Source organism: Acidomonas methanolica, assembly GCF_004346035.1.
GTDB lineage: Bacteria > Pseudomonadota > Alphaproteobacteria > Acetobacterales > Acetobacteraceae > Acidomonas > Acidomonas methanolica.
In genome coordinates, this window is sequence record NZ_SLZN01000019.1 from 1 (window position 1) to 53,621 (window position 53,621).

Annotated in this window: 48 protein-coding genes and 3 pseudogenes; 34 read left to right on the forward strand and 17 right to left on the reverse strand. The window is 65.8% G+C overall.

The window, feature by feature from the left end:
• The coding region (locus EDC31_RS17725; protein ID WP_165920204.1) for a transposase at positions 1–231 on the forward strand (231 nt) is incomplete at its 5' end.
• Positions 232–372: 141 nt separating this feature from the next.
• Here EDC31_RS17725 and EDC31_RS12415 read toward each other — a convergent pair.
• From EDC31_RS12415 to EDC31_RS12430, 4 genes and pseudogenes are all read right to left on the reverse strand, one after another.
• Entirely contained in the window at positions 373–1,353 is a 981-nt protein-coding gene (locus EDC31_RS12415) for an alpha/beta hydrolase fold domain-containing protein (protein ID WP_052512633.1), read from the reverse strand.
• A gap of 216 nt (positions 1,354–1,569) precedes the next feature.
• Positions 1,570–1,854, reverse strand: a pseudogene (locus tag EDC31_RS12420) (transposase); the annotation flags it as partial.
• Between the two features lie 133 nt (positions 1,855–1,987).
• Positions 1,988–2,408: pseudogene (locus EDC31_RS12425) on the reverse strand (IS6 family transposase); the annotation flags it as partial.
• On the reverse strand, positions 2,396–3,280 hold the full coding sequence (locus EDC31_RS12430; protein ID WP_042060703.1) for a LysR family transcriptional regulator: 885 nt from the start codon (positions 3,278–3,280) through the stop codon (positions 2,396–2,398). The pseudogene EDC31_RS12425 and the gene EDC31_RS12430, both read right to left, overlap by 13 nt.
• A gap of 114 nt (positions 3,281–3,394) precedes the next feature.
• Between EDC31_RS12430 and EDC31_RS17730 the strand changes: the two genes are divergently transcribed.
• From EDC31_RS17730 to pnuC, 9 genes are all read left to right on the forward strand, one after another.
• On the forward strand, positions 3,395–3,556 hold the full coding sequence (locus EDC31_RS17730; protein WP_158310349.1) for a hypothetical protein: 162 nt from the start codon (positions 3,395–3,397) through the stop codon (positions 3,554–3,556).
• Complete coding sequence (locus EDC31_RS12435) at positions 3,549–4,184, forward strand: glutathione S-transferase family protein (protein WP_042060704.1); 636 nt, start codon at positions 3,549–3,551, stop codon at positions 4,182–4,184. The genes EDC31_RS17730 and EDC31_RS12435 overlap by 8 nt, the downstream gene beginning before the upstream one ends.
• Positions 4,185–4,209: 25 nt before the next feature.
• Entirely contained in the window at positions 4,210–5,304 is a 1,095-nt protein-coding gene (locus EDC31_RS12440; protein ID WP_042060706.1) for an alkene reductase, read from the forward strand.
• 72 nt (positions 5,305–5,376) lie between these two features.
• Positions 5,377–6,051, forward strand: coding sequence for a peroxiredoxin-like family protein (locus EDC31_RS12445; RefSeq protein WP_042060709.1), 675 nt, complete (start codon positions 5,377–5,379; stop codon positions 6,049–6,051).
• Between the two features lie 71 nt (positions 6,052–6,122).
• Complete coding sequence (locus tag EDC31_RS12450) at positions 6,123–6,539, forward strand: carboxymuconolactone decarboxylase family protein (protein WP_042060710.1); 417 nt, start codon at positions 6,123–6,125, stop codon at positions 6,537–6,539.
• A 104-nt stretch (positions 6,540–6,643) separates the two neighbouring features.
• Positions 6,644–7,354 carry an SDR family oxidoreductase gene (locus tag EDC31_RS12455; RefSeq protein ID WP_042060712.1) on the forward strand — a complete coding sequence of 237 codons (711 nt, stop codon included), beginning with the start codon at positions 6,644–6,646 and terminating at the stop codon, positions 7,352–7,354.
• Between the two features lie 245 nt (positions 7,355–7,599).
• A complete protein-coding gene (locus EDC31_RS12460; RefSeq protein WP_042060714.1) occupies positions 7,600–8,349 on the forward strand; it encodes an SDR family NAD(P)-dependent oxidoreductase in 750 nt (249 codons plus the stop codon).
• Positions 8,350–8,607: 258 nt separating this feature from the next.
• Positions 8,608–9,735, forward strand: a complete 1,128-nt coding sequence (locus EDC31_RS12465) for a phosphotransferase enzyme family protein (RefSeq protein WP_042060780.1) — start codon at positions 8,608–8,610, stop codon at positions 9,733–9,735.
• A complete protein-coding gene (gene pnuC, locus EDC31_RS12470) occupies positions 9,732–10,292 on the forward strand; it encodes a nicotinamide riboside transporter PnuC (RefSeq protein WP_042060716.1) in 561 nt (186 codons plus the stop codon). The genes EDC31_RS12465 and pnuC overlap by 4 nt, the downstream gene beginning before the upstream one ends.
• On the opposite strand, the gene EDC31_RS12475 is transcribed toward pnuC, so the two are convergent.
• The gene (locus EDC31_RS12475; RefSeq protein WP_239641725.1) at positions 10,182–11,246 is read right to left on the reverse strand and encodes a glycosyltransferase; all 1,065 of its coding nucleotides are present in this window, start codon (positions 11,244–11,246) and stop codon (positions 10,182–10,184) included. The genes pnuC and EDC31_RS12475 overlap by 111 nt on opposite strands.
• Between EDC31_RS12475 and EDC31_RS18195 the strand changes: the two genes are divergently transcribed.
• Positions 11,245–11,490: a hypothetical protein gene (locus EDC31_RS18195; RefSeq protein ID WP_239641726.1), complete on the forward strand. Its 246-nt coding sequence runs from the start codon at positions 11,245–11,247 to the stop codon at positions 11,488–11,490. The two genes, EDC31_RS12475 and EDC31_RS18195, sit on opposite strands and share 2 nt — an antisense overlap.
• A 158-nt stretch (positions 11,491–11,648) precedes the next feature.
• Here the strand turns inward: EDC31_RS18195 and zapE are convergent, their stop codons facing one another.
• The 5 genes from zapE to gltA all read right to left on the reverse strand — a co-directional run bounded on the left by zapE (position 11,649) and on the right by gltA (position 20,039).
• A complete protein-coding gene (gene zapE / locus EDC31_RS12480; RefSeq protein ID WP_042060720.1) occupies positions 11,649–12,782 on the reverse strand; it encodes a cell division protein ZapE in 1,134 nt (377 codons plus the stop codon).
• 27 nt (positions 12,783–12,809) lie between these two features.
• The gene (gene mqo, locus EDC31_RS12485) at positions 12,810–14,291 is read right to left on the reverse strand and encodes a malate dehydrogenase (quinone) (protein WP_042060722.1); all 1,482 of its coding nucleotides are present in this window, start codon (positions 14,289–14,291) and stop codon (positions 12,810–12,812) included.
• A 162-nt stretch (positions 14,292–14,453) separates the two neighbouring features.
• On the reverse strand, positions 14,454–15,965 hold the full coding sequence (locus EDC31_RS12490; RefSeq protein WP_042060724.1) for an acetyl-CoA hydrolase/transferase family protein: 1,512 nt from the start codon (positions 15,963–15,965) through the stop codon (positions 14,454–14,456).
• 15 nt (positions 15,966–15,980) lie between these two features.
• Positions 15,981–18,674: an aconitate hydratase AcnA gene (gene acnA, locus EDC31_RS12495; protein WP_042060727.1), complete on the reverse strand. Its 2,694-nt coding sequence runs from the start codon at positions 18,672–18,674 to the stop codon at positions 15,981–15,983.
• A 51-nt stretch (positions 18,675–18,725) separates the two neighbouring features.
• A complete protein-coding gene (gltA, locus tag EDC31_RS12500) occupies positions 18,726–20,039 on the reverse strand; it encodes a citrate synthase (RefSeq protein WP_042060730.1) in 1,314 nt (437 codons plus the stop codon).
• A gap of 364 nt (positions 20,040–20,403) precedes the next feature.
• Between gltA and EDC31_RS12505 the strand changes: the two genes are divergently transcribed.
• From EDC31_RS12505 to EDC31_RS12590, 18 genes are all read left to right on the forward strand, one after another.
• Positions 20,404–23,286 carry a 2-oxoglutarate dehydrogenase E1 component gene (locus EDC31_RS12505; protein ID WP_408812521.1) on the forward strand — a complete coding sequence of 961 codons (2,883 nt, stop codon included), beginning with the start codon at positions 20,404–20,406 and terminating at the stop codon, positions 23,284–23,286.
• Positions 23,287–23,341: 55 nt separating this feature from the next.
• The gene (odhB, locus tag EDC31_RS12510) at positions 23,342–24,568 is read left to right on the forward strand and encodes a 2-oxoglutarate dehydrogenase complex dihydrolipoyllysine-residue succinyltransferase (protein ID WP_042060734.1); all 1,227 of its coding nucleotides are present in this window, start codon (positions 23,342–23,344) and stop codon (positions 24,566–24,568) included.
• 49 nt (positions 24,569–24,617) lie between these two features.
• Complete coding sequence (gene lpdA, locus EDC31_RS12515; protein WP_042060736.1) at positions 24,618–26,363, forward strand: dihydrolipoyl dehydrogenase; 1,746 nt, start codon at positions 24,618–24,620, stop codon at positions 26,361–26,363.
• Between the two features lie 72 nt (positions 26,364–26,435).
• On the forward strand, positions 26,436–27,458 hold the full coding sequence (locus EDC31_RS12520) for an isocitrate/isopropylmalate dehydrogenase family protein (protein ID WP_042060739.1): 1,023 nt from the start codon (positions 26,436–26,438) through the stop codon (positions 27,456–27,458).
• A gap of 30 nt (positions 27,459–27,488) precedes the next feature.
• Complete coding sequence (locus tag EDC31_RS12525; RefSeq protein WP_306310149.1) at positions 27,489–28,688, forward strand: LysR family transcriptional regulator; 1,200 nt, start codon at positions 27,489–27,491, stop codon at positions 28,686–28,688.
• A gap of 179 nt (positions 28,689–28,867) precedes the next feature.
• Entirely contained in the window at positions 28,868–29,314 is a 447-nt protein-coding gene (sdhC, locus tag EDC31_RS12530) for a succinate dehydrogenase, cytochrome b556 subunit (RefSeq protein WP_239641727.1), read from the forward strand.
• Positions 29,315–29,326: 12 nt separating this feature from the next.
• Entirely contained in the window at positions 29,327–29,728 is a 402-nt protein-coding gene (gene sdhD / locus EDC31_RS12535; protein WP_042060740.1) for a succinate dehydrogenase, hydrophobic membrane anchor protein, read from the forward strand.
• A gap of 52 nt (positions 29,729–29,780) precedes the next feature.
• On the forward strand, positions 29,781–31,601 hold the full coding sequence (sdhA, locus tag EDC31_RS12540; protein WP_042060741.1) for a succinate dehydrogenase flavoprotein subunit: 1,821 nt from the start codon (positions 29,781–29,783) through the stop codon (positions 31,599–31,601).
• Positions 31,602–31,634: 33 nt separating this feature from the next.
• Positions 31,635–32,414 carry a succinate dehydrogenase iron-sulfur subunit gene (locus EDC31_RS12545; RefSeq protein WP_042060743.1) on the forward strand — a complete coding sequence of 260 codons (780 nt, stop codon included), beginning with the start codon at positions 31,635–31,637 and terminating at the stop codon, positions 32,412–32,414.
• A 264-nt stretch (positions 32,415–32,678) separates the two neighbouring features.
• Positions 32,679–34,334: an NAD-dependent malic enzyme gene (locus tag EDC31_RS12550; RefSeq protein WP_042060745.1), complete on the forward strand. Its 1,656-nt coding sequence runs from the start codon at positions 32,679–32,681 to the stop codon at positions 34,332–34,334.
• Positions 34,335–34,377: 43 nt separating this feature from the next.
• Positions 34,378–35,781, forward strand: a complete 1,404-nt coding sequence (locus tag EDC31_RS12555; RefSeq protein ID WP_042060746.1) for a class II fumarate hydratase — start codon at positions 34,378–34,380, stop codon at positions 35,779–35,781.
• A 172-nt stretch (positions 35,782–35,953) separates the two neighbouring features.
• Positions 35,954–36,742 (forward strand): DeoR/GlpR family DNA-binding transcription regulator, encoded by a 789-nt coding sequence (locus EDC31_RS12560; RefSeq protein WP_042060748.1) that lies wholly within the window; start codon positions 35,954–35,956, stop codon positions 36,740–36,742.
• A gap of 136 nt (positions 36,743–36,878) precedes the next feature.
• Positions 36,879–38,660 (forward strand): glycerol-3-phosphate dehydrogenase, encoded by a 1,782-nt coding sequence (gene glpD / locus EDC31_RS12565; protein ID WP_081797781.1) that lies wholly within the window; start codon positions 36,879–36,881, stop codon positions 38,658–38,660.
• A 30-nt stretch (positions 38,661–38,690) separates the two neighbouring features.
• Complete coding sequence (locus EDC31_RS12570) at positions 38,691–39,539, forward strand: MIP/aquaporin family protein (RefSeq protein ID WP_042060750.1); 849 nt, start codon at positions 38,691–38,693, stop codon at positions 39,537–39,539.
• 168 nt (positions 39,540–39,707) lie between these two features.
• Positions 39,708–41,231 carry a glycerol kinase GlpK gene (gene glpK, locus EDC31_RS12575; RefSeq protein WP_042060751.1) on the forward strand — a complete coding sequence of 508 codons (1,524 nt, stop codon included), beginning with the start codon at positions 39,708–39,710 and terminating at the stop codon, positions 41,229–41,231.
• A gap of 262 nt (positions 41,232–41,493) precedes the next feature.
• Positions 41,494–41,952 carry a (2Fe-2S)-binding protein gene (locus tag EDC31_RS12580; RefSeq protein ID WP_042060755.1) on the forward strand — a complete coding sequence of 153 codons (459 nt, stop codon included), beginning with the start codon at positions 41,494–41,496 and terminating at the stop codon, positions 41,950–41,952.
• The gene (locus EDC31_RS12585; RefSeq protein ID WP_042060757.1) at positions 41,949–44,150 is read left to right on the forward strand and encodes a xanthine dehydrogenase family protein molybdopterin-binding subunit; all 2,202 of its coding nucleotides are present in this window, start codon (positions 41,949–41,951) and stop codon (positions 44,148–44,150) included. The genes EDC31_RS12580 and EDC31_RS12585 overlap by 4 nt, the downstream gene beginning before the upstream one ends.
• A 2-nt stretch (positions 44,151–44,152) precedes the next feature.
• Entirely contained in the window at positions 44,153–45,382 is a 1,230-nt protein-coding gene (locus tag EDC31_RS12590; protein WP_042060759.1) for a cytochrome c, read from the forward strand.
• A 226-nt stretch (positions 45,383–45,608) separates the two neighbouring features.
• Here EDC31_RS12590 and EDC31_RS12595 read toward each other — a convergent pair whose 3' ends face one another.
• On the reverse strand, positions 45,609–46,469 hold the full coding sequence (locus EDC31_RS12595) for an SDR family oxidoreductase (RefSeq protein ID WP_042060761.1): 861 nt from the start codon (positions 46,467–46,469) through the stop codon (positions 45,609–45,611).
• Between EDC31_RS12595 and EDC31_RS12600 the strand changes: the two genes are divergently transcribed.
• Positions 46,384–46,710, forward strand: a complete 327-nt coding sequence (locus tag EDC31_RS12600; RefSeq protein WP_081797782.1) for a winged helix-turn-helix transcriptional regulator — start codon at positions 46,384–46,386, stop codon at positions 46,708–46,710. The two genes, EDC31_RS12595 and EDC31_RS12600, sit on opposite strands and share 86 nt — an antisense overlap.
• A 123-nt stretch (positions 46,711–46,833) precedes the next feature.
• Here EDC31_RS12600 and EDC31_RS12605 read toward each other — a convergent pair whose 3' ends face one another.
• From EDC31_RS12605 to EDC31_RS12630, 6 genes are read right to left on the reverse strand one after another with little or no spacing between them, the layout of a single operon-like run.
• Positions 46,834–47,490 (reverse strand): DsbA family protein, encoded by a 657-nt coding sequence (locus EDC31_RS12605; protein WP_052512104.1) that lies wholly within the window; start codon positions 47,488–47,490, stop codon positions 46,834–46,836.
• Positions 47,487–48,296, reverse strand: a complete 810-nt coding sequence (locus EDC31_RS12610) for a sulfite exporter TauE/SafE family protein (RefSeq protein ID WP_042060765.1) — start codon at positions 48,294–48,296, stop codon at positions 47,487–47,489. The genes EDC31_RS12605 and EDC31_RS12610 overlap by 4 nt, the downstream gene beginning before the upstream one ends.
• 9 nt (positions 48,297–48,305) lie before the next feature.
• Positions 48,306–48,734, reverse strand: a complete 429-nt coding sequence (locus EDC31_RS12615) for a YeeE/YedE family protein (protein ID WP_042060767.1) — start codon at positions 48,732–48,734, stop codon at positions 48,306–48,308.
• A complete protein-coding gene (locus tag EDC31_RS12620) occupies positions 48,731–49,165 on the reverse strand; it encodes a YeeE/YedE family protein (RefSeq protein ID WP_042060769.1) in 435 nt (144 codons plus the stop codon). The genes EDC31_RS12615 and EDC31_RS12620 overlap by 4 nt, the downstream gene beginning before the upstream one ends.
• 13 nt (positions 49,166–49,178) lie before the next feature.
• Positions 49,179–49,598 carry an ArsR/SmtB family transcription factor gene (locus EDC31_RS12625; RefSeq protein WP_204366695.1) on the reverse strand — a complete coding sequence of 140 codons (420 nt, stop codon included), beginning with the start codon at positions 49,596–49,598 and terminating at the stop codon, positions 49,179–49,181.
• Entirely contained in the window at positions 49,591–50,244 is a 654-nt protein-coding gene (locus tag EDC31_RS12630) for a peroxiredoxin (protein ID WP_052512108.1), read from the reverse strand. The genes EDC31_RS12625 and EDC31_RS12630 overlap by 8 nt, the downstream gene beginning before the upstream one ends.
• Before the next feature lie 137 nt (positions 50,245–50,381).
• Between EDC31_RS12630 and EDC31_RS12635 the strand changes: the two genes are divergently transcribed.
• The 4 genes and pseudogenes from EDC31_RS12635 to EDC31_RS12645 all read left to right on the forward strand — a co-directional run.
• On the forward strand, positions 50,382–51,323 hold the full coding sequence (locus EDC31_RS12635) for an MBL fold metallo-hydrolase (RefSeq protein ID WP_081797780.1): 942 nt from the start codon (positions 50,382–50,384) through the stop codon (positions 51,321–51,323).
• Positions 51,324–51,355: 32 nt separating this feature from the next.
• Positions 51,356–51,796: a TIGR01244 family sulfur transferase gene (locus tag EDC31_RS17735; RefSeq protein WP_042060773.1), complete on the forward strand. Its 441-nt coding sequence runs from the start codon at positions 51,356–51,358 to the stop codon at positions 51,794–51,796.
• Positions 51,793–53,040 carry an NAD(P)/FAD-dependent oxidoreductase gene (locus EDC31_RS12640; RefSeq protein WP_042060775.1) on the forward strand — a complete coding sequence of 416 codons (1,248 nt, stop codon included), beginning with the start codon at positions 51,793–51,795 and terminating at the stop codon, positions 53,038–53,040. Before EDC31_RS17735 ends, EDC31_RS12640 begins: the two co-directional genes overlap by 4 nt.
• Before the next feature lie 282 nt (positions 53,041–53,322).
• A pseudogene (locus EDC31_RS12645) lies at positions 53,323–53,511 on the forward strand (transposase); the annotation flags it as partial.
• Positions 53,512–53,621 lie beyond the last annotated feature (110 nt).

Genomic DNA, 53,621 nt, shown 5'->3' on the forward strand with positions numbered 1-53,621 from the left:
AATGATAACGATCCGGCGCTGATGCGTCGGATCGACGAACTGTTCCTGACCTGGCCATTCCTGGGATCGCGCCGGATGACGGCGATGCTGCGGGCTGAAACCCTCACAAAAACCGCCGACGCTGCAAGCGAGAAACTCTGGTCGGGCTACGCCCTCCCGACGTTCCCCGCTTGCAGCGCAAAGTGGCCTACTTTTACCCCGCCGTCTGGCAGGTTTTTGCGCCGTCGTTGACAGACGGCGGGCAATCAGGGACGGCGTGACGTTGTTCCATCTTGCGCTGGCCTACGGGCCAGACAGGATGAACCTGCGCTCGGCCGCGACCTGGACGGGCGGCCAGAATATCCCCCTCTGTCCGACGACGACGGGAAGATCTCAGCCTTTATTTTCTGGCAGAATCATGGGCTGGCTATTGATGAGGGTCGCCATCAGGTTGCGCGCGATCTGCGCCTCAGGTAATGGGAAAATGGCCCACACATGGCACTGTGCCTGAAATTCGAAATAATTAATCGAGCGACTTTCCTGTTCAAATCTGGCGACCAGTTTCTGGCTATCTGCAAGAAAGATGTCGTGCGTTCCCTGAAAAATCGACAGTGGCGGGAAATCGGAAAAGCTGCCGTAAATCGGGCTTATCCGAAAATCACGCAAATCGTTCGTCCCCGCATAGGCTTGCCCTGCCTGCACGAGTCCGCGCGTGCCGAGCAGATGATCACGATCGTCGATTGCGTCCATCGCCGGATTAGACACCGTAACATCGAGCCAAGGCGACAGAACGATAACCTGTTCCGGTAGAGGGCGTCCGTCGTTACGGAGTTTCTGGACCAAGCCAAGACATAACCCTCCCCCCGCGGAGTCACCCATGACGACCACCTGATCGGAGGCTATGGTCTCGACAAGACGACCATACGCCGTTTCTACACAGGCATAAACATCCTCCAATGTGGAGCCTGGGGCGAGCGGATAGTCGGGTACGACAATCGTCGCGCAAGTGTGACGACACAAATCCTCGAGAAATGCCCAGTGTCTGGAGGTTATGTTCATGACGTAACCTCCGCCATGAATGTAGAAAATTACCTTGCTCGATGGTGCGTTCCTGGGCGTCAAAGTCCAGACGGTGCGGTTCTTCGCCAGATCGGTCGTGATATTGCAGAGATCGCTCAGAGACTGCGGAATGGGAGCCGCAGTCGTAATATTATCCATTCCGGCGAGCTGCTTCAGCAATTTCGGATCGACGCTGTTCGCCATGACTGCGACAAACAGCCCCTTCACGCGATTCTCGTAAAGCTGCTTCTGAAAATCTGCAGCTTCGTTACTGAGAGTTTCCCTGTGGAAATATCTTATCCCAAGACCTTCCATTGCGTTTCGTTCCTTTTCCCATGGGCTCACGACGTCGAACGTCTTTCCAATTTCCAAAGCGGCTGCACATAGCCGCCTCTGTCTGGAGAACGCACCATCAGGACCGGAATTCCTGACTCGTGGAAACACGGTTTTTTAATATCACAAGATTTTATTGAAGGAGATTCATCAGCGTGCCCCGACAAGGTCATCCACCGATCGCGCTGAAATGCCGATCGCGTCCAGATCCAGCACGATCTGGCCGGGGGCGGCGCCGGGGGCGTCGAGAAAGACATCGACGAACAGCCCCTCGATCGCTGCCGGGTCGTGAGCGATCCGATGATAGCGGCCCGGCTCAGCGCGCCCGAGTTCCAGCCGGTTCAGCGTGCTCTTGCCCGTCAGTGCCGGATCATGCCGAAGCCGATCGTGATCGACCAGATCCTCATACCCAAGCGCAATCCCCACCACGCGCTGGAGCACCAGGGAGCGAACGTCATGCTCGACAAGATGGGTGATGTCACGTTGACTCGACGACTTTGTGGACATTCTGGCTGCGGGGTTTTCAGGCCGTGATGGTGGTTGCGACGCTCCACTGGGCGAACGCCCGGACGCGGTGGAGGTGACGGGAAAGCGCGGTGTCGACAGGGCGGGCCGCGCCCTGCCTGCGCAACAGGCGTGTCGGCAATCTCTTCGCTGCCCTGGCATTGCGTCGGCTTTTTTGCAGGATCTCGTCGAGCAGGCAGCCGTCCTGATCGACTACCCGCCACAGCCAGTGCGGCTGGCCACCCACCACGATGCGGACCTCGTCGAGATGCCAGACATCACCCGGTTTCGCCGTCCTGCGCCGCAGGCTCCGGGCGGAGGCGGCGCCAAATCTGAGGCTCCAGCGGCGGATGGTCTCGCAGGAGACGATGATACCGCGCCCGAGCAGCATTTCCTCGACCGACCGAAAGCTCAGCGGGAAGCGGAAATACAGCCACACCGTGTGCGCGCTCAGCTTCCGGGGAAAACAGTGCCGCCTGTAGCTCACGAAAGGCGCGCTCATCATGGATGCGCGATCCGTTCAGGCGGGTGATTTCATGAGATCCTCTACAAATGCCGCGAATTGACGTGCCTTCGCGGTCATCATGCGTCCGGCCGGGAAAACCGCCCAGAGATCGATGGGAGGCAACGACCACCCTTCCAGCACGCGCACGACATCGCCGCTTTCCAGTTCCGGCGCGAACATCCAGTCCGACGTGATGGTCAGGCCCATGTCCGCCAGTATCGCGGCGCGCAATCCTTCGGCGGCGCTGACGCGCAGTCGTCCCGAGACGGAGACCGACGCCGCCGCCCCATCCCGCGTGAACGACCAGACGCGCGGCAACTGACTGTAGATGACGGTGTCATGGTTCGCGAGATCCGCCGGATGTCGCGGCAGTCCCGCGCGCGCCAGATACGCGGGCGTTGCGATGACCGATCGCCGGCCGGTCGCGATTTTTCTTGCAACGGCTGTGGAATCGGAAAGCGTGCCCATGCGCAGGGAGATATCGACACCTTCCGCCACGAGATCGATCATCCGGTCGTCGAGGAGAAAATCGACATCGAGCTGCGGATGCGCCGCCAGAAATTCGGGTAATTTCGGAATCACATGCAGGCGGGAAAATGTTGTCGCCGCCGATACCCGCAATCTTCCGGACAGCCCGACACCCGCGCCCTTGGCGGCGAGTTCCGCCTCGTCCGCCTCCTGGATGGCGTTGCGCGCCCGCTCATAGAAGTTCTGGCCCGCCTCGGTCGGCGTCAGCCCGTGCGTCGTGCGGATCAGCAGGCTGACCTGAAGCCGGGCTTCGAGCTGCGCCACGGTCTTGGAAACCGCCGGCTGGCCCACACCGAGATGACGCGCCGCCGCTGAAAACGAGCCAGTCTCCACCACGCGTACGAATGTGGTCATCGCCTGATATCGGTCCATGCCATTCCTCCGAGGAATGACCTTTATCGCCCTGACACGGCTGCCATGTCGAGAGTCATGGAAGATATTGTCTTCTTCACCCGGACAGGCCGGGCCCGAGAGAAAGAAGACCCGATGTTCGGACCACTCATCGCCGCAGCGTCCGAACCGGCCGTTGCGCACGGCATGCTCGCCCTCCAACTCACCGGCAGCCCGCTTCATGCCCTGTTGGCGCTGCTCGGACATGCCCTCTCCAGCCCGCAGGCCAATCATGAAGGAGAAAACGACGATGCTTGATGTCTATGCTTTCGCGACGCCCAACAGCGTCAAGGTGCCGATCGCGCTGGAGGAACTGGAACTGCCCTATACGCTGCACGGCGTGAATGTGCGCAAGGGCGAGCAGAAGACGCCGGAATTCCTCAGGCTGAATCCCAATGGCAAGGTGCCGGTGCTCGTCGACACGCCCGAGAGCGGCGATCCGTTCGTCCTCACGGAATCAGCGGCGATACTCGTTTATCTCGCCGAGAAAACCGGGCGGCTCCTGCCGTCCGGCGGCGAAAAGCGCGCTCGCGTTTTCGAACAGCTCTTCTTTCACGCTTCCGGTCTGAGTCCGGCTTTCGGGCAATCGGGATTTTTCCAGCGCTTCGCCGCCGAGCCTCAGCCTCTTGCCATCGAGCGTTTCGCCAGCGAAGCGGCACGCACGATGGGCGTTCTCGACCGCGTGCTGGCGGACAGCCCATTCGTCGCCGGGGAAGATTTCACCATCGCGGACATCGCCCATTTCGGCTGGCTGTGGCGTCGTGGTTTCCCCAACGTCACATTCGACGACACGCCCAACGTCGCGCGTTGGTACGAAGCGGTCGAAGCGCGCCCGGCCGTGCGACGCGGCATCGCCCGCGTCGAAGCCCTCGTCCCGCAAGACTGACATCCTCCCGACCAAGGAAAACATCATGTCCATGCTTTTCACGCCTTTCAGAGCGGGCGCGCTGGTGCTCGACCATCGGGTCGTCATGGCGCCGCTCACCCGCATGCGTTCGGAAACCGGCGACAGGGCGGGCGTCCTCATGCGCGAATATTACACCCAGCGCACCTCGCAGGGTGGCCTCATCATTTCCGAAGCCACGCCCGTCGCCCGGGAAGGATACGGTTATGCCGGAGCGCCGGGCATCTATGACGACGCGCAGATCGACGGCTGGCGCACGGTGACCGACGCCGTGCATGCCGGCGGCGGCAAGATCGTCATGCAGCTCTGGCATGTCGGGCGGCAGTCCCACCACGATCTTCAACCGGGCGGCGGCGCACCCGTGGCGCCGTCCGCCATCCAGGCGGAGGGCCATGCCTACACACCGAACGGACCGGCACCGTTCTCGATGCCGCGCGCCCTGGAACTCCAGGAAATTCCCGGCGTGATCGAACAGTTCCGCCAGGGCGCGGCGCGGGCGAAAGAGGCGGGTTTCGACGGCGTGGAAATCCACGGCGCGAATGGCTACCTGCCCGACCAGTTCCTGCAGGACGGCACCAACCATCGCACCGACGACTATGGCGGCCCGATCGAAAACCGCGCGCGCTTCCTGCTGGAGGTGACGCAGGCGGCCACCGACATCTGGGGCGCGGATCGTGTCGGCGTGCGGCTGAGCCCGAGCGGCACGTACGGTTCGATGTCCGACAGCGATCCGCAGGAAACTTTCGGCTATGTCGCGGAGAAACTGGACGAGATGGACATCGCCTATCTCCACGTCGTCGAGCCGCGCATCAAGGGCACGGAACTGGTCGCCGAGAGCGATGCCGTCGCGGCCCGGACTCTGCGCCGCGTCTTCAGGGGCACGCTCATTGCCGCGGGGGGATTCGACGGCGTCAGTGCCGAGGCGATCATCCGGGCGGGCGAGGCGGATGCCGTCGCGTTCGGGCGGGCGTTCATCAGCAACCCGGATCTGCCGGAGCGCCTGCGACGCGACCTGCCGCTGAACCCCTATGACCGTTCGACCTTCTACGGCGGCGGCGCGCATGGCTACACCGATTATCCGGCGCTCGAATCCGTCGGCTGAAATTCCATTCCGACTCGGGAACGACAGATCGTCGCCCGGGCCTGTCACGACACTCCACAGAGGAAACGACCCATGTCCCTTCAGGCAAAACTCGACGCCTTCAAGGCCGATTTCGAAGCCGGCAAGCCGCCCTACAACGTCCCGCATTCGGTCATCGAGGTGATGCACCGCGCCACCGCCGAACTGATCGCCTCCGGCGCTGCCGACAGGGCGCTCAAGGCAGGCGACAGGGCTCCGGTCTTCACGCTGGACGACCCGGAAGGCAATCCGGTTTCCTCCGCCGATCTTCTGGCGGAAGGTCCGCTGGTTATCAGCTTCTATCGCGGTGTCTGGTGCCCTTACTGCAACATGGAACTCCAGGCGCTCGAAGCCGCCCTGCCGTCATTCCGCGCACTCGGCGCGAGCCTGATCGCCATTTCGCCCCAGACGACCGTGAACAGCCGCAAGTCGGTGCGCCAGAACGAACTGGATTTCCCGATCCTGTCGGACACGCATAACGATGTGGCGGCGAAATTCGGCCTGCGTTTCGCGCTGCCGGATTATCTGGTCGAACTCTACCGGAACCTGAAGAACGATCTGCCGGGCTTCAACGGCGACGAAAGCTGGACCCTGCCGATGCCCGGCCGCTTCGTGATCGGCCGGGACGGCGTGATCCTCTACGCCGAGGTCAACCCGGACTACACCCGCCGCCCCGAGCCGGAAGACATGCTCCCGGCCCTGCGCAAGGCCGCGAACGTCTCGGCCTGACCCGCGCGATCATCGGGCGGGTCAGGCATGGCGCCGACCCCGCCGAAAAAAATAGAAAGCGAAATGAAGCGATGACACCACGAGAAAAAGGCAACGCCGCGACCCGGGCGCTGATGGGGGCCGAGCAGTCCGAGCGTCTGGCCAATGCCGCTCAGTCCGGCACGTTCGGCGCAGATATCGCCGGATATGCGGTCGATCATGTCTTCGGCGACATCTGGACGCGCGATGGTCTCGACCAGCCGCGCCGAAGCCTCATCACCATGACAGTCATGGTGGCGCTGCGACAGCCGCACGAATTCGGTCTGCATATGAATTTCGCGCTCGACCACGGCATGAAGCTGCGCGAGATCGAAGAAGCGCTGATCCAGATGCTCCCCTATGTCGGATTTCCAGCCATTTCGAGCGTCCTGCCGATCGCCACAAAAATCATAGCCGAGCGTGGGCTGGACAAGACGGCCGATTATGCGGGCCATCGCGGCCTTCTCTGAAACAGGGCAGGGGGGCCGCAGGCACCGGAACGCGACATGACCCTGTCTGCGGTTCCTTTTTCGCTTCCTCCCGCTCCCCCCCCTTCACTCTTGGAGACCCGACAATGCAACGAACCTTTCTGATTACCGGCGCCAGCAAGGGCATCGGTCTGGCTCTGGCGCATAATCTGGCGAAGCAGGGTCATCGCATCGTCGGTCTGGCGCGCAATCGCACGGACGGCTTTCCAGGCACCCTTGTGCAGGCGGACCTTGCCGACAGCGACGCAACGGCACGCCTGTGCACCGAGCTTGCTGAGCACTACGCTTTCGACGGCGTCGTCAACAACGTCGGCCTCGTCAGAGCGCAATCTCTTGAAGAGGTTTCCCTGTCCGCCCTCGACGAGGTCATGCGGGTCAATCTTCACCCCGCTGTCCTGACGGCGCAGGCCCTTCTGCCCGGGATGAAGGCGCGTGGTTGGGGACGCATCGTCAACATATCCAGCCTGACAGCCCTTGGAGCCGTGCAACGGACCGCCTATGCCGCAGCGAAGTCGGCACTGATCAGCTTTTCGCGGGGGTGGGCTCTCGAACTTGCCACGACCGGGATCACGGTCAACACCGTCGCTCCCGGCCCGACAGAGACCGAATTGTTTCGTGCCAACAACATGCCCGGCAGCGATGGTGAAAAACGCTATCTATCGGGCATCCCCATGAAACGGTTCGGAAGACCGGAAGAAGTGGCGGCGGCGATCGCGTTTGTGCTGTCGGAAGACGCATCGTTCATGACGGGACAGACCCTGCATATCGACGGCGGAGCCTCGATCGGAAAAGCCTGAAGCGCTTCTGGTGCTCGATCCGGTCTCTGACGGATCCCCGCTCGTCTCCACAACAATCTTCATTTTCCTCACCACGAGCATCCCGGCCGACATATCGAAAAAAAATGCCCTATGTCGGATTTCCCGCCATTTCCGGTGTGATGCCGATCGCCACCAAAATCGTGGCCGAGCGTGGTCTGGACAAGACGGCCGATTATGCGGGCCATCGCGGCCTGCTGTGACCGCATTATTCGAAGGATTCAGACATGTCGAAACTTGACGGAAAGATCGCCCTCGTCACCGGCGGCAGCAGCGGACTCGGGCTGGCGATGGCCAGACGCTTCACCGAAGAAGGCGCGTTCGTCTACATCACCGGTCGGCGACAGAGCGAACTCGACAAGGCGGTGGCCTCGATCGGCGACAATGTCGCGGGCGTGCAGGGCGACGTTCAGCGGAGCGAGGATATCGACCGGCTGGTCGAGCGGATTCGGGCAGAGAAAGGGCGGATCGACGTTCTCGTCGCCAATTCCGGGATGGTCGCGCCTCAGCTTCTGGCGGATGCGACGGACGAGAATTTCGACCGGACGTTCGGCGTCAATGTCCGTGGCGTATATTTCACGGTCGATCGGGCGTTATCGCTGCTCGGGCGCGGAAGCTCGGTCATTCTCGTCTCTTCGATCGCCGCGAACAAGGGCGTCCCCGGCTATGGAACCTACAGCGCGAGCAAGGCGGCCGTTCGCAGTTTTTCAAGAACGTGGACCGCCGAACTGCTGGAGCGCGGCATCCGCGTGAATACGCTCAGCCCGGGACCGTTCGACACGCCGATCATGGACGGACAGGCCGATACGCCGGAGGGCGGAGACGCGGTGCGGGCAAAATGGGCTGCCGCCGTGCCGATGAAGCGGCTGGGCCGGCCGGAAGAACTCGCCGCCGCCGCGCTGTTCCTGGCCTCGGACGAGAGCAGCTATGTCGCCGGCATCGATCTGATCGTTGACGGGGGCGCCTCCGCACTCTGATCTGTCGTCTGGAATGTGCCGCATGGCGGCGGAGGTCGCGCTCGTGCTGGAAGAGACCGGCCTCCCTGAAGCCTTCCTCCCCTGTCGAACCTTCTGCTCGCCTCCCACGCAGCAGGACAGCCCGCTCGCGTGACCGGAACGGATGGTGTATCGGACGGCGATGCAGCGCACGCTTCGCCCGTTCGACCATGTCATCCCTGCGGCGGCCGACCGTCCGGCAAAAGAGCGCGGCGTCCGGCCCCGTGGCGTAGTGCCGCGATGACTCCCGGTCAGTTCGGCGTGCTCGGCCATCAGGACCGGCGTGACTGGCCGCCCTTGGCCGCCGACGAGGCGCGCGCCGTGCTCGGACGGTACGGGCTGGAGACGGAGGACATCCTCTGGCACGGGCAACGGCCGTTCTCCGCGACGGGGCTGGTGCGGCTGGTCTCCGGCGGCCGCGTGTTCCTCAAGCGGCATGACCGCCGCCTGCGGGACATGGCGGCGCTGGCGGAAGAGCAGGATTTCGCCGCCTGGCTGGCGCGGCAGGGCGTGCCGGTGACGCTGCCTTTGCGGACCCGGGACGGGACGCGCGCAGTGGAACGGGACGGATGGAGTTACGAGGCCTATCCCGCGATCGAAGGGGCCGACCGATATCGCGACGTGCACTCCTGGGGGGCCTATGCGAGCGAGGAGGATGCGCGCGCCGCCGGGGCGATGCTCGGACGCGTGCATCAGGCGGCGCGGGGATATGACGCGCCCGCGCGTGGCCATCGCCCCCTGATCTCCACGCTTGGTCCCTTGGGTGGCCCAACTGACGGCGCGTCCGGGAACGGCGCGCTGCGCGATTGGGCCGCGGCGGAGCCGGGAGTGCTCGCGGCGCTTCAGGGAAAAAACTGGCATGAGGACGTTGCGCGCGCGCTTCAGCCCCATGAAGCGCGGCTCGCCCCGTTGCGTGCAGCCATCGAACCGCTCTGGGGCCATGGCGACTGGCACGGCTCCAACCTCTTCTGGGACGGCGCTGCGCCCCGCGTGGCGGCGGTCATGGATTTCGGCATGGCGGACCGGAGTTGCGCCCCCTTCGACCTCGCCGTCGCCATCGAACGTCACGCCGTGGCATGGCTCGACCTCACCACGCCGCATCCGGTGCGCTTTTCCCAACTGGCGGCGTTCCTCGACGGCTACCGGACCGTTCGCGCCCTGTCCGCCGTCGAGAAATCACTCGTCATCGCCTTCCTGCCGCTCTGCCATGTCGGTTTCGCCCTGTCCGAAGTGGGATATTACGGCACGCTGCTGGGTGACACGGCCTCGGCGGCGGTCGCCTATGACTCCTATCTGCTCGGCCATGCGCGCTGGTTCGAGGCGGATGAGGGGCAGAACCTGCTCGACTGGCTGGCGAGGCATCTGTGAGCCTGACCGAATGGCTGGCCGCGGCGCTGAGCGCGCTGGGCGTGGCGCTCACCGCCCGGCGCTCCCTGTTCTGCTGGCCTGTCTCGCTGACGGGAACGCTGCTCTACGCCTGGGTCTTCCTCGATGCGCGGCTCTACGCGGACATGGCGTTGCAGATCGTGTTCTGCGGCTTTCTCGTCTATGGCTGGCTGCACTGGGCGCGGGCGGCGGCGCTCGTCGTCGCCCGGCCCGGCGCGCGCGGGATCGTGCTCGGCATGACGGCGGGGCTGATCGGGGCGGCGGTCTGGGGCGCGATGCTAGCGCGCTGGACGAACGATCCCGCCCCCTTCGCCGATGCGGGGCTGAGCGCGTTCAGCCTCGTGGCGCAATACTGGATGGCGCGCCGATACCGCCTCTGCTGGCCCGCCTGGGTGGTGATCGACGCGCTTTACGTGGCATTGTTCCTGTCACGCGGCCTCATGCCGACCGCCCTGCTCTATGGCGGATTCGTCGGCCTCGCTCTGGACGGCTGGCGGCGGTGGCAGCCGGAGCAGGGCGCTCCAGCGGGCCAGGATTGAGTCGCGGCAGAACGTCCGGGCGCGGGCGCGCGCGCCTTCGGACATCCGGCAGCGGGCGGCGGGGTCCGCCATGAGCGTCAGCAGCGCCTCGGCCAGCGCCGGCACGTCGCCTTCCGGAACCAGCATTCCGGAGACGTCCCGGGCGATGATTTCGCCGGGGCCGGTTTCGCAATCGAAGGCGACGGCGGGGACGCCATGCGCCGCGGCCTCCAGCAGCACCATCGGCAACCCTTCGCGGCGCGAGGAGGCGGCGAAGAGTCCGGCTTCTTCGTACAAGGCGAAGGCATCGGCCCGAGGCGGATGAATCGCCACGCGGGCCAGCGACGCGCTTTGCTCGTCAAGGCGCGCGCGATCCGGCCCGTCACCATGAATCGTCAGACGCCACTCCGCCCCGCGCGGATCGGCCTCGACCAGCGCCCAGGCGGCGAGCAGGCGCTCGAATCCCTTCTGCGCGCAGAAGCGCCCCAGCGCGAGCACCGTGCGGCGGCCGATGCCATAGGGCGTCGCGACGACTGGCGGAGCGATGTTGGCGATGGCCGTCAGACGCGCGCGCGGCCGCGCGCCCTCGCGCCAAAGATCGAGATCGCGCTCGGTCAGCGTGACCACATCATCCGCATAACGCGCCGCGACGCGCCGCCCCCACCGGCGCTTGCGCTTGCCCAGATCCGTGTGGAAATTGAAATGCTCCCAGACGATGACGCGGCACCCGGCCAGCCGCGCGGCCGGAACGGCATAAAGCGCATGGGTGGATTCGACCGCGACCAGCGTGTCGATCCTGCGCCGTCGCAGGTCCCGCGCGAGAGACAGCACGAGGCGCGGCCAGCTCGCGAGCAGGGAGACGCTCCGATCCGACAGCCGGTGCGTGGTGATGCGCGAATCAAGCCCGAACACCGCCGGACCGCGCGAACACACCTCGTAAAGATGCAGTTCCGCCTGCTCCACAAGCCCGTTCATGACCGCGCATGTGGAGCGTTCCGTGCCGCCGAGCGCGTTGATGTGCTGGATCGTGAAGGCGATGCGGCGCGTCGTGGCACGGGCCGGGGTGGAGGGCTTTGCACCTTCTTTTTCTGAAGAAAAAGAAGCAAAAAGACTTTTGATCCTTTGCCGACGGGGCCTCACTGCGAGACTCACCGGCCAGATCGAAAAAGTTTTCTGGTTCTTTTTCCCGAAAAAGAACAAAGACGCATCCCAACAATGATCCAATGCCATGCGTCCGCTTCATGGCATCTTCCGGCGCCTGCCCGCAATCCTGTTTTTGAATCCGGGGAAGAAATTAACCGTCTCTTGCAAACAGTTACTTGGAGATCGCGACCTCGTTCTGGTCTCATGACCTTTTGCCGGGGCGAGATTCTGTGCCTATGCCGGTATTTGCCAGCTATCGGAGCGCATTTCATCCAGACGTGACGCCGTGCGCTCGAAGATGCGCGCGTTCTCGCCCGCCTCATAAAGCGATTCCGGCCAGCACGCGGCGGAGACGAAGAGCAGCGTATGACGCTCGTACAGCACGTCGATCAAGGTGATGAAGCGGCGGGCGATATCGTAACGGTCGGGGTCGAGCCGCGGGATGCCGTCGATGATGATGACGGGATAGGCGTCGGCGAGCCGGATGAAATCGCCGGGGCCGTACATGTTGGCGCAGAGATCGTCGAAGGAGAAGCGCGCCACCTTCCCGCCCGCCTGCGGCACATGCAGGCTCCGCGACCCCAGTGAGAGCTCGGCCGGCGCGGGGGCTTCCGTCGCGTATTTGGCGAAGATCGCGTCCAGCTTCGCGCGCGCCTCGGCATCGGCGGGGATGAGCCACGCCTCGTCCGAGTCCTCGCGACCGCGCCGGTAATCCCGCGCCGATTGCAGCAGGACGACCTGCATATGCCGGGCGAAGGCGCGGATATAGGGCAGCATGACCACCCGGCCCTGATGGCCCTTCAGCAGGTTCTCGGGCTCGGTGTTGGAGGTGGCGACGAAGGTCACGCCGAGTTCGATCAGCATGTTGAGCAGGCGCAGGATCACGACTGCGTCGGACATGTCATGCATCTGGAATTCGTCGAAGCAGATCAGGCTGTAGCGTTCGGCGATCTTCTCCGCGAGATCGGCCACCGGATCGTCCGGCTTGCGCGGCAGGCGCTGGATGGCGTGCAGCGCCTTGTGACATTCCTGCATGAAGGCATGGAAATGGATGCGGCGTTTTTTCTGCACCGGGACGAGTTCGAAGAACATGTCCATGAGCATGGACTTGCCGCGCCCGACCTCGCCGACGAGATAGACACCGTCCACCAGTACCGGAATGGAGCGGGAGAACCGCGCCAGCAGCCCTTTCGCGCCGGATGTTTCGCGCGCCTTGTCCGTCAGCCGCACCGCGAGCGCGTCCAGCGCGCGGGCGGCCTGCGCCTGCGCGTCGTCATGCTGGATGAGACCGTCCCGCACGCCGGCCGCATAGGCTTCGGACAGGGTGGCATTGGCGGGCATCAGCGCCTTGACGAGCTTGAAGGACATGAAGACGGTCCGTATTCCTGAATCCGGTCAGATATGTAGCACGGCGCCGGTGTCATGCCGGCTGGCCATGCAGGCTTCGGCGTCGGTCTTGAAATCGCGCCCGTAGAACGGGAAGATTTTCAACAACGCGTCGCGCCATTCGGAGGCGAGACGATCGCCGAAGCACGTCTCCGCCACCTGCAGGGCGATCGACCCGGCGATGGACGCGCCCGGCGAGGCGCCGAGCACCGCGACCAGCGAATTGTCGCCCGCGCGGACGATTTCCGTGCCGAATTTCAGTACGCCGCGCCCGTTTTCCTTCTTGATGATCTGCACCCGCTGTCCCGCGACCGCGCGCTGCCACTGCGGCTGCGAGGCGTCGGGGTAGTAGTCCAGCAGCGCCGAGAAGCGCTGGCTGTCGCTCTGCACAACCTGCTCGACCAGATATTTGACCAGCGCGACGTTATCCATGCCCACCTGGAGCATGGGCAGGATATTGTCCGGCCGCGTGGCGCCGGGCAGATCCGTCCAGGAGCCGCGCTTGAGGAATTTCGTCGTGAAGCCCGCATAGGGCCCGAAGAGCAGATAGCGCCGCCCGTCGATGACGCGCGTGTCGAGATGCGGAACCGACATGGGCGGCGAGCCGACCGCCGCCTTGCCATAGACCTTGGCGAAATGCCGCGCGGCGAGATCGGGATCGTCACAGCGCAGCCACTGGCCGCTGACGGGAAACCCGGCATAGCCGTGCGCCTCGGGAAGATGCGCGGCCTGAAGCATTTTCAGCGCCGCCCCGCCCGCGCCGACGAAGACGAAACCGGCGGAGACGGAAACAGTCTTGCCCGTCCCGATCTCGCGCGCCGTGACGCGCCAGCGACCGTCCGCCTCGCGGCTGAGCCCCGTGACCTGATGCCGATACTGCACGGACATCCCGCCCATCGGCGCCAGACGGCCGAAAAGGGCACGGGTCAGGGCGCCGAAATCCACGTCCGTTCCCGCCATGGTGCGCGTCGCGGCCAGGGGCTGCGCGCGATCGCGCCCCTGCATGACCAGCGGCGCCCATTGCGCGATGATGTCGGGGTCTTCCGTATACTCCATGCCCGCGAAGCAGTGATGGGCGGACATGGCGTCGTACCGCGCGCGCAGGAAGGCGACGTTCTTCTGCCCCCAGACGAAGCTCATATGCGGGCAGGTGCGGATGAAGCGCGCCGGATCGTCGATCCAGCCCTCGCGCACCCAATGCGCCCAGAGCTGGCGGGAGATGTCGAACTCGGTGTTCACGTCCAGCGCCTTGGAAATATCGACGCTGCCGTCGGGGCGCTGGGAGGTGTAGTTCAGCTCGCAATAGGCGGCGTGTCCCGTGCCCGCGTTGTTCCAGGCCTGCGAGCTTTCGAGCCCGCAGGCATCCAGCGTCTCGAAGGCGGCGATGCTCAGCGCGGGATCGAGCGAGCGGATCAGCGCCGCGAAACTGGCGCTCATCACGCCCGCGCCGATCAGCACGATGTCAGGCCGTTCAGGCAGGGGAGAGGACATTGCGAACGAACTCCGTCAAAAAGGCCGGGCCGGCAAGAAACGGAACGCGCCGGGAGACGCGCACCGGCCCGCACTGCGTTCCGGCACGCCCCGGCGCGCGGTCGAAACGGAAACTAGCGGACAAGTTCCGCGCGGTCGATGCCGCGCGGAATGCCCCGCCCGTCAGGCCGGAAGCATGCTGCCGGTCTCGACGAAACGCTGATGGAAGGACAGCGCCTCGTTGAGCAGTGTCGGCGCGTGCAGACCATAGGAACTGCGGAGCGCGCGACGATAATAGTCCTCCAGCAGCGGCTGGTAGTCCGGGTGCACGCAGTTGGCGATGATCGCCTCGGCGCGCTTGCGCGGGGCGAGGCCGCGCAGATCGGCAAGGCCCATCTCCGTCACCAGGACGTCGACGTCCTGCGTCAAATGGTCCGTATGGGCCACATGCGGGACGATCGAGGAGATCTTGCCGCCCTTGGCCACGGAGGGCGTGACGAAGATCGAGATATAGGAGTTGCGAGCGAAATCGCCCGATCCGCCGATCCCGTTCTGCATCCGCGACCCCATGACATGGGTGGAGTTCACGTTGCCGAAGATGTCGGCCTCGATCAGGCTGTTCATGGCGATGCAGCCGAGGCGGCGGATGACTTCCGCACTGTTGCTGACATCCTGCGGACGCAGGATCAGACGGCCGCGATAGTTCCCCATATTGGCGTTGATCTTCTCCGCCGCCTCGGGGCTGAGCGAGAAGGCCGTGGCCGAGGCGACGGTCAGCTTGCCGCAATCGAGCAGGTCGAGCATCCCGTCCTGAATGACCTCCGTATAGGCGGTCATGTTCTCGAAGGGCGAATCGACCAGCCCGGCCAGCACGGCGTTGGCGACATTGCCGACGCCCGACTGGAGCGGCAGGAGGTGCTCGGGCAGGCGGCCCTTCTTCACCTCGTTGCCGAGGAAGTCGAGCAGATAGCCCGCGATCTTGCGCGCGCCCTCGTCCGCGGCCTTGAACGGCGCGTTGCGGTCCGGAAGCTCCGCCTCGACCACGGCGACGATCTTCTCGGGGTCGCAGGTGAGATAGTGCGTGCCGATCAGGTCGCTGGGCTTGGTCAGCGGGATCGGCTTGCGGTCCGGCGGCAGGCCGAAATCATAGATGTCATGGATGCCGTCGAGATCGAGGGACTGCCAGTGGCTGACCTCGATGATGACCTTCTTCGCCAGTTTCAGCCAGGTCACGTTGTTGCCGATCGACGAGGAGGGCACGAGCGTACCGTCCTCGTTGATGGCCGAGACCTCGATGACGGCGACGTCCATATCCCCCAGCACGCCCTGATCGGCGAACTGCGCGACCTGGCCGAGATGGATGTCGAGGAAATCCGTCTCGCCGTTATTGATGCGGTCGCGGCAGGCGGGGTCGGTGTTGAAGGGCGAGCGGAAGCTCATCCCGTTCGCCTTCCCCAGCGCGCCGTCCAGTTCCGGCCCCGTCGAGGCGCCCGTCAGGACGCTGATCCGGAACGGATCGCCCTTGTCATGGGCGGCCTGCATCTGCTCGGCGAGCGCCGTCGGCACGGCCTTGGGATAGCCCGAGCCGGTGAAGCCACTCATGCCGACGACCATGCCGTCCTTGATGAACGCCGCCGCCTCGGCCGCGCTCATCACCTTTTTCCGCAGGGAGGCGCTGCGAATACGCTCTGCCATTTTCTCGTGCGCTCCTTACGCGGCCTCGGTCATGCCGCGCAGCACGTACGGCAGGATGCCGCCATGGCGGTAGTAATTGACCTCGTCCAGTGTGTCGATGCGGCAGAGCAGCGTCACGTCCTCGGTGCTGCCGTCCGCGCGGGTGATGGTGAGGGTCGCGTTCATGCGCGGGGTGATCTCGGTCAGCCCCGTGATGGACAGCGTCTCGGTGCCGTCGAGCTTCAGCGTCTTGCGGTTCACGCCTTCGGGGAAGACGAGCGGCAGGACGCCCATGCCGACGAGGTTGGAACGGTGGATGCGCTCGAAGCTCTCGGCGATGACCGCCTTGATGCCCAGCAGCTTCGTGCCCTTCGCCGCCCAGTCGCGCGAGGAGCCCATGCCATATTCCTTGCCGCCGATGACGATCAGCGGCACGCCCTCGGCCTTGTAGCGCTCGGCCACGTCATAGATCGCGCCGACCTCGCCGTCCGGCAGATGCTTGGACATGCCGCCCTCGATGCCCGGCAGCATCTCGTTGCGGATGCGGATGTTGGCGAAGGTGCCGCGCACCATCACGCGGTCGTTGCCGCGACGCGAGCCGTAGGAATTATAGTCCGCGACCGCGACCTGATGCTCGCTCAGGAAGCGCCCGGCGGGGGAGGACGGCTTGATCGAACCGGCCGGGGAGATGTGGTCGGTCGTCACGTTGTCGGCCAGCAGGGCGAGGATACGGGCGTTGACGATGTCGCTCGTCTGGCCCGGCTCCTTGGTCAGCCCCTCGAAATAGGGCGGCTGCTGGATGTAGGTCGAACCCGCCGACCAGGCGAAGCGGCGCGCGTCGGAGGCGACGTCCAGCGCCTGCCACTGATGCGTGCCTTCCGTCACATGGCCGTAGCGCTCGACGAAATCCGCGCGGGTGACGGAGCTGGCGACGAGGTCCGCCACTTCCTTCGCCGTCGGCCAGATGTCGCGCAGGTAGACGGGCTGGCCGTCCTTGCCGGTGCCGATCGCCTCGGTGGTGATGTCCTTGCGCATCGTGCCGAGCAGCGCATAGGCGACGACCAGCGGCGGCGAGGCGAGGTAGTTGGCGCGCACGTTCGGGGAGATGCGCCCCTCGAAATTGCGGTTGCCGGAGAGCACCGACGTCGCGACAAGACCGTTATTCTCGATCGCATCGACGATCGGCTGCGCCAACGGGCCGGAATTGCCGATGCAGGTAGTGCAGCCATAGCCGACCGTCTCGAAACCGAGCGCGTCGAGATCCTTCGACAGCCCCGCCTTGTCGAGATAATCCGTCACGACCTGCGAGCCGGGGGCCAGCGAGGTCTTCACCCAGGGCTTCGGCTTCAGGCCGAGCGCGTGCGCCTTGCGCGCGACGAGACCGGCGGCCACCAGAACGGCGGGGTTCGAGGTGTTGGTGCAGGAGGTGATCGCGGCGATCACCACGTCGCCCTGGCCGAGATCGTAATCGGTCCCGGCGACGGGGAAGCGCTGCTCCACCACGTCCGGCTTCACGCCGAGGCTGCCGGTCAGCTCCGTCTCGAAGGCGGAGGCGGCCTTGGTGAGATCGACGCGGTCCTGCGGGCGCTTCGGCCCGGCCAGCGAGGGGACGATCGTGGCGAGGTCGAGCGTCAGGACCTTGGTGAAGACCGGCTCCGGCGAGGATTCCTCGCGGAACATGCCCTGCGCCTTCAGATACGCTTCCGTCAGCTTGACGCGATGTTCGTCGCGCCCGGTCTGACGCAGATAGTCGAGCGTCAGCGCATCGACGGGGAAGAAGCCGCAGGTCGCGCCGTATTCCGGGGCCATGTTGGCGATCGTCGCGCGATCGGCGACCGGCAGATGGTCGAGCGCGGGGCCGAAGAACTCGACGAACTTGCCGACCACGCCTTCCTTGCGGAGCATCTGGGTGATCGTCAGCACGAGGTCCGTCGCCGTCGCGCCCTCGGGCAGCCTGCCGTCGAGGCGCACGCCGATCACGTCGGGGATAAGCATGGCGATGGGCTGGCCGAGCATCGCGGCCTCGGCCTCGATGCCGCCGACGCCCCAGCCGAGCACGCCCATGCCGTTGACCATGGTGGTGTGGCTGTCCGTGCCGAACAGCGTGTCGGGATAGGCATAGTCCTGCCCGCCGACCTGGGCGGTCCAGACGGCCTGGGCGAGATATTCCAGGTTCACCTGGTGACAGATGCCCGCGCCCGGCGGCACGACGCGGAAGTTCTCGAACGCCTCCTGGCCCCAGCGCAGGAACGCATAACGCTCGCCGTTGCGCTCGAACTCGATCTCGACGTTCCGCTCCAGCGCGTCCTTCGAGCCGAACACGTCCACCATGACCGAATGGTCGATGACGAGATCGACGGGCACCAGCGGGTTCACCTTCTCCACGTCACCGCCGAGCGAGACGATGCCGTCGCGCATCGCCGCGAGATCGACGACGGCGGGAACGCCGGTGAAGTCCTGCATCAGGATGCGCGCGGGCTTGAAGGGCACTTCCTTCGTGGAAGTGCCGGCCTTCACCCAGTCCGCGACGGACTGCGCGTCCTCCGTCGTGTAGCTCGCGCCGTCCTCGAAGCGCAGGACGTTCTCCAGCAGGACCTTGAGGCTGACGGGGAGGCGGGAGACGTCGCCCAGGCTCCTGCCAGCCTCGGGGAGCGAGAAATAACGATACGTCTTCCCGTCCACGTCCAGCGTCCGGCCGACGCCCAGCTTGTCCTGACCCACCGATTTCATCGGGTGCTCTCCTCAAACGTTCCTGAATACAGACTCAACGGCAGCGGGGCGTCAGCCGCGCTCACCGATCGGCACGAACGCGCGCTGCGCCGCACCGGTATAGATCTGGCGCGGGCGGCTGATGCGCTGTCCGGGCTGCTCGATCATTTCCTTCCACTGGCTGACCCAGCCGACCGTGCGCGCGACCGCGAAAAGGACGGTGAACATCGAGGTCGGGATTCCCATCGCCTTGAGGATGATGCCCGAGTAGAAATCGACGTTCGGATACAGCTTGCGCTCGACGAAATAGTCGTCCTCCAGCGCGATCCGCTCCAGCTCCATCGCGAGTTCGAGCTGCGGCTCGTGCCGGATGCCGAGTTCGCCCAGCACCTCCTGACAGGTGCGCTGCATGATCTTCGCGCGCGGATCGAAATTCTTGTAGACGCGGTGGCCGAAGCCCATCAGCTTCACCCCGTCCTCCTTGTTCTTCACCTTGCGGATGAACTCGGGCACCTGGCTCTTGTCGCCGATCTCCCCGAGCATCTTGAGCACGGCCTCGTTCGCGCCGCCATGGGCCGGGCCCCACAGCGCGGCGATGCCGGCGGCGATGCAGGCGAAGGGATTGGCGCCCGTCGAGCCCGCGATCCGCACCGTGGAGGTGGAGGCGTTCTGCTCGTGATCCGCATGGAGGATCAGGATGCGGTCCATGGCCTTCGCGAAGACCGGATTCACCTTGTAGTTCGGCTCCGAGGGGAGCGCGAACATCATGTGCATGAAATTCTCGGCGAAGCCGAGCCGGTTGTCCGGATAGACGAAGGGGAAGCCCTGCGAATAGCTGAACGCCCAGGCTGCGATGGTGGGCATCTTCGCGATCAGGCGCAGCGCGGCGAGGTCGCGATGCTCCTGCTTCGTCATGTTCAGGCTGTCATGATAAAAGGCCGAGAGCGCGCCGACCGTGCCGCAGAGCATCGCCATCGGATGGGCATCCCGGCGGAACCCGTTGAAGAAATTGCGGATCTGCTCGTGCAGCATGGTGTGGTGCTTGAGCGTGTCGTCGAACGCCGTCAGCTCGGCGGCCGTGGGAAGCTCGCCGTTCAGCAGGAGATAGGCCACCTCGGGGAAGGTGGCCTTCTCGGAAAGCGCCTCGATCGGATAGCCGCGGTGAAGCAGGATGCCCTTGTCACCGTCGATGAAGGTGATCCTGCTCTCGCAGGCCGCCGTGTTGCCGAAGCCGGGATCGAACGTGACGAGATCGTCCCCGCCGAACAGCTTGCGGATGTCGATGGCGTCCGCGCCCAGCGTCCCGCTGACGCGCGGGAGCGAGAGGGAGGCTCCATCCTTCGGCGTCAGCGAATAGAACCCGCTTTCGGTCTTCACCGTATCCATGACCTGACTCTCTCCCCGTCGCACCGAACTGTCATTCCGACCGTCGCCCCTTCCCTGCCCTCATCACCGGAGCCCGTGACCGGAAACGGATCGCTGCCGGGCATCTTGGGCGATCCGCGGGGACCTGTCCTCTTATGCGGATGAATAAGGTTTATACCTTCTTTGTGGCTGTTCTTCAGAGGATAAGGGTCCAAAATCCGGTTCGAAACATTATTTGCCGTGACTTTTGGCGGGTTTCCGCAAGGCTCTTCACAGCTTTCGTTCGATTTATCACACAAAAACGTGATGATCCAGCGGCAAGCTTGCGGGGGTCCGGCAGACGGAACGAGACGGACGAAAATGAGGACGGGCGATGGGTGTTGAGATGATCGCTTCGGCTCTGAATGGCGCGAATGCCGCCTTCCTGGCCGATCAATACCGCCGCTGGGTGCGGGATCCCGGCAGCGTCGATCAAAGCTTCGCCACCCTGTTCGACACGCTCGGCGACGAGGACCGGGCGATTCTCGGCGATACGGCCGGGGTGACATGGAAGCGGGACGGCAGCGGGCTGGACCTCGACGTCGCCTTCAGTCCCGCCGAGTCGGGGCAGGCCATCCAGGGGCAGGTTCCGCAAGCCGGGAGCGCGTCGCCGGAGGCGCTTCACGCCGCCCTGCGCGACAGCCTGCGCGCCCAGCGTCTCGTCGCGGCCTGGCGCGCCAAGGGCCATCTCGCCGCCCGGCTCGACCCCCTCGGCCTCCGGCAGCGCACGCCCGATCCTGAACTCGACCCCGCCTGGTACGGCTTCACCGCGGCGGATCTGTCCCGCACCGTCTGGCTGGGCGAGACGCTCACCTCACTGATGGGCTGCGAAAGCGCGACGCTCGGCGCGGTGGTGGAAACGCTGCGGACCATCTATGCCGGGACGGCAGGGGTCGAATACGCCCATATCGCCGACGCGACGCGGCGCGAGTGGATTCGCAGCCGCGTGGAACATGCGGCGCTGCACGGCTGGGCCGATATCGCGGCCCGCCGCACGATTCTCCAGCAACTCACCGAGGCGGAAGGGTTCGAGACCTTCTGCGCCAAGCGGTATGTCGGCGTGAAGCGCTTCGGGCTGGAGGGCGGCGAGATCACCATTCCGGCCCTGCACGCCATCATCGGCGAGGCCGTCACCGCCGGAGTGGGCGAGGTGGTGATCGGGATGCCGCATCGCGGCCGCCTCAACACGCTGGTCAATATCGTCCGCAAGCCCTTCGTCGCCATGTTCAGCGAATTCGCCGGAGCGAGCTTCAAGCCGGACGACGTGGCCGGGTCGGGCGACGTGAAATACCACCTCGGCAGTTCGACCGATCTCGATCTGGAAGGCCATGTGGTGCATGTCTCCCTCCAGCCGAACCCGTCGCATCTGGAGGCCGTCGATCCCGTCGTCGCGGGCAAGGTCCGGGCGCGGCAGGACGCGGCGGGCGACACGGAGGCGCGGCGGTCCGTCCTGGGTATCGTCATGCATGGCGACGCCGCCTTCGCGGGTCAGGGCATCGTGTATGAAACCCTGGCGATGAGCGAACTGTCCGGCTACCGCACCGGCGGCACCATCCATCTCGTGGTGAACAACCAGATCGGCTTCACCACCAATCCGTGCGACGGGTATTCGGGGCTCTACGGCACGGATATCGCCCGCTCGATCCAGGCGCCGGTCTTCCACGTGAACGGCGACGACGCCGAGGCCGTGGTGTTTTTCGCGCGTCTCGCGGCGGCCTATCGGCAGACCTTCGGCTCCGACGCGGTACTGGATATCGTGTGCTATCGCCGCCACGGCCATAACGAGTCGGACGAGCCCGCCTTCACCCAGCCGGTGATGTACAAGGCCATCCGCACCCATGAAACGGCCCGCACGCTCTATGCCCGCAAGCTCGTGGCCGACGGTGTGCTCACCGAGGCCGAGGCGCAGGCGGGCTGGGACGCGTTCCAGGAGAAGATGGACTCGGCCTACGCGGCCGCCCAGACCTACAAGCCCAACAAGGCGGACTGGCTCGAAGGCTGCTGGTCCGGCCTGCGCCCCCTGAGCGGCGCCGACCTGGCCGACCAGCCCGTGACCGGCGTGCCGGCCGAGATGCTCCGGTCGGTCGGGGCCGCGCTCTCCGCCGTGCCCGGCACATTCGACGTCAATCCGAAGATCGCCCGCCAGCTCGCGGCGAAGGCGGCGATGTTCGAGTCGGGCGAGGGGTTCGACTGGGCGACGGGCGAGGCGCTGGCTTTCGGCGCGCTGCTCGTCGAGGGGCACGCGATCCGTCTTTCGGGCGAGGACTGCAAGCGCGGCACGTTCAGCCACCGCCATGCGGTGCTGACGGACCAGACGACCCAGGCCGAATACACGCCCCTGAACCATGTCCGCGATCTTCAGGCGCGCATCGAGGTCCACAACTCGCTGCTCTCCGAATTCGCGGTGCTCGGGTACGAATACGGTTACACCATGGCCGCCCCGCAGACACTCGTCCTGTGGGAGGCGCAGTTCGGCGATTTCGCCAACGGCGCGCAGGTCATCATCGACCAGTTCATCGCGGCGGGCGAGACGAAATGGCTGCGCATGTCCGGCCTCGTGCTGCTGCTGCCGCATGGTTATGAAGGACAGGGGCCGGAACATTCCTCCGCGCGGCTCGAACGGTATCTTCAGCTCTGCGCCGAGGACAACATGTTCGTGTGCAACCTGACGACGCCCGCGAATTATTTCCACGCCCTGCGCCGCCAGATCGTGGCGGAATATCGCAAGCCGCTGATCGTCATGGCGCCGAAATCGCTGCTGCGCCACCGCCTCGCCACCAGCACGCTGGCGGAGATGGGCGCGGGCACGCGCTTCCGCCCCGTGCTGGAGGAGATCGATCCGATCGACCCCGCCAGGACGCGGCGGGTGGTGCTGTGCTCCGGCAAGGTCTATTACGATCTCCTTGCCGAGCGGCGCGCGCGCAAGCTGGAGGACGTCGCCATCCTGCGTCTCGAACAGATCTATCCGTTCCCCGAGCGGGATCTGGCCGAGGCGCTGAAGCCCTATGCCGGGGCGCGCGTCGTCTGGTGTCAGGAGGAGCCTCAGAACATGGGCGGTTGGCAGTTCGTCGATCGGCGGATCGAGACCGTGCTGCGGCAGGTCGGGAACGCATCGGACTGGCCTGGCTATGCGGGGCGCATGGCGGCCGCCAGCCCGGCCACGGGCAGCGCGAGGGTTCACGCCGAACAGCAGGCGCGTCTCGTCAACGCCGCGCTCGGCGTCGCGTAGTTTAGAGCAGATACGGAGACATCCGGGCGTCGCCCGGGAAGTGCGAGGGAGTTACATGTCCGTCGAGATCAAGGTGCCCACTCTGGGCGAAAGCGTCGTGTCCGCCATCGTCGCGCGCTGGCTGAAGCAGCCCGGCGATACGGTCTCCGCCGATGAGCCCGTGGTCGAACTCGAAACCGACAAGGTCTCCGTCGAGGTCGGCGGGCCCAGGGACGGCGTCCTCGGCGATCACGTCGTGGCCGAAGGCGCCGAGGTCGAGGTCGGCGCGCTGCTGGCGACGCTGGAAGAAGCCGGCGCAGCACCCGGCAAGACGCCCAAGGCGGCCGCCGCGCCAGCCCCGGCGAAAACCGCCCCGGCCCCCGCGAAGCCTGCTCCCGTGACGTCCGCTCCCGCCGCGTCCGGCGCCCCGGCCTTCCCGGCGGCGGCGAAGATGATGAAGGAAAGCGGCATCGCCCCCGGCCAGATCGCCGCCGGATCGGGCAAGGACGGCCGTGTCACCAAGGGCGACGTGATGGCCTTCCGCGACAGCCCGCCGCCCGCGACGCCGGCTGCGGCCCCCTCAGCCCCGCCGCGTCAGGACGATCCGCGCGAGGAGCGCGTCCGCATGACGCGCCTGCGCAGCACGATCGCCGCGCGGTTGAAGGAGGCGCAGAACACGGCCGCCATCCTGACCACCTTCAACGAGGTGGACATGTCGGCCGCCATGGCGATGCGCGCCGAGTTCAAGGAGGTCTTCGAGAAGCGTCACGGCGTGAAGCTCGGCTTCATGTCGATCTTCGCCCGCGCCTGCGTGGCGGCCCTGCGCGAATTCCCGGCGGTGAACGCCGAAATCAGCGGCCAGGACATCATCTATCGCCGCTACGTGAACATGGGCATCGCCGTGGGCGGCCCGAACGGGCTCGTCGTCCCGGTGGTGCGCGACATTCAGGACATGAATTTCGCCGAGATCGAGAAGGCGATCGGCGCGCTGGGCAAGAAGGCCCGCGAGGGCGCGCTGAAGCTCGACGATCTCTCGGGCGGCACGTTCAGCGTCACCAATGGCGGCATCTACGGCTCGCTGATGTCCACGCCGATCCTGAACCCGCCGCAATCCGGCATTCTGGGCATGCACAAGATTCAGGATCGTCCGATCGCGGTGAACGGCAAGGTCGAGATCCGGCCGATGATGTACATCGCCCTGTCCTACGATCACCGCATCATCGACGGCAAGGAGGCGGTCAGCTTCCTCGTCCGTGTCAAGGAAGGCGTGGAGGAGCCGCGCCGGCTGCTGCTGGATCTCTGATCCCGCCCCGCCGCACGGTCTTTTCCCTCCACACAAGGACGACGCAGCAATGGCTGTTGAAATCAAGGTTCCGGCACTCGGCGAAAGTGTGACGACGGCGATCGTCGCACGCTGGCTGAAGCAGCCGGGCGAAAGCGTCGCCGCCGACGAGGCGGTGGCGGAGCTCGAAACGGACAAGGTGAGCGTCACCGTCCCGGCCCCCGCGGCGGGCGCGATGGGCGCGCATCTCGCGGCCGAAGGCGCGGAAGTCGGCATCGGCGCCGTGCTCGGCACGATCGAGGCGGGCGCCGCCGCTCCCGCCGGAGCGGCTCCGGCCAAGGCCGCCGCGCCCGTGTCCCAGCCCACGCCCGCTCCAGCTCCCGCCCCCAAGGCGCAAACGGAAGCCCCCGCCGGGGCGGATTACGACGTGCTCGTGATCGGCTCGGGGCCGGGCGGCTATGTCTGCGCCATCCGCGCGGCGCAGCTCGGCTTCAGGGTCGCCTGCGTCGAGAAGCGCGAGACGCTGGGGGGCACCTGCCTGAATATCGGCTGCATCCCCTCCAAGGCGCTGCTGCAAAGCTCCGAGGAATATCACGCCGCCGGGCACGACTTCGCCCGGCACGGCATCGTCATCGAGAAGATGTCGCTCGATCTCGCCCGGATGCAGGCGAACAAGGACGAGGTCGTCTCGGCCAACACCAAGGGCGTCGAGTTCCTCTTCAAGAAGAACAACATCACCTGGCTCAAGGGCTTCGGCAAGGTGACGGCTCCTCATACCGTCGAGGTGGACGGCAAGCCCGTCACGGCGATGCATATCGTGATCGCGGCGGGCAGCGACTCCGCTCCGCTGCCGGGCATCGAGACGGACGAGAAACGCATCGTGACCTCGACCGGCGCCCTGGCGCTGGACGAGGTGCCGAAATCCATGCTGGTCGTCGGCGCGGGCGTGATCGGCCTCGAACTCGGCAGCGTCTGGAGCCGTCTCGGCGCCAAGGTGACGGTCGTGGAATTCCTCGACCGCATCGTGCCGGGCGTGGACAGCGAGATCGCCACCGCCTTCCAGCGCGTCCTGACCAAGCAGGGGCTGAAGTTCAAGCTGGGTCACAAGGTCACGAAGGCCCAGACGAAGGGCAAGGGCGTCGCCGTCACGATCGAGAAGGTGGCGGGCGATAAAGCGAAGGGCGGCGAGCCCGAGACGCTTGAGTTCGACGTGGTGCTGGTCGCCATCGGGCGCACCGCCGCGAGCAAGGGCATGGGGCTCGAGGAAGTCGGCGTGGCGCTGGACCCGCGCGGCCGCGTGATCGTGGACGAGCATTTCGCCACCAACGTCCCCGGCCTCTACGCCATCGGCGACGTGATCACCGGGCCGATGCTCGCGCACAAGGCCGAGGAAGAAGGCGTGGCCCTGGCGGAACTTCTGGCCAGCCAGGCCGGGCATGTGAATTACGGCGCCATCCCCGGCATCATCTACACATGGCCGGAAGTCGCCACCGTCGGCCGGACGGAGGACGAACTGAAGGCCGAGGGCGTGGACTACAGCGTCGGTAAGTTCCCCTTCACCGCCAATGGTCGCGCCCGCGCCATGGGCTGCACCGAAGGCTTCGTGAAGATCCTCGCGGACAGGAAGACGGACCGTCTGCTGGGCGCGCATATCCTCGGCCCCGATGCCGGGGCGCTGATCGCCGAGCTGGTGACGGCGCTCGAATTCGGTGCGTCGGCGGAGGATGTGGCCCGCGTCTGCCATGCTCATCCGACGCTCAGCGAGGCCGTCAAGGAGGCGGCTCTGGCGGTCGAAGGACGCGCCATCCACATCTGAACCGAGTTATCCGGCCCGGGCGCTCCGGCGCCGGGCCTCTTCTGACACGCAACAAGAAAAGAGAGGCGATCCATGTCCGAGAAAATTCCGGCGACCCTCATTCCCGGCGACGGCATCGGGCCGGAAATCACGGAGGCGGTGCTCACGGTGCTCGATGCGCTGGACGCACCCTTCGTGTGGGACCGTCAGCTTGCGGGCATGGCCGCCGTCGCGGAGCATGGTGATCCGCTGCCCAAGCCGACGCTGGAGTCCATCCGCAAGACCGGCCTTGCCCTGAAGGGGCCGCTGACCACGCCGGTCGGCGGCGGCTTCAAATCCATCAACGTGACGCTGCGTCGCGAATTCGAGCTCTTCGCCAATCTCCGCCCCGCCCATACGGTGATTCCCGGCGGGCGCTACGAGGATATCGACCTGATCCTCGTGCGTGAAAACCTCGAAGGCTATTACGCGGCGATGGAACATTACGTCGCGGTGGACGGCGACCCGCACGCCGTCGCGATCTCGACCGGCTACAACACCCGCGCCGAATGCCGCCGCATCGTGACCTTCGCGTTCGAATACGCGGTCAAGAACAACCGCAAGAAGGTCACGCTGGTCCACAAGGGCAACATCCTCAAATGCCTTACCGGCATCTTCCTCGAGGAAGGGCGCGAGGTCGCCAAGAACTATGTCGGCCGCGTGGAGGTGGATGAGCGCATCGTGGATGCCTGCGCCATGCAGCTCGTCATGAATCCGTGGCAGTTCGATGTCATCGTCACGACCAATCTGTTCGGCGATATCCTCTCCGACCAGATCGCGGGGCTGATCGGCGGGCTCGGCATGGCGCCGGGCGCGAATATCGGCACGGCCGGGGCGATGTTCGAGGCGGTGCACGGCTCCGCGCCGGATATCGCGGGGCAGAACCTCGCCAACCCCGTGGCGCTGCTGCTCGCCGCCGGGCTGATGCTGCGTCATGTCGGACGCGCGGATCTGGCCGAGCGCCTGCAAAGCGGCGTGGACCACACCTTCAACGTGGCGAAGGTCCGGACGCGCGATCTGGGCGGCGTCGCGGGCACGCGCGACCTGGCCGCGGCGATCGCCCAGGCTGTGCGCTGACCATGCGTTGACATGAGCAGGACACGCATCATGACTCCCTGGGACACCGCCGCCGTCCTTGCCATGGGCGAAGCCCTGTGGCAGGTCGAGCGCGGGCGTTCCGCCGGCATCTCCGGCGCGTCTCAAGGGATCGTGATGCGCGGCGGCAGTGTCGATACGACCAGGAACATCGATATTTCAAGTGCTTGCGCCGTTTTCGGCGGACATGGCGCGGACGATCACAATGTCGCGCGTGCCATGCACATCAAGGTGAATGGGGGTAAGAAGGGCGGCCATCTGAACAGCGGGAAGATGAACCGTCCCATGGATCTCCTCAGCGCTTTGCGCAGTTTTATCCGCGTTGCCGAAACCGGCTCCTTTTCCGTCGTGTCGAGAGAGCTGCATGTCAGCCAGCCGACGATCTCCCGGCAAATCCTCCTTCTCGAAAACCATTACGGCGTGCGCCTCTTCAGCCGCACGACGCGATGTCTGACGCTGACCGATGACGGGCGCACGCTGCTCGAACACGCGCAGAACGTGCAGACCATGATGGATGACGCGCATCTGGCGCTGAGCCAGCGCCAGTCGGGAGTCTACGGTCATATCCGGCTCGGCACGCCGACGGCGTTCGGCCTCTACCTCACGCGGCACCTGCCCGCCCTGCTGGAGCAGCACCCGGAACTTTCGGTGGAGCTGGTGGTGTCCGACAGTTTCGGCGACATCGTGCGGGACGGGATCGACATGGCGATCCGCGTCGGCATGGGATCGTCGGGCACGACGATCACCCGCCACCTCGCCGATGTGGAGCGGGTGCTGGTCGGCTCGCCGGATTTCGTCAGCCGCCATCCGCGCCCGCGCCATCCCAACGATCTGCTCGGCCTCTCGCCCGTGGTGTACACCTACGGCACGCAGGAGCCGGAATGGCTGTTCCGCAAGGGCAACCAGGAAGTGCGGATGCCCATGCACAGCGCCTTCCGCACCAACAGCAGTGAGGTGGTGCACCGCGCCGTGGTGGAGGGAATCGGCGTCGGGCTGATGCCGCTCTTCAGCGTGGCTGAAGAACTGCGCAGCGGACGCCTTCTCCGCGTCCTGCCGGACTGGCACGCGCCGGCGCTGGATTTGCACGTGGTCTATCCGGGGCCGCAGGGCATCTCCCTGCGCCGCCGCGCCGTGTTGAATTTCGTCCTGTCGCTGGCGGCCGATCTTTCGGCGGGCGACGTTTCCGTCAGGGAAGGCGCGCTTCAGGAATGACGTCGCGTGTCGCCATGTAGATCCCTGCGGACCAGAAGAAGACCAGGAACACCGCAGGAGAGGGGCGCATCCGCCGCCCCCTGCGACCGTTGAACCAAGACCCGATTCCCCGGCCGGACCGGCGGGATCACGCGCTGGAGTTTGCCGAGATGGACAGTAGGGAAGCGTTATATGTAGGTGTGGACAGCGACGGAGGCGTGCTGAAGCGCCCGATGTCGCCCCATCTGGATGTCTATCGTTTTCGCCTGTCGATGGCGCTGTCGATCGCCAACCGCATCAGCGGCGTCCTGTCGGCCGGCGGATTCGGCCTCGCGGTGATGTGGCTCGGCGCGCTGGCCTCGGGGCCGAAATCCTTCGGGCGCGCGCGCTGCCTCTCCCATTCGCTGGCCGGACGGGCCGTGACCGCCGGCTGGCTGGTGGCGACGGTCTATCATCTGGTCGGCGGCGTGCGGCATCTGATCTGGGATGACGTGCATCGGTTCGAGAAGAGCGAGATCAATCGCGACGGGCGCACGTCGCTGATCGTCACGGGCGGGATTTCCGCCGTGCTGACCGGCGCGCTCTGCGTGCTGGGCGGAGCGCGGGCGCGCAAGGCCCGCCGCACCGCCCTGAAGACCGCGAAATAAGGGGAAGGCGCAATGCGTATTGTGGACATGCGGACGCCGCTGGCGCGGGTCAAAGGGGCCGGCGGCCTGCCGGACGGGGTGGAGCATTGGGAGGCCGAGCGCGTCTCGGCCGTGATGCTCGGCCCGTTGTCGCTCTGGGCCGCGTTCTCCATGCTGCGGCTGGCGGGACGGGACCGCGAGGCGATCGTGGCCTGGGCCGGACGCCCGTTGAACGCAGCCCTGCTGGCGGCGCTGATCGGGCTGGTGACGCGGCACATGCAGCTCGGGCTGGAAGTGGTGACCACGGATTACGTGCGCGGCTGGAAGCGCTCGGCAGTAAAGCTCGCCATCCGCTTCGCCAGCCTCGTGCTGGCGGCCTATGGCGGCGCGTCGATCGTCCGGCTGCTGGTCGAGCGGTCTGGGAAGAACGGATAAGCGGCCCGGCTTGCCGGCCGGACAGAGTGTTTGAGGGAAGAGAGCAGGTCATATGAGCGGCACGGAGAAGAAGTCCGGCGGGTTTCTGGACAAGTATCGGATCGTCGATCACGCCTATGACGTCGTCGTGGTCGGGGCGGGCGGCTCCGGCTTGCGCGCGACGCTGGGCATGGGCGCGGCGGGACTGCGCACGGCCTGCGTGACCAAGCTGTTCCCCACGCGCAGCCACACCGTCGCGGCGCAGGGCGGCATCGGCGCATCGCTGGGCAACATGGCGGAGGACAACTGGCGCTGGCACATGTACGACACCGTCAAGGGGTCGGACTGGCTGGGCGACCAGGATGCGATCGAGTTCATGTGCCGCGAGGCCGAGAGCGCGGTGAAGGAGCTGGAGCATTTCGGCGTCCCCTTCTCCCGCACGGAAGACGGCAAGATCTACCAGCGCCCCTTCGGGGGCCATATGAGCCATTACGGCCAGGAGCCGGTGCCCCGCGCCTGCGCCGCCGCCGACCGCACCGGCCATGCGATCCTGCACACGCTCTATCAGCAGTGCCTGAAGCATAAATGCGAATTCTTCGTCGAATATTACGCGCTCGACCTCATCATGGACGAGAAGGGCGCATGCCGGGGCGTGATCGCCTGGAACCTCGATGACGGCACGATCCACCGCTTCGCCGCGAAGATGGTCGTGCTCGCCACCGGCGGCTACGGCCGCGCCTTCCAGAGCTGCACCTCGGCGCATTCCTGCACCGGCGACGGCGGCGGGCTGGCGATGCGCGCGGGCATTCCGACGCAGGACATGGAATTCGTGCAGTTCCACCCGACCGGCATCTTCCCGGCGGGCTGCCTGCTGACCGAAGGCTGCCGCGGCGAAGGCGGCTACCTGACCAATTCGGACGGCGAGCGCTTCATGGAGCGCTACGCCCCGACGGCCAAGGATCTCGCCTCGCGCGACGTCGTCTCCCGCGCCATGACGATCGAGATCGCCGAGGGGCGCGGCTGCGGCCCGAACAAGGACCACATCATGCTCCATCTGGAGCATCTGGGCGCGGATCTGCTGCACCAGCGCCTGCCCGGCATCTCGGAGACGGCGAAGGTCTTCGCCGGGGTGGACGTGACGAAGGAGCCCGCGCCGGTCCTGCCGACCGTCCATTACAACATGGGCGGCGTGCCGACGAACATCCACGGCGAGGTGCTGCGCCCGACGGAGGAAAATCCGGACGCGATCGTGCCGGGCCTGATGGCGGTCGGCGAGGCGGCCTGCGTCTCCGTCCATGGCGCGAACCGTCTGGGCACCAACTCGCTGCTCGACCTGATCGTCTTCGGACGCGCGGCGGCGCGTCGCGCGGCGGAGATCATCTCCCCCGCCGAACCCCTGCCGCCCCTGCCGAAGGAGGCGGGCGAGGCGACTCTGGCGAATTTCGACCGCCTCCGTCACGCGCAGGGCAAGCACAGCGTCGCCGGGCTGCGCGAGCGGCTCCAGCGCACGATGCAGACCCACGCCGCCGTGTTCCGCAGCGAATCGTCGCTCAAGGAAGGCTGCGAGAAGGTCGCGGACATCTGGAAGGATGTCGGCGACATCGCCGTCGCCGACCAGTCGCTGATCTGGAACAGCGATCTCATGGAGGCGCTGGAGTTCGAGAATCTGCTGGCGAACGCCACGGTGACGATCGAGAGCGCGCATGCCCGCCACGAATCGCGCGGCGCCCACGCGCATGACGATTTTCCCGAGCGCGACGACGTGCACTGGATGAAGCACTCCGTCTCCTATCTCGACGGCGAAGGCGGGGTGAAACTGCTTTACCGCCCCGTGCGGATGCAGACCCTGACCGACGAGGTCGAGGTCTTCCCGCCCAAGAAGCGCATCTACTGAATTGTCATTGAGAGGAAAGAGGGGAGCGTCGAAATGGTAGAACTCCGCCTGCCCGCGAACAGCACGATCCGCGAGGGCAAGAGATTTCCGGCGCCCGCCGGGGCGAAGCGGACGCGCGAATTCCGCGTCTATCGCTGGTCGCCCGACGACGAGGAGAATCCGAGCGTCGACACCTATGTACTGGACCTCGACGCGGTCGGGCCCATGGTGCTGGACGCGCTGCTCCACATCAAGAACGAGGTCGATCCGACGCTGACCTTCCGGCGCTCCTGCCGCGAGGGCATCTGCGGCTCCTGCGCGATGAACATCGACGGCGAGAACACGCTTGCCTGCCTCAAGCCGATCGAGAGCATCAGCGGCCAGGTGAAGATCTATCCGCTGCCGCACATGCCGGTGGTCAAGGATCTGGTGCCGAATCTCAACGGCGCCTACGCCCAGCTCGCCTCCATCGAGCCCTGGCTGAAATCCGACACCCCGGCCCCGCCGGACGAGGAGCGCCTGCAAAGTCCCGAGGAGCGCGAGAAGCTCGACGGCATGTGGGAATGCATCCTGTGCTTCTGCTGCACGACCTCCTGCCCGAGCTACTGGTGGAACGGCGACAAATATCTCGGCCCGGCCACGCTGCTGGCGGCGAATCGCTGGATCGTGGACAGCCGCGACGACCATACGGCCGAGCGCCTGGCCGGGCTTGAGGACCCGATGAGCCTCTATGCCTGCCGCACGATCATGAACTGCACGCAGACCTGCCCGAAGCACCTCAACCCCGCCAAGGCGATCGCGAACATCAAGAAAATGCAGCACGACAGGGAATGAGCCCGCGCGCCCCGGTTCGAATGTCGCACCCCGCCCGAACCCGCGGGCTCCCTGGCGTCAAGGGTTTGACGCCAGGGATGACCAGGGGGCGACCGTCCTCTGGCGGGTGTGGAGCGGCGCCGCACTTCAAACCGACGCAAGATCGGCAATGAGGGGGCTGGAGAAAGAACCGAACCTCGTCTATGAGGGCGCCTTGCTTTTTCTTTCTCCGGGAAAGTTTTCCGGGAAATAAAATTACAAGGCGGCGAGAGGGGACGACAGATCATGCCGGAGGAACGCATCGTTCAGGTGAGCGGAAAGGCCTTGCTTGCCGACCGTCTGCTCAACAAGGGGCTCGCCTTCTCGCTCGAAGAGCGGGAAGCGTTCGGCCTGAACGGATTGCTGCCCCGCGCCGTCAAGACGCTGGACCAGCAGGTCGAGGCGGCGATCGCCTTTCTCGCCGGGCTGCCGACGCCGCTCGCGCGGCATATCCGCATGCGCACCATTCAGGACAGCAACGAAACGCTGTTCTACGCCATCCTGGAACGCGATCTCGAACGGGCGCTGCCGATCGTCTATACGCCGACGATCGGCGAGGCCTGTCAGGCCTTCTCCGAGATCTGGCACCAGTCGCGCGGGCTGTTCCTCTCCTGGCCCGACCGCGACCGCATGACGGAAATCCTCGCCGACCCGGCCTATGACGACGTGCGGATCGTCTGCGTGACGGATGGGGAGCGCGTGCTGGGGCTGGGCGATCAGGGCGTGGGCGGCATGGGCATTCCCATCGGCAAGCTCTCCCTCTACACCGCCTGCGCCGGCATCGACCCGCGTCACACCCTGCCGATCATGCTGGATGTCGGCACCAACAACCCCACCCTCCTCAGCAGCACCAACTATATCGGCTGGAAGCGCGAGCGGGTGCGCGGCGCGGCTTACGACTCTTTCATCGAGCAGTTCGTGGAGGCCGTGCAGGCGCGCTGGCCGAACGTCCTGCTGCATTTCGAGGATTTCTCGGCAGCCCACGCCTCGCCGATCCTCGAACGCACCCGCACGCAGCTTTGCACCTATAACGACGATATACAGGGCACGGCGGCGGTGACGCTCGGGGTGATTCTGGCGGCCCTGGAGGGGCGCGAGACGCGGTTGCGGGACCAGACCGTCGTCATGGTTGGCGGCGGCTCGGCCGGGGTGGGGATTTCCCGCCTGCTCGTCCAGTACATGGCGGAGGAAGGCGCGAGCGAGGCCGAGGCGCGGGCCCGCATCTACATGCTCGACAAGGACGGCCTCCTGACCACCGACAATGCATGGATGAGCGCCGGGCAGATGGAATTCGCCCGGCAAGACTGGCCCGGCGCGCCGGGGGCCGACCTGTTGCAGGTCGTGCGTCACGCGAAACCGTCGATCCTCATCGGCGTGTCCGGCGTCGGCGGGCTGTTCACCGAGGAGGTGGTGCGCGAGATGGCGGCGCATTGCGAGCGGCCGGTCATCTTCCCCCTTTCCAACCCGACCTCCCATGCCGAGGGCACGCCGCGCGACCTCATGGCCTGGACGGAGAACCGCGCGCTGGTCAGCACCGGGACGCCTTTCCCGCCGCTGAAGCGCGACGGGCGCACGCAGCGCGTGGACCTGGCGAACAACGCCTACATCTTTCCCGGTATCGGGCTCGGCGTGCTGGCCAGCGGGGCGACGCGGATCACCGACCGCATGATCCTCGCCGCCGCGCGCGGCCTCGCGGCGATCAGCCCGCGCCGGAACGATCCCGAAGGCACGCTCCTGCCGCCGCTGACGGAGATGCGCGAGGCCGCGATCGCGGTGGCCAGCGCCATCGCGCGCCAGGCGCGGGCGGAAGGCGTGTGCGACGAATTTCCCGACGAGGAGCTGCGGCCCCGGATCGAGGCCTGTCTCTGGACCCCCGAATACCGCGGCTACCGAAAGGGCTGATGCGCCGGGGCTGTCCCGGCGTCACGACGAAAGAGCGAGCGACATGAGCGACACGAGAATCGAATCGGATGGCATGGGCGAGATCGAGATCGCCAATGACAAGCTGTGGGGCGCGCAGACCCAGCGCTCGCTGCATTATTTCAGCATCGGCCACGATCTCATGCCGCGCGAGATGGTCGAGGCGCTGACCATCGTCAAGCGCGCCAGCGCGGAGGCGAATCATCAGAGCGGCCGTCTCGGCGACACGCAGTACAAGCTGATCCTCGAAGCCGCCGACGAGATTCTCGCGGGCAAGCACGCCGATATGTTCCCGCTTCATGTCTGGATGACGGGCTCCGGCACCCAGTTCAACATGAACGTCAACGAGGTGATCGCCAACCGCGCCTCGCAGATCGCCGGAGAGGCGCTCGGCAGCAAGAAGCCGGTCCACCCGAACGACCACGTCAACATGTCGCAGTCGTCCAACGACGCCTTCCCGACGGCCATGTACATCGCCGCCGCGCTGGGCGTGGAGCGGATGGCACTCCCCGCGCTGCGTCGCCTCGCCGAGGCGCTGGAGAAGAAGGCGGAGGACTGGAAGGACATCGTCAAGATCGGCCGCACCCATATGCAGGACGCGGTGCCGATGACGCTGGGTCAGGAGTTCCACGGTTTCGCCGGGCTGATCCGCGAGAATGTCGCCCGTCTCGAAACCGCGCGGAAGGAACTCTATCCGCTTGCGCTCGGCGGCACGGCGGTCGGCACCGGCATCAACACGGACGCGCCGTTCGCCACGCGCGCCTGCGCGGAAATCGCGCGGCTGACGAAGCTGCCCTTCACCAGCGGCGATAACAAATTCGCGCTGATGGGCAGCCATGACGCGCTCGTCCATCTCTCCGGCGCGCTCCGCACCACGGCGAATGCGCTCTACAAGATCGCCAACGACATCCGCCTGCTGGGCTGCGGCCCGCGCGCGGGCTTCGCCGAATTGCACCTGCCGGAGAACGAGCCGGGTTCCTCCATCATGCCCGGCAAGGTCAATCCGACCCAGGCCGAGGCGCTGGCGATGCTCGCCATCCAGATCATGAGCAACGACGTGGCGGTGGGTTTCGGCGGCGCGTCGGGGCTGCTGCAAATGAACGTCTACAAACCGCTGATGATCCATAACATCATGCAGAGCCTCACGCTTCTGCACGACGGCTGCGACAATTTCCGCAAGTTCATGCTTGAGGGCGCCACGCCCAATCTCAAGCGCATCGAACGCTATGTCGCGGAATCAGTCATGCTGGTCACCGCGCTGGCCCCGACCATCGGCTATGACAAGGCCTCCAAGGTTGCGCATTACGCCATGGACCACGACACCACGCTGCGCGACGCCGCGCTGAAGCTCGACGCCATCTCGGCGGAGGAGTTCGACCGCCTCGTCGATCCGCGCACCATGATCGGCCCGAATATGAAGGGCAAGTAAAAGGCCGAAAAACCCTCCAGCCCGGCTTCGGAGTTCCCCCAAGGAAACTCCGAAGCCAGACGATCAAGAGTCTTTTTTGCTTCTTTTTCTCCGGAAAAAGAAGAAGATTTCCGCGCCTCTCCACCATGACAGGCCGGCTTGATCCGAACGGAAAAGACGCTAGAAAACAGGCATGTGCGCTCTGCCACTCCCGCCGTTGCCCCGCCATCGCCAGATTCTCGCGCTGGTGGCGGAGCGGGGCTACGTCACCAACGAGACGCTGGCCCAGCATTTCGGCGTCGCGGTGCAGACCATCCGGCGGGATGTCGGGACGCTGGCCGAACAGGGCTACATCGCCCGCCATCACGGCGGCGCCAGCGCGGCCTCCTCCGTCGAGAACATCGCCTATGACGAGCGGCAGGTGCTCAACCAGCCGGCCAAGGACGCGATCGGCCGGGCCGCCGCCGCGCTGATCCCGGACCGCTCGACGCTGTTCATCAATATCGGTACCACCACGGAATCCTTCGCCCGCGCCTTGACGGACCGGCGCGACCTGCGCGTCGTCACCAACAATCTCCATGTGGCGACGATCCTGTCCGCGCAGACCGATTTCCGCACCATCATCACCGGCGGCACGGTGCGCCATTGCGACGGCGGCGTCGTCGGCCCCAGCACCATCGAATCGCTCGACACGTTCCGCGCCGATTTCGGCGTCATCGGCATCAGCGGCATCGACGAGGAGGGCACGCTGCTCGACTTCGATCCGGACGAAGTCATGTGCACCCGCGCCATTCTCCGGAATTCCCGCCGCGTCATCCTGCTGACGGATCATACGAAGTTCGGCCGCCATCCCATGGGGAAGGTCGGCGCGCTGGCGGATATCGACGTTCTGGTGACGGATCTCGAACCGCAGCCGCCATTCCGGGCGCTGCTGCTGGCGGCGGAGGTCGAGGTGCATCTGGCGCCGCCCGCCGGACTCTGACCCCGCCGCGATCCGCCTCACGAAGAGTTTGGCGCACCTACAAAGTCGTGACGCGCGATAATGTTCGTTTCCGCTCGCAAATGGGCGGGATTTGTCGCATGATGTTCGAAATCGAGCATTCATGCCGGAGCACACGATGTCCCCTTTGAACACGCCTTCCCACGCCGAAACCCTGCATCGGCCGTTCGATCTGCTGGTCGTCGGCGGCGGCGTGAACGGCTGCGGAATCGCGCGGGACGCGGCGGGGCGCGGGGCGCGGGTGCTGCTGGTGGAGAAGGACGATCTCGCCGGCCACACCTCCTCGGCCAGCACGAAGCTGATCCATGGCGGCCTGCGCTATCTCGAACACTACGCGTTCCGGCTGGTGCGGGAATCGCTCATCGAACGCGAGCGGCTGCTGGCCATCGCGCCCCACATCATCTGGCCGATGCGCTTCGTCCTGCCGCATTCGAAGCTGGTCCGCCCCGCCTGGATGCTGCGCGCGGGGCTCTTCCTCTACGACCATCTCTGCCCGAACATGACCCTGCCCAGGACGCGGCGGCTGAATCTCCGCCGCAATCCGGTCGGCGCGCCGCTGAAGGACAGCTTCACTTTGGGCTTCGCCTATTCCGACGGCTGGGTGCAGGACAGCCGCCTGGTCGTGCTGAACGCCATGGACGCGGCGGCGCGCGGCGCGACGGTGCTGACGCGCACCCGCCTCGTCTCGGCGACACGCGGCCCGCAGACCTGGGAAGCGGTCCTCACCGATACGGAAACCGGCGAGACCCGCACCGTCACCGCCCGCGCCATGGTCAACGCCGCCGGTCCCTGGGTGGCGGAACTGCTCGCCGAGCGGTTGCACGTGCCGAGCCGGAGCGCGGTGCGGCTGATCAAGGGCAGCCACATCGTCGTGCCCCGCCTCTTCGACGGGCAGCAGGCCTATATCCTGCAAAACCCCGACAAGCGCATCGTCTTCGTCATCCCCTACGAAACGGCGTTCACCCTGATCGGCACGACGGACGTGCCGTACGAGCAGGATCCCGACCATGTGGAGATCACGGCGGAAGAGACGCGCTATCTCTGCGACAGCGTGAACCGCTATTTCGATCGGCAGGTTTCCCCGGACGATGTGGTCTGGAGCTATGCCGGGGTCCGGCCGCTCTATGACGACCATTCCGGCGACGCCTCCGCCGTCACGCGCGACTACGTGCTCGACCTGGATACCGAGGCCGCGCCGATCCTCTCGGTCTTCGGCGGCAAGATCACGACCTTCCGCAAGCTGGCCGAACACGCGCTGGAGAAGCTCCAGCCGCATGTCGCGGCGCTGGCGGGCCAGCCCGGCTGGACGGATACGCAGCCTTTGCCGGGCGGCGCGTTCGCGCGCGACGAGTTCAAGGCGCTCGTGCAACGTCTTCAGGATCAGGCGCCGCATCTCGACACCTATACCGCCTGGCGTCTGGTGCGCAATTACGGCACGCGCGCCTTCACCATCGCAACACCCGACGCGCAGGCCATGGGCGAACGCTTCGGCGCGACGCTCACCGCCCGCGAGGTCGATTATCTTCTGGAGCACGAATGGGCGCGCAGCGCGGAGGACGTGCTCTGGCGGCGCTCCCGCCTCGGACTCTCCATGCCGGACGAAGCCGCCGCCCGTCTGCGCTCCCATATCGCCGGACGCCTGGCGGGATCGTCCCCGGCGCAACCGGTTTCAACCCGACAGGGTTGGGATGCGTCTTCGTTCCGCCTGGAAAAGAAGACCCGAAAATCTTTTGCGACTTGGCTGCGACGTTTCCCGGCGAGGTTTCGTGACCAAACGATCGCAAATCTGTTCGCTTCGCGGGCAGATCGTCAGGCGGCGTCGTCCCCTGACGTGAAGAGGCAAGCCAATGAGAGTCTTCAGGACCAGAAGACCGCCCGCACGGCCCACAACAGTCTCTAGCCGAACCACCCCTTGTCGAGCAGTCCTGCCATGTCCGAAACCAAACGCACCATCGGGGAACTGATCTCCGAATTCGCCGCCGTCGCCATCATCATCATTTTCGGCGACGGCGCGGCGGCGATGTATTCCCTCTACGATCCGAGCCCGTACAAGACGGCCTATTGGGGTGTCTGCATCGTCTGGGGCCTCGCCGTGACCGTCGCCATCTATTGCACGGCGGCGATCAGCGGCACTCACGCCAACCCCGCCGTCACGCTTTCCCTGGCGCTGTTCCGCGAGTTTCCGTGGAAGAAAGTGCTGCCCTACGGCGTCGCCCAGATCGCGGGCGGCTGCTTCGGCGCTCTGGTGGTCTATGCGATGTTCGCGCCGGTCATCGACCACTACAATCTCACCCATCACCTCACGCGGGCCGGCGACGGCGGATCGGCAGGCGTGTTCTTCACCCATCCCGGCGCATACATCACCGTGGCCCACGCGTTTCTGGACGAGACGATCCTCACCGCCCTGCTGGTTTTCGGCATCTTCGCCATCACCTGCCGGTACAACACCCAGGCGCCGCAAGCCAATTCCGGCGCGCTCATCATCGGATTGCTCGTCGCCATCATCGGCGGGTCCGCCGGATATCTGGACGCCTGGGCCATCAACCCGGCGCGCGATTTCGGTCCCCGGCTTTTCTGCTTCTTCGCCGGCTGGGGCGCATCGGCCATCCCCGCGCCGGGGCAGTACTGGTTCGTCCCCATCGTGGCCCCCCTGCTCGGCGGAATCATCGGCGGCGGCGCCTATCATTACGGCATCCGCCCCTTCATGCCGCAATATGCAACGCGCCTCCCGGGAGAGTCCGACCCCGTCATCGTGACCGAGGACGCGCGCCAGACATAGAAAAGCCGGTGTTCTTTCCTGAGAGAAGAACACCGAAACAGTCCCGACCCGGTGGAGGACCGTTCCGACGAAACGCCACCGCCAGACGACCAAAAGTCTGTTTCTTCTTTGTCATCAGGAAAAGAAGAAACACCCAACCGCTCTCCAGCACCCAAGGGAGTCACTCCCATGACCGAAAAGACCTGCATCCTGGCCATCGACCAGGGCACGACCTCGACCCGTTCCATCGTCTTCGACCGCGAGGCACGGGAGCTTTCCCTCGCGCGGCGCGAATTCAGGCAGCATTACCCGCAGCCCGGCTGGGTCGAGCATGACGCGGAAGATATCTGGACCGACGTGGTGGACACGGCGCGAGAGGCGATCGAGCAGGCGGGCGGCGTCGGGCGCATCGCCGGGATCGGCATCACCAACCAGCGCGAGACGGTGGTGATCTGGGATCGCGCCACCGGCAAGCCCATCCATCGCGCCATCGTCTGGCAGGACCGCCGCACCACGGCGCTCTGCGCGAAGCTGAAGAAGGAAGGGCGCGAGAAGGACATGCGCGCCCGGACCGGACTGCTGCTCGACCCGTATTTCTCGGGCAGCAAGATCGCCTGGATTCTCGATCATGTGGATGGCGCGCGCGCGCGGGCGGAGAAAGGCGAACTCGCCTGCGGGACCATCGACAGCTTCCTGCTCTGGCGGCTGACGGACGGGAAGGTGCATGCGACCGACATCACCAATGCCAGCCGCACCGCGCTCTGCAACATCCACACCCTGTCCTGGGACGACGAGCTGCTCGCCCTGTTCGGCGTTCCGCGCGCGCTGCTGCCGGAGATCCGCGACAATAGCGGGCCTTTCGGCGAGACGGACCCCGCGATCTTCGGCCGGCCGGTCGCGATCGGCGGGATGGCGGGCGACCAGCACGCGGCGATGGTCGGGCAGGCCTGCTTCGCCGAGGGCATGGCGAAATCGACCTACGGCACGGGCTGCTTCATGCTCACCAATACCGGCGAGACGCCCGTGGCCTCGCAGAACCGCCTGCTGACCACCATCGGCTATCGTATCGGCGGCAAGACGACCTACGCGCTGGAAGGCTCGATCTTCGTCGCCGGAGCGGCGATCAAATGGCTGCGCGACGGGTTGCACCTCATCACCCACGCCTCGCAGACGGACGACATGGCCACCCGCGTCGAGGACAGCCACGGCGTCTATATGGTGCCGGGCTTCGTCGGGCTCGGCGCGCCGCATTGGGACCCGAACGCGCGGGGCCTGATCTGCGGCCTGACCCTGGGCTCGACCCAGGCGCATCTCGCCCGCGCGGCGCTGGAATCCGTCGCCTTCCAGACCTACGACCTCGCCCATGCGATGACGGAGGACGGCGCGGCCAAGGCGCAGACGCTACGCATCGACGGCGGCATGTCGGCCAATGACTGGTTCTGCCAGTTCCTCGCCAACATGCTTCAGGTATCGGTCCAGAGGCCGAAGAACCTGGAGACCACGGCGCTCGGCGCGGCCTTCCTCGCCGGTCTGGCGACGGGCATCTGGAAAAGCCTCGACGACGTCGCCGCGATTTGGGCCGAAGACCGCATCTTCGAGCCGAAGATGGACCCCGCGCTGCGCAAGACCATGCTCGCCGGCTGGCATGACGCCGTGCGCCGCACGCTCAGTTCCCCTGCCGAGAATCAGGCGGGCGTCTCAGGCGAGGTCTGACGCAGGGCGCTGCCCCTCCCGGTTCCGTCGCCCGGCCGGACGGGGCAGGAGGGCTCGCTCGATGAATCCCGCCCGACGCTCTTGACGCACACAGCGCCGCCAATGCTCCCGAATTCGTTACTGATGGACGCAGATTTGAAAAGTGGGTAGGGTGTGTGACGTCCGGAAGCTGCCGAGGCATGCCGGTTCTCCGTGAACTCTGCCGCGTTTCATGGCGCCATGTGGTGTCTGCGACCGTGGCGACTGCAACCAGAGGCGCGTTATGGCGACCGTTCGTATCAATAACAACGAATACCAGGCGGATGTGGCTGCTGACACGCCGTTGTTGTGGGTGTTGCGCGACGTGCTGGGACTGACCGGCACGAAGTTCGGATGTGGAATCGCCGAATGCGGCGCCTGCACGGTGCATGTTGATGGGCAGGCGGTGCGCGCATGTTCGTTGCCCGTTGGCAATCTCGGGACGAAGTCGGTCACGACGATCGAAGGCCTCGCGGGCGATCCGCTGGCCCGGGTCGTACAGGACGCCTGGGCGGATATCGACGTGGTGCAGTGCGGTTACTGCCAGCCCGGTCAGATCATGAGCGCCATCGCGCTGCTGAAGACCACGCCTCATCCGACGGATGCGCAGATCGACGCCGCGATGTCCGGCAATATCTGCCGCTGCGGCACGTATCCGCGCATTCGTCAGGCTATCCGCAACGCGGCGGGAGACATCGCATGAAAAACCTGGCGACAGGCGTGGCCGAGCCGTCCCGTCGAGGGTTCCTTGCCGGGGCGACGGGTCTGATCGTGGCGGGGCTGCTCCCGGCCCGCAGGGCTTTCGGACGGCCGTCGGAGTTCGTGCAGGGAGTGCTTTCGGACGTCGAGAATGCTCCGTTCGCGCCGGGCGCCTATATCCGGATCGCCCCCACGCAGGTGCCGGGAGACAGCGGCGTCACGTTCATTCTTCCGAATGTGGAAATGGGCCAGGGGATCTATACGGGCTCGGTGGTTCTGATCGCCGAGGAACTGGGCATCGATCCGGAGCGTGTGAACCTCGAGGCGGCGCCGCCGGATGCCGCCTATATCCTTCCCGAATTGGGAACGCAGGCAACGGGCGGATCGACCTCGACCATCTTCGAATGGACAACGCTGCGCGAGGCGGGCGCCGCCGCGCGCGTGATGTTGATCCAGGCTGCCGCGACACGCTGGAACTGCCCCGTGACCGAATGCGAGGCGCGGCAGGGGCAGGTTGTGCACACGCCCTCGAACCGAAGCTTCGCCTTTGCCGATCTCGCAGAGGATGCGGCGAAAGTGCCGCCGCCGAAGGACGTTCCGCTGAAACCGGCGCGGGACTGGACGCTGATCGGTCGCCCGCGTCATCGGCTGGACAGTCGCGCCAAGATCGAGGGGCGTCCGCTTTTCGGGATTGATATCCGCGTGCCGGACATGAAGCACGCGACCGTCGCCGCCTGTCCCGTTCTGGGGGGGAAGGTCGGAGAGATCGACCGTGACGCCGCGCTGCGGGTTCCCGGCGTGAAGGAGGTCCTGACGATCGATGACGCGGTCTGCGTCGTCGCCGATCATTACTGGGCCGCGAAAAAGGGGCTCGAAGCCCTTGCCGTCGTGTGGCGCGAAGGTGCGAACGCATCGGTCGATACGGCGCAGATCTATCGCGAACTGCATGACGGATTGTCCGAACCGCATCCGATCGTCGCGCATAGTCAGGGCGACGCGGCAGCCGTGTTCGACCGGGCCGTTTCGCGCTTCGAGGCCATCTACCAGCAGCCGCTCCTCGCGCATTCGCCGATGGAGCCGATCAACTGCACGATCCATGTCCGCCCGGACGGCGCCGATGTGTGGGTCGGAACGCAGGTGCCCTTGCGCGCCCGTGACAGCGTGGCGAACATCACCGGACTGCCGAAGGAAAACGTGCATCTGCACAGCCAGTATATCGGCGGCGGCTTCGGCCGTCGCCTGGAGCACGAATATGTCACCCAGGCCGCCCGGTTCGCCAGGCAGGTGCCCTATCCGCTGCAAATCGTCTGGAGCCGTGAAGAGGATCTGATGCGCGACCGTTTCCGGCCCGCCTATGTCGATCATGTGCGCGCGGGTCTGGATCGCCAGGGCGGGATCCAGAGCATGGAGTTCCGTATCGTGGGACCGGCCGTCGTGGCGCGGTGGGCGCCGGCGGGGCTTTCTCCCAACGGGTTCGATAACGATCTCGCCGGAGGCATTCTCGAAACACCTTACACCTATCCCGCCTCGCGACTGGACTTCGTTCGACGCGAAGCGCCAGGCGTCGTGACGGCGTGGTGGCGCGGTGTCGGCGGAACCAGGGGGCTGTTCGTCGTTGAAAGTTTTATCGACGAACTCGCCCAGCGGGCGAACGCCGATCCGGTCGCGTACCGCCGCGCCCTGATTCACGATCATCCCCGCGCCCGCGAGGTACTGGATCTCGCGGCGGAGAAATCCGGCTGGGGGACACCGCTGCCGAAGGGGCATGGGCGTGGCGTCTCCGTGCAGTTCCTGTTCAAATCGTATCTGGCCACTGTCGTCGAGGTCGATATGAGCGCGCCGGGTCAGATCAGGATCGTTCGGGTCACCGTCGCGGCCGATTGCGGGCAGCCGGTGAACCCGGACCAGATTCGCGCGCAGATCGAGGGAGGAGTGATTTTCGGCCTGGGCACGGCGCTGTTTAACGAAATCACGTTGAAAAACGGGCGCGTGCAGGAGAACAACTTCAACCTGTGGCGCATCCTGCGCATGAATGAGGCTCCGCGGATCGACACCCATCTCGTGAACAGCACGGAAGCGCCGGGCGGCGTGGGCGAGACCGGCACGGCCGCCGCCGCGCCCGCCCTGGCGAACGCGATCGCCGCGGCATCGGGGCGCCGCCTGCGGACCCTGCCTTTGATGCCCGGCGTGGAGGCAGCGTGATCATGCGGCGTTCATCCCTCATTTTCGGTATCGTCGGTCTGATGCTGACGGCCATTCCGGCGGCGCGTGCCGAGACGCCGGGCCAGAGCGACCTCGTCGCGCGCGGCCAGTATCTGGCGCGTCTGGCCGATTGCGAGGCGTGCCACACGGCCCCGGGAGGGGTTCCGTTCGCGGGGGGGCGTGCCTTCGCCGTGCCGCCCATGGGAACGATCTATTCCTCCAACATCACCCCGGATACGAAATACGGTATCGGCCAATGGACGGACGCGCAGTTCGCGCGCTCCGTGCGCAGGGGCATCTCGCCGCACTGGAAGCATCTGTTTCCGGCGATGCCGTATCAGGATTACGCGCGGATGAGTCCTGAAGACGTTCGGGCGATCCGGGCCTATCTCGCGACCGTCCGGCCGGTGGCCAGAAAGATCCCGGCGAATACGGGGATCTTTCAGTTCAGCATCGTTCGTCCGGGCATGTTCGGCTGGGATCTCTTCAACGGGCCGGCCTCGTCCTATCCGGATGATCCGAAGCGGAGCGCGGCCTGGAATCGCGGCCGCTGGCTCGTCGAGGGGCCGGGTCATTGCGCCGAGTGCCACTCTCCGCGCACGCTGACGATGGGGGTATCCCATCGCCATGCTTATGCCGGGGCCGTCGCGGCGGGCTGGCTTGCCTATAACATCACCTCCGATCCGCAAGCGGGGATCGGCTCCTGGACGGACGAGGCGCTCGCGAGCTATCTGACGACGGGTCATGCGGACGGACATGGAACGGCGGCAGGACCGATGGCGGAAGCCGTCAGCTACAGCCTTCGTTTCATGACGAAGGAGGATACCGCCGCCATGGTGACGTATCTGCGGACCCTGCCGGCGCAACCCGCGAAACCACCGAAAAAGGCTTCGGACGCGTTCTCGCCGGCGGCACTGAAGCATGGCGGGGCGCTGTTCGCCGGTGCCTGCGCAGGATGTCATCTGGAGAACGGCGCCGGACGACAGGTGGAGGCCGCCTCGATCGCAGGCGGACATACGTTGCGCGATCCCGATGGTGTGAACCTGCTTCAGGTTCTCATTGAAGGCTCAAGGTTGACGACCGCCACGGGCAACGCCGATATGCCGCGCTTCGGCGACGGCTACAGCGATCGCGACCTCGCGGATATCGCAGCCTACACCATGACCACGCTGGGCGGAACACAGCCAGCTTTCAATACAGATGCCGTGAAAGCCGCACGAAAAACAGAGTAGGAACCCTCTGGACTTGCTTGGGAAAGTGGAGACCTGTTTTGATCAAGTGCCCTGCCGCTCGCAGGCGGCAGGGCTGACGACGTCCCGCGACGAATGTCTGCGGACGGGCGTGTAGAAAGGCACCATGTTTCCGACGCTCGGTCGCGGAGGGGTGTGCGGATCAGCGCACCGCATTCGAGCGGAGCGCCGCCTGACTCTTCGTCCCCCTGACGGTTGGATTGACTGGTCACGTTCCGAAGAACTGAACAAGTGTGTCACGATATGGGGTTGTCGGCCCGATCAGACGCGCCAGATCGCCGCCATCATCGAACAATGCGCCCTGTGCCACGCCGGCATCCGTATCGGTCAGGATTTTCGCAAAAATATCCGGTACGCCGGCCGCGAGCGCCGCAGCACGGAATTCCTCCGCGTCCATATTCCGATAATCGATCGCGTTGCCGGAAATCTCCGAAACGGCCGCCGCAAAATCCGTCAGCGTAAAAGATGTATCACCGGCAAGTTCATAAATACGACCGGCATGATCGCCGCTTGCCAGCACGGCTGCGGCGGCTCTGGCATAATCGGCACGGGCCGCGGACGAGATGCGTCCGTCTCCGGCCGCGCCGATCAATTCCCCCTGCTTGAGGGCCAGCGGCAGCCGCCACGTATAAACCTCGGTATACCACCCGTTGCGCAGAAGGACGAAGGGCACGCCAGATTCTTTCAGGGCGAGTTCGGTCTCGCGATGTTCGGCTGCGAGGAACAAGGGCGATGTGTTGGCATGCAATATGCTCGTATAGGCAATCAGACGGACGCCCGCGTCTTTTGCCGCTTTTATGACATTGCGATGCTGCGCCGTGCGTTCGCCCAGTTCGCTCCCGGAGATCAGCAGGAGCCGCTCCACACCCGCGAATGCCGAGGCCAGGGTCTCCGGCCGAGAATAATCGGCAATGCGCAGTTCCACGCCTTTTTCGCCGATGGCGCGTGCGGCATCTTTCGCAGGGTCGCGAACGCCCGCCGCGATGGCGCTGGCCGGCACCTCCTCGAGCAATGCGTCGATGACAGTTTGTCCAAGCTGTCCGGTGGCCGCGGGTCCGCAGCGCTTCAGCGCCGTTCAGCGTGCGATTCCGGACATCTCCAAACGAATGCTGACGCAGACTTTCAGGGATCTCGAGCGTGACGGCCTGATTACGCGGACGGTCTTTCCAACCAAGCCGCCCAGCGTCGAATACCAGTTGACGACGCTGGGAATGACGATCCTCGAACCGCTGGCGGTTCTCGTGCGGTGGGCCGATCGCAGTCACGCCGCGATCAGGGAGGCGCGCCGGATATTCGACGAGGGGAATTGATCGGCTGACGCAGATGCTTTCTGCGGCGTGCCGTCAGATCGCCCCGGGATCGCCCGATGGCCTGATCTGTAAAGGATGGCGTCCGCCGTCGCGCCGAGGCCCGCTATCAGCAGGGATATCCCCTCATCGCCCGGCTTTGGCCTCGGTGACCAGCTTCGCAAGATCATCCAGCGAGACGGCCCCCGGAATGAGGTGGTGGCCGATGACGAAGGCCGGCGTTCCCTGAAACTCCAGCATCCGCGCCTCGCTGTCGGTCTTGCCGAGAACCTGCCGGATTTCGCCCTCGCGCTGCGCGAGATCGCGGTCGAGCTGCGCCATATCGACGCCAGCCTGTTCGGCGGCGCGCCGGATCGCGGCCTGATCCATCTGACGCGGAAGCGTGAAAAGCGCGTCATGGATCGGCAGGTATTTGCCCTGCCAGCCTGACGCGATGGCGACCTCGGCGGCATAGACCGAGACGCCGCCGAAGATCGGCCAGTCCTTCAGCACCACGCGCACGCTCTTGTCCTGCGCCAGCAGAGCTTGCAGCCGCTGCTGCATGACGCGGCAATAGGGGCAACGATAGTCGAAGAATTCGACGATGGTCACCGATCCCAGCGGATTGCCGGCGACTGGCGAGGTCTTGTCCTGCAACAGGTCGTCCTCGAGCTGAGCCGTGGCGATATCCCGGGCCACGGCCGGTCCGATGGCGACGATGCCCAACAGGATGGCGAGCAGGACCATGCGAGCCCGCCCCGCGAAACCCTTGCGAGCGTGCCTGTTCAGAGCTGGCGCCTTCATGGATGGAGTTCCGGCAGGTTGCGGTAGAGCATGTAGAAGGCGACGACGAAGACCAGCGAAGCGAAGATCCGGTTCAGCGTGGCCTTGTGCGTGGCGAAGCGCGACGCCAGCATCATGCCGGCAGCGCCCCCCGCGAAACCGCCGAGCAGATACTCCGCCGCGACCGGCCAATTGATCAGGCCGGAGAGCCCATAGGTCACCGAGGTGGTGAGGCCGAAAGCGCCGACGGCGAGCAGCGACGAGCCGATCGCGCAGATCATCGGCATGCCGGTCGCGAACAACAGGCCCGGCACGATCAGGAATCCGCCGCCGATGCCGAAGAAACCCGAGAGGACGCCGACGATGAAGGCGGTGGCGATCAGCGGGCCGGGATTGCGCGACCCGGGCGTCCAGAGTCCGCACGAACCGGCTGAAAAGGCGTCAGCGCCCTCGGCGGGCTTCTCTTTCCGCCGCAGCATCAGCACGCCGATCACGATCATGAGAACGGCGAACAACGAGATGAGCTGCTTGCCGTCGACCTGCTTGCCGAGCAGCGAGCCCGCGGCCGCGCCGGCGACGCCGACGACGGAGAAGATGAGGGCGCAGCGCCAGCGCACGTTGCCGGCGCGCGCATGCCCCCCGAAATTGGCGAAGGCGTTGGCCGAGACGGCGAGCGCGCCCGTGCCGATCGCCACATGCGGCTGCAAGCCGACGACATAGAGCAGCAGCGGCGTCGCCATGATCGAGCCGCCGCCGCCGATCAGGCCGAGGGTGAACCCGACCAGAGTGCCGGACAAGATCGCGAGCATGGGATGGAGCAGGTCCATAATCCTCTCCTAGGCCGAGGGCCGGGCGCGTGCGGCCGGCACGAGTCGGAAGAGCGCCATGCCGGCGATCATCGCGGCCGTGAACAGCAGGGTCTGCGGATGGCCGAGCACGAGGCCCGCGATCGCCGGACCCGGGCACAGGCCGACGAGACCCCAGCCTATTCCGAACAGCGCAGCGCCCATGAGCAGGCGCGCATCGATGCGGACGGCCGTCGGGAGGTCGAACCGTTCGGCCAGCGCCGGGCGGCCGCGTCGCCGGGCGTATCGCCAACCGATCGTGGAAACGGCGACCGCACCGCCGAGCACGAAGGCGAGGCTCGGGTCCCACGGCCCGGCCACGTCAAGGAAACCCAACACCCGCACGGGATCGAGCATCCCGGAGAGCGCCAGTCCCAACCCGAACAGACTGCCCGCCACGAGGCCTGCCAGCGGTCTCATGGGCTGACCCCCGGGAGCAGATGATGGGTGAGATAGACCACCGCGACGGCGGTCGTCATGAAGACGCCGACCGCCGCGAACGAGCGACGCGACAGACGCGCCAGGCCGCAGACTCCATGCCCGCTCGTGCAGCCCGATCCAAGCCGCGTCCCGAACCCGACAAGCAGACCCCCGGCGATGAGCACGGCCGGGGCGGCGGTGACATGCGAGTCCGGCAAGCGGCCGGTCAGCCCCAGAAACAGCAGGGGGCCGACGAGCAGCCCGATCACGAACCATATGTTCGTCGCGGTCTCGGCCGAGCGCGGCCCGAGCAGGCGGCCGAGGATGCCGCTGATCCCGGCGATGCGACCGTTGAGCAACAGGAACAGCGCCGCCGCCGCGCCGATCAGCGCGCCCCCGGCCAGGGATTGCAGGTAAGTGGGCCATGCCATCGGCAGTGTTCCTTCAACCGACGCGATGGACGCCGACGCGGGCGAACACCGCCGAGGCGGCCATCGCGGCGTTGGGCATGGGCTGGGAGTTCGGCGCGTTCGTCACGAGGGCCGCGACGCCGGATGGGCAGAAGACCTGGTGCAGCGCGCCGAGGAGCTGGCGCAGTCGCTCGTCGGTCAGGCTGTAGATCACCGCTTTGGCCGACCGCCGCCCCTCGATGACGCCCGCGTCGCGCAGCGTGCCGAGTTGTTGCGACAGCGATGGCTGGCGGATGTGGAGCCGCTCCTCTATTTCGCTGACCGCGAACGCACGCTCGGTCAGCAGGCAGGCGATCAACAGGCGCTGCGGATGGCCGAGCAGCTTCATGAGATCGGCGATCTCCTCGGCGCGCGCCTGCATCGGCTCGGCCAAGGGCTGCTGAACATCAGGCATTGGCGGCCTCCAGGCGGTAGTACCAATCGGGCTGTTCGCCGGAGGGCGACCAGGCCTTCGGGTCGGGCGCCGTCAGCGGCGGCGTCGCCAGCACCGCGTCTCCGGGCGTCCAGCCCGCCGGCGTGAACACCTGCTCGCGCTCACTGAGCTGGAGCGCGCTCACCAGGCGGAGCAACTCCTCGACGTTGCGGCCCACATTCATCGGATACCAGGTGATCGCCCGGATCAGGCCGTTCGGGTCGATGACGAGGCTCGCCCGCACGGTGGCGCTGGAATCGGCGCCCGGATGCAACATCCCGTAGGCCCTGGCGATCGCCATCGAAGGGTCCTCGACGATCGGGAACGGCACCTCGACGCCGAAGCGGTCATGGATGCTGGAAACCCAGGCAATATGTGAGAACAGGCTGTCGACCGAAAGACCGAGCAGGTCGCAGTCGAGCGCCTGGAACGCATCGTAGGCTTTCGAAAAGGCGATGAACTCGCTGGCGCAGACCGGCGTAAAATCGGCGGGATGGGCGAAGAAGACCAGCCAGCGCCCGCGATAGTCGTCCAGCGATTTCTCTCCCTTCGTGGTCCGCGCGCGGAAGGGCGGCGCCGGCTCGTTGAGCAGCGGCAGGCGCGCTTCCGTGCTCCGGTCGTCTCTCATGCCGTCCTCATGCCGTTCCGCCATTCGCCCGCCCTTCCCTTGCCCTTGACATCTGACCGCAAGATCATTCTATAATTAACGCAAGTCAATATCGAATATGTGAAATTGATGATGACCAGCTTTCGGAGGTCGAGATCATGAGCACCGATGCAGAGACAGGGCAGGCCGACGCCGTTGCGGAGGCGATCGTTCGCCGCGCCGTGGCCGACGCCGGCCTGCGGCCGCAGGTCACGGCCTTTTTCGACGAGCCGACCAATACGGCGAGCTACGTGGTGCGCGATCCCCGCTCGCCGTCCTGCGCCATCGTCGATTCCGTGCTCGACTATGACGCCGCCGCCGGGCGCACCGCGACCGCCTCCGCCGACGCCATCGTCGCCTTTGTCCGGAAGGAGGGACTCGCGGTCGAATGGATTCTGGAGACCCATGTCCATGCCGATCACCTGTCCGCCGCGCCCTATCTCAAGGAGACGCTGGGCGGCGCCATCGGCATCGGCGAGAACATCCGCGTCGTCCAGGCGATCTTCGGCAAGGTCTTCAATGCGGGGACCGTGTTCGAGCGCGACGGCAGCCAGTTCGACCGCCTCTTCACCGATGGCGAAGTCTTTCGGATCGGCGGCCTCGAAGCTATGGCCCTGCACACGCCGGGGCATACGCCCGCCTGCATGACCTATGTCATCGGCGACACCGCCTTCGTGGGCGACACCCTGTTCATGCCCGATTATGGCACCGCGCGGGCCGACTTCCCGGGCGGTGACGCCCGCGCCCTTTACCGCTCGACGCGCCGGGTGCTGTCGCTGCCGGGCGAAACGCGTCTCTTCCTCTGCCACGACTACAAGGCGCCGGGCCGGAACGACTATCGCTGGGAGACGACCGTCGCCGCCGAGCGGCGGGACAACGTCCATGTCCATGACGGCGTCTCGGAAGACGAGTTCGTCGCCATGCGGATGGCGCGCGACGCCAAGCTCGGCATGCCGAAGCTGATCCTGCCCTCCGTCCAGGTGAACATGCGCGGCGGCCAGCTCCCGCCGCCGGAGGATGACGGCGAGCGCTACCTGAAAATCCCGCTCAACAGGCTCTGACGAACGGATCACGCCGACTGGAGGGCGCGCGCATGGATATCAAACAGATCACGCCGACCCTCTGGGTCTCTCCGCAGATCGCTCCCGCCGATGTCGAGGCCCTCGCCGGGCTTGGCGTTCGCGCGATCGTGAACGACCGCCCTGACGGCGAAGAAGCGGGCCAGCCCGACTCGGCCGAGATTGCGGACGCCGCCGGACGTCACGGGATCGGCTATCGCCAGATTCCCGTGAAAGCCGGCGAGATCACTGACCGGGATGTCGATCAGTTCGCGGCGGCGATCGAGGTCGCCAAGGGGCCGGTTCTGGCCTTCTGCAGGACCGGAACGCGGGCCGTCATGCTCTGGGCCTTGAGCCAGGCAGGTCGGGTCGCCTCGGACGAGTTGATCCGGGACGCCGCTCGCCACGGCTACGACATCACCGCGCTGAAGCCTCGCCTTGATGCGGGCGGCGCCATGAGGAGAAATCGCCCATGACCAACGAATACGATGTCGTCATCGTCGGCGCGGGCGCTGCCGGCGCCGCAATCGCCGCATCGCTGCTGCGCCGTCGCCGCTCGTTACGCCTCGCCATCGTCGATCCGGCCGATCGGCACTATTACCAGCCCGGCTGGACCCTTGTCGGGCGCGGCGTCTTCCGGCCCGAATCCACGGTCCGGCCGATGGAGGCGGTGATTCCGAAGGGCGCGGAATGGGTGCACGCGGTCGCCACGGCCTTCGAGCCCGATCGCAACACGGTTCTACTGGGCAATGGCCGCAAGCTCACCTACCGGGCCCTGGTCATGGCGCCGGGGCTGAAGCTCGATTGGGACGCGATTCCGGGTCTCGTCGACGCGCTCGGCCGCAATGGCGTCACGTCCAATTATCGTTTCGACCTTGCGCCCTACACATGGCGGCTGGTCCAGTCGCTGGAGCGCGGCAAGGCCATCTTCACGCAGCCGCCGATGCCGATCAAATGCGCCGGCGCGCCGCAGAAGGCCATGTATCTCTCCTGCGACCACTGGCTGCGGACCGGCCGGCTCGGCGCGATCGACGTCTCGTTCTGCAATGCGGGCGGGGTCCTGTTCGGCGTGTCGGCCTATGTCCCGGCATTGATGGCCTATATCGAACGCTACGGCATCAACTTGCAGCTTCAGTCGCGGCTGATCTCGATCGACGGCGTCCGCAAGGAAGCCACCTTCGAGGTGACGCAGGCGGGAAGTCCCCCAAAGTCCATCACGCGCTCTTTCGAGATGCTGCATGTCTGCCCGCCCCAGGTGTCGCCGGACATCGTTCGGGAGAGCCCGCTGGCGGACGCGGCCGGATGGCTCGAAGCCGATCCCGCGACGCTGCGCCATCCGCGCTTTGCCAACGTCTTCTCCGCCGGCGACGCCTGTGCCACGGCCAACGCCAAGACCGCGGCGGCCGCGCGCAAGCAGGCGCCGATCGTCGCCGAGAATGTGCTCTCCACCCTCGACGGCAAGGAGCCGCGGGCGCTCTACGATGGCTATGGGTCCTGTCCGCTGACGGTCGAACGGGGCCGGATCGTTCTGGCCGAGTTCGGCTATGGTGGCAAGCTCCTGCCGACCTTCCCCAAGTGGCTGATCGATGGCTCTCACCCCTCGCGCCTCGCCTGGCTGATGAAGGAGCGCATCCTGCCGCCGGTCTACTGGCATGGCATGCTCAAGGGCCGGGAATGGCTCGTCCGCCCGAAGGAATTCGCGCATGCAGGTAGCTTTTGAACTGACCTGCGGCCGCTCTCGACCACCCTGTTCGGCGTGCCGCGCGGCGGAGAGCGGCCCGCACGGATTGTCTGGCTGAACTCGATTCTGGGAGCGGTGACGGTAGCGGGGTGCGCGCTGCATGAAAGCCATGGCCGTTCGCCGCGCGGCACGCTCTGATGCTGGTGGCGATGGCACTTCGCGGCCTCCGCTATGCGGAAAGTGCTGCATTGCCCAAGCGGCTCGGATGATGGCAGGTCATTGCAGACCCTAACTCAAAACTGAGGGCACGTTCGGGGCAGGGTCACTGGCCGAAAATCTCGTGGAAAACCGGTCAAATACGACAAACGGAAATACAAAAGACGCAACCGTATCGAAATCATGTTCGGCAGGCTCAAAGACTGGAGACGGGTCGCAACACGCTATGACAGATGCCCGACCGTCTTCTTCTCGGCCATCTGCCTCGCTGCAACCGTCTTGTTCTGGCTATGAGTCCTGAGCCTAACCTGAAGCGTCCCGGGTTTCCCGGAGGCTAATTGGTTTGAGTCACGCAGCCATATTGATGATCTGAAGGGCTGCATAGTAGTTGGCCTCGGCCTCGG

What these genes read in the sequence shown, in the direction of transcription:
- EDC31_RS12620 (WP_042060769.1), bottom strand. Translation starts at nt 49,165, where the DNA reads ATGGCATGGCCCACTTACCTGCAATCCCTGGCCGGGGGCGCGCTGATC.
- EDC31_RS12415 (WP_052512633.1), bottom strand. Translation starts at nt 1,353, where the DNA reads ATGGAAGGTCTTGGGATAAGATATTTCCACAGGGAAACTCTCAGTAAC.
- gltA (WP_042060730.1), bottom strand. Translation starts at nt 20,039, where the DNA reads ATGGATACGGTGAAGACCGAAAGCGGGTTCTATTCGCTGACGCCGAAG.
- EDC31_RS12465 (WP_042060780.1), top strand. Translation starts at nt 8,608, where the DNA reads ATGACTCCCGGTCAGTTCGGCGTGCTCGGCCATCAGGACCGGCGTGAC.
- EDC31_RS12450 (WP_042060710.1), top strand. Translation starts at nt 6,123, where the DNA reads ATGACACCACGAGAAAAAGGCAACGCCGCGACCCGGGCGCTGATGGGG.
- EDC31_RS12545 (WP_042060743.1), top strand. Translation starts at nt 31,635, where the DNA reads ATGGTAGAACTCCGCCTGCCCGCGAACAGCACGATCCGCGAGGGCAAG.
- EDC31_RS12435 (WP_042060704.1), top strand. Translation starts at nt 3,549, where the DNA reads ATGCTTGATGTCTATGCTTTCGCGACGCCCAACAGCGTCAAGGTGCCG.
- EDC31_RS12430 (WP_042060703.1), bottom strand. Translation starts at nt 3,280, where the DNA reads ATGGACCGATATCAGGCGATGACCACATTCGTACGCGTGGTGGAGACT.
- EDC31_RS12570 (WP_042060750.1), top strand. Translation starts at nt 38,691, where the DNA reads ATGTCCGAAACCAAACGCACCATCGGGGAACTGATCTCCGAATTCGCC.
- EDC31_RS12525 (WP_306310149.1), top strand. Translation starts at nt 27,489, where the DNA reads ATGACTCCCTGGGACACCGCCGCCGTCCTTGCCATGGGCGAAGCCCTG.
- EDC31_RS12585 (WP_042060757.1), top strand. Translation starts at nt 41,949, where the DNA reads ATGAAAAACCTGGCGACAGGCGTGGCCGAGCCGTCCCGTCGAGGGTTC.
- sdhA (WP_042060741.1), top strand. Translation starts at nt 29,781, where the DNA reads ATGAGCGGCACGGAGAAGAAGTCCGGCGGGTTTCTGGACAAGTATCGG.
- lpdA (WP_042060736.1), top strand. Translation starts at nt 24,618, where the DNA reads ATGGCTGTTGAAATCAAGGTTCCGGCACTCGGCGAAAGTGTGACGACG.
- EDC31_RS12490 (WP_042060724.1), bottom strand. Translation starts at nt 15,965, where the DNA reads ATGGCAGAGCGTATTCGCAGCGCCTCCCTGCGGAAAAAGGTGATGAGC.
- EDC31_RS12555 (WP_042060746.1), top strand. Translation starts at nt 34,378, where the DNA reads ATGAGCGACACGAGAATCGAATCGGATGGCATGGGCGAGATCGAGATC.
- EDC31_RS12460 (WP_042060714.1), top strand. Translation starts at nt 7,600, where the DNA reads ATGTCGAAACTTGACGGAAAGATCGCCCTCGTCACCGGCGGCAGCAGC.
- EDC31_RS12475 (WP_239641725.1), bottom strand. Translation starts at nt 11,246, where the DNA reads ATGAACGGGCTTGTGGAGCAGGCGGAACTGCATCTTTACGAGGTGTGT.
- EDC31_RS12630 (WP_052512108.1), bottom strand. Translation starts at nt 50,244, where the DNA reads ATGAGAGACGACCGGAGCACGGAAGCGCGCCTGCCGCTGCTCAACGAG.
- EDC31_RS12505 (WP_408812521.1), top strand. Translation starts at nt 20,404, where the DNA reads ATGATCGCTTCGGCTCTGAATGGCGCGAATGCCGCCTTCCTGGCCGAT.
- EDC31_RS12440 (WP_042060706.1), top strand. Translation starts at nt 4,210, where the DNA reads ATGTCCATGCTTTTCACGCCTTTCAGAGCGGGCGCGCTGGTGCTCGAC.
- acnA (WP_042060727.1), bottom strand. Translation starts at nt 18,674, where the DNA reads ATGAAATCGGTGGGTCAGGACAAGCTGGGCGTCGGCCGGACGCTGGAC.
- sdhD (WP_042060740.1), top strand. Translation starts at nt 29,327, where the DNA reads ATGCGTATTGTGGACATGCGGACGCCGCTGGCGCGGGTCAAAGGGGCC.
- glpD (WP_081797781.1), top strand. Translation starts at nt 36,879, where the DNA reads ATGTCCCCTTTGAACACGCCTTCCCACGCCGAAACCCTGCATCGGCCG.
- odhB (WP_042060734.1), top strand. Translation starts at nt 23,342, where the DNA reads ATGTCCGTCGAGATCAAGGTGCCCACTCTGGGCGAAAGCGTCGTGTCC.
- EDC31_RS12560 (WP_042060748.1), top strand. Translation starts at nt 35,954, where the DNA reads ATGTGCGCTCTGCCACTCCCGCCGTTGCCCCGCCATCGCCAGATTCTC.
- EDC31_RS12610 (WP_042060765.1), bottom strand. Translation starts at nt 48,296, where the DNA reads ATGGACCTGCTCCATCCCATGCTCGCGATCTTGTCCGGCACTCTGGTC.
- glpK (WP_042060751.1), top strand. Translation starts at nt 39,708, where the DNA reads ATGACCGAAAAGACCTGCATCCTGGCCATCGACCAGGGCACGACCTCG.
- EDC31_RS12580 (WP_042060755.1), top strand. Translation starts at nt 41,494, where the DNA reads ATGGCGACCGTTCGTATCAATAACAACGAATACCAGGCGGATGTGGCT.
- EDC31_RS12600 (WP_081797782.1), top strand. Translation starts at nt 46,384, where the DNA reads ATGGCGCTGGCCGGCACCTCCTCGAGCAATGCGTCGATGACAGTTTGT.
- EDC31_RS18195 (WP_239641726.1), top strand. Translation starts at nt 11,245, where the DNA reads ATGACCGCGCATGTGGAGCGTTCCGTGCCGCCGAGCGCGTTGATGTGC.
- EDC31_RS12445 (WP_042060709.1), top strand. Translation starts at nt 5,377, where the DNA reads ATGTCCCTTCAGGCAAAACTCGACGCCTTCAAGGCCGATTTCGAAGCC.
- EDC31_RS17735 (WP_042060773.1), top strand. Translation starts at nt 51,356, where the DNA reads ATGGATATCAAACAGATCACGCCGACCCTCTGGGTCTCTCCGCAGATC.
- mqo (WP_042060722.1), bottom strand. Translation starts at nt 14,291, where the DNA reads ATGTCCTCTCCCCTGCCTGAACGGCCTGACATCGTGCTGATCGGCGCG.
- EDC31_RS17730 (WP_158310349.1), top strand. Translation starts at nt 3,395, where the DNA reads ATGTTCGGACCACTCATCGCCGCAGCGTCCGAACCGGCCGTTGCGCAC.
- EDC31_RS12635 (WP_081797780.1), top strand. Translation starts at nt 50,382, where the DNA reads ATGAGCACCGATGCAGAGACAGGGCAGGCCGACGCCGTTGCGGAGGCG.
- EDC31_RS12615 (WP_042060767.1), bottom strand. Translation starts at nt 48,734, where the DNA reads ATGAGACCGCTGGCAGGCCTCGTGGCGGGCAGTCTGTTCGGGTTGGGA.
- EDC31_RS12640 (WP_042060775.1), top strand. Translation starts at nt 51,793, where the DNA reads ATGACCAACGAATACGATGTCGTCATCGTCGGCGCGGGCGCTGCCGGC.
- EDC31_RS12590 (WP_042060759.1), top strand. Translation starts at nt 44,153, where the DNA reads ATGCGGCGTTCATCCCTCATTTTCGGTATCGTCGGTCTGATGCTGACG.
- EDC31_RS12605 (WP_052512104.1), bottom strand. Translation starts at nt 47,490, where the DNA reads ATGAAGGCGCCAGCTCTGAACAGGCACGCTCGCAAGGGTTTCGCGGGG.
- EDC31_RS12455 (WP_042060712.1), top strand. Translation starts at nt 6,644, where the DNA reads ATGCAACGAACCTTTCTGATTACCGGCGCCAGCAAGGGCATCGGTCTG.
- EDC31_RS12625 (WP_204366695.1), bottom strand. Translation starts at nt 49,598, where the DNA reads ATGCCTGATGTTCAGCAGCCCTTGGCCGAGCCGATGCAGGCGCGCGCC.
- EDC31_RS12520 (WP_042060739.1), top strand. Translation starts at nt 26,436, where the DNA reads ATGTCCGAGAAAATTCCGGCGACCCTCATTCCCGGCGACGGCATCGGG.
- EDC31_RS12550 (WP_042060745.1), top strand. Translation starts at nt 32,679, where the DNA reads ATGCCGGAGGAACGCATCGTTCAGGTGAGCGGAAAGGCCTTGCTTGCC.
- zapE (WP_042060720.1), bottom strand. Translation starts at nt 12,782, where the DNA reads ATGTCCTTCAAGCTCGTCAAGGCGCTGATGCCCGCCAATGCCACCCTG.